The organism is Vitreoscilla stercoraria DSM 513, from assembly GCF_000382305.1.
Taxonomy (GTDB): domain Bacteria; phylum Pseudomonadota; class Gammaproteobacteria; order Burkholderiales; family Neisseriaceae; genus Vitreoscilla; species Vitreoscilla stercoraria.
The window spans coordinates 1-56,797 of sequence record NZ_KB908033.1 but is presented as its reverse complement, the minus strand read 5'-3'; the positions used below and the strand labels follow the sequence as shown (position 1 = coordinate 56,797).

The window sequence follows — 56,797 nt, the reverse complement described above, 5'->3', positions numbered from 1 at the left end:
AAACAAAGCATCGGATTGATGAATCTTGTCAAGAATTTGAATCATGATGATAGTCGGTCGATATGATGCAAATGAATGGAAGACATGCAAAAATCTGATTAATTCCCACGTTGATGTATTAAAAATGTATTTTATGTCGTTCAGACCATAGCCAACACATCAAGCATCCTGTAAGATTTACAGGACGCTTGAGATGATATTGGCAATCTTTATGAGCCAAACTCTTCAGCATGTAAAAATTGGGTATGGTGTGGTGCACGTTTGGTTGCATCCCATTCATCCAACATTTCTTGCTTCATTTGCTCGGTAATTTGGGCAATTTTTGCGGCTGCTTTTTCATCGTCATACGTCAATTCTAAGCGATGACCATTGGGATCAAAGAAATAAATCGAATGAAAAATACCATGATTGGTGATGCCCAACACTTCAATACCATGGCTTTCTAAATGGTCTTTGGCGGCGATTAAAGCATTGCGGTCTGCCACTTTCAAAGCCAAATGTTGTACCCATTTGGGGCTGTTTTCATCTCGTCCCATTTCTGGTTGATGCGGCAATTCAAAAAAAGCCAAAACATTGCCATTGCCTGCATCTAAGAAAATGTGCATATATGGATCAAATGCTTTGGTCGATGGCACGTGGTCTTCGGCAAATGCCAAGATAAAATCCATGCCCAACATTTCTTTATACCAAGCCGCAGTTTGTTTGGCATTTTTACAGCGATATGCGACATGGTGGATTTTTTCAATTTGAAAATTCATGTTGTGACTCCTTTGTAGAGATTGTTTTTTTTCGTTTTTGAGGCTGAATTTAGAGAGTTTTGGCAGGCAAAACACAGCCACGCACGTCGCCAAAACCAACACGGATGCCGTCTTTTTGCGCCACGCCACGCATGATGACCGTGTCGCCATCTTCTAAAAAGCCACGATTTAAGCCATTGTTTAATAAGAATGGTTCAGTATTGTTCCATGTCAATTCCAACATGCTGCCACGCTCGTATTTTTCTGCGCCTGAAATCGTTCCTGAACCCATCAAATCGCCAATTTCAACATTGCAACCACCTGAAGTATGGTGGGTTAATTGTTGCGCCATGCTCCAATACAAATATTTGAAATTGGTATTGGCCAAGATGGTTTCGTCATTGTCTATGCTTAAGGCGACCTGTAAATCAATGTCAAATGTGTATTGTTCGCAAGTGGATAAATAATCCAATGGTTTCGGTTCTTGAATGGGCGTTGCCTGTTTGAATGGTTCTAAAGCTGCCATGGTCACGACCCAAGGGCTGATGGATGTGGCAAATGTTTTGGCATTGAAAGGACCTAATGGCACGTATTCCCATTGTTGGATGTCACGCGCAGACCAATCATTGAGTAAGACCATGCCAAAAATGTGGGATGGTGCGTCCTGTAAAGCGATGGCATCACCCAAAGCGGTGGCTTTGCCAACGATAAAACCTGTTTCCAATTCAAAATCTAATTTGCGACAAGCACTGAAAATCGGGCGTTCTGTATTGGGCAGTTTGATTTGCCCATTAGGACGAACGATGTCGGTGCCGCTGACCACGACTGAACTGGCGCGGCCGTTATAACCGACAGGCAATTCGCTCCAATTGGGCAATAATGCATTGGCAGGATCACGAAACATGCAGCCGACGTTGTAAGCGTGTTCTTTGGATGAATAAAAATCGGTATAGCCACCAATCTTCACAGGCAATAACATGGTGACGTCGCTTTGTAGACGCAAAGCGTGTTTGCGCAAAGTGGCGTTGTCGCGCAAATCAGGGCAATCGTGGGATAAAATTTCTTGTAAGCGGTCCCGTAAATCTTGCCATGCACCTGCGCCCAATTCAATGAAGGCATTCAAACTGTCTTGTTTGAAAACAGGTGGTTGAGTGTGGATAGGTAACAAGCCTGCGGTTTCTAAAACCGACAAATCCAATACATATTCCCCAATGGCGACACCAACACGTGCAGATTGTTGTGGTGGGCAAAAAACACCATAAGGCAAATTGTGCATAGAAAAATCGCTGTCGGGTGCAATGTTTAAAAAAGAACGCAAATTCAAATTCATAATGGCTTTATCCTGTGGCAACAAATGGGTGTGATTGGTTTTATTTCTACGGATTATCATATAGTCACTGGAAAAATTACGCAAATTGTTATTTAATTATGCATAGTGTAATTTTAAAGATGGAAGAGATATGGAAGATAAAAACAAAAACAGCCATGGCGTACAGTCGTTAGAAGTTGGTTTGAGTGTTTTGAATGTTTTGGTAGAGGCTGCCATGCCGTTGATGTTGAAAGAGGTGGCACAACAAGCGCATATGCCGCCTGCAAAAGCACACCGCTACTTGGTCAGTTTGGTGCGTTATGATTATGCCAAGCAAACTGAAAAAGGTTTGTATGTGTTGGGTGATAAGGCTTTGTCTTTGGGTTTGGCAGCCACACGGCGAACGGATGCTTTGCAATTGTTACAACCACAATTACAAAGTTTGAAAAACAGTGTCAGCGGTTATTTGCAAGTGACACGTTGGACGGCTTTAGGACCTTTGGTTGTGCAATTTTGGGACGATGAATTTGGCGTGCCTATTGGTGCGAAAGTAGGGTCTTTGATGCCTTTGTTTCGTTCGGCTACAGGACGCGTGTTTGCCACTTATTTGGACAAATCACATTGGCGGCAACTGGCGGAGCAAGAAGGTTTTTGTTCGCTAGAAGAATTTGAACCGCATAAAAAAGCGATTTTGGCATCTGGTGTCAGTGTGGTGGAAGGGGAAATGATGGCGGGCATCAATGCCATTGCCGCACCTGTTTTTGATGCCAATGGGGATTTATTGTATGTGGTGACTTGTTTGGGTCGTCCGCAACAAATTGCGGTTCAATTAGACAGCGATCCGATGCAGCAATTGAAAAAATCGACTCAAGCAATGAGCCGTTATTTGATTGGTTAGCGGGGCATTCAAAGTCAAATAAGCGTCCTGTAAACTTTACAGGACGCTTATGGATGCTAGCTGTGCTTATTTGTGGATGCGCAAAATAGGCTTGATGACCGAACCATTGGCAGAGGCTTCAAAGGCTTCATTGATTTGGTCAAATTCAAAAAATTGTACCAATTGATCAAATGGGAACAGACCTTTTTTGTAATAATCCACCAAATTGGGAATGAAGGTTTTGGCAATGGCATCGCCTTCAATCACTCCTATCATGGATTTGCCTTCTGCCATAATATCGGTGAACACATCGATTTCCATTTTGGGCGTGATGCCGACAATCGCACAAGTACCCAATGGACGTAACGCTTGCAAAGCTTGAGTTACAACAGGTGGTACGCCTGTGGTTTCAACGGCGTAATGGCTGCCGCCGCCTGTGATTTCTTTGATTTTTGCGACCACATCGGCTTCGGTTTTGCCATTGATTACTGCTGTTGCACCCAATTTTTGCGCCATTTCCAAGCGGTTATCATGGATATCGACAGCAATAATGTGTTTGCAATTCATGATTTTAGCAGCCATCAAAGCACTCAAACCCACCGCACCTGCGCCATAAATCACAATCGAAGAACCAAATTCAGGTTTTAGGCGGTTTAATACGGTGCCTGCGCCTGTTTGGATGCCACAGCCCAAAGGACCTAATAATGCCAAATCCACATCTTTATCTACTTTGACTGCATTGCGTTGGTGGGCAATGGCGTAAGTGCCAAAAGAAGATTGACCAAAGAAGGTGGATAAAGGCTTACCGTGTTGGTGAATGCGGTGAGTGTGGTCGTGGTTGCAACCACCAAAATTTAAAGGATTGAATTCCAAACAAGAAGTCGGGTGACCTGACAAGCACATTTCACATTCACCACAATGGGCAAATGACAATACCACATGATCGCCAACTTCTAGGCCACGAACATTGCTGCCTATGGCTTCAATAACACCTGAACCTTCATGACCTAATACCGCAGGTAACGGTGCAATGGCCAAATCACGAGCAACGGCATCGGTATGACATACACCAGAGGCAACAACACGAATCAAAACTTCATCAGCACTGGGTTCGCCTAATTGTACCGTTTGTAATTCAAATTCTGCGCCTTGGGCGGCAGTGACTGCAGCAGTAATATCCATTGGTAAAATCTCTCTATGAATGTTTTATCGTGATGGCTACGTTGATGAAGTCTCAACATAGCAAGGTGAATCATACGAGAATTGACGTGATAGGTCAGTGCTTTTATGCTGTGAAAATGGTATTGAGCATGCAAAAAAGCCGTCCTGTAAGCAGAACGGCTTTTTTTAATAAGGTGGCGAGCCCGACCCTCGGCACTGGCGACTTCAAAGTGGGCTGCTGGCTTCCGCCCCTGACCCGTTGCTTCAAAAAACCATGCGAGGAGACCCGCCATAGAAGCCGTGACTATACCATTAAATAGAACAAAACCCAAGTATTTATTTGCATGAATGAAGATGGTGGCGTCATTTCTGTTGCATTGCAGCGTGAGTATTGTCTATATCATGCGTAGGCTTAAGGGCAAGGCAGCGGATGGTATTTTTGAGACATTGAGGCAAAGGGCAGCATTATGAAAAAAGTATGGATGGTGACAGGAGCCAGTCGAGGTTTGGGTTTAAGTTTGTGCAAATTTTTATTGAATGCAGGTCGCTCTGTGGTGGCAACGGCCAGAAATACGGATGCGTTGCACAAAAAATTGAGCCAACATGGCGAGAACTTTTTAATTGTGCCTATGGATGTGAGTGATGAACAGCAAGTTCAAGCAGGCATCACCATCGCACAAGCGCATTTTGGGCGCATTGATGTATTGGTGAATAATGCAGGGTATGGGCAAATGGGCTGGTTTGAAAACATCAGCCCGGAACAAATTGAGCAACAATTTGCCACCAATGTTTTTGGCAGTATGCATGCGACTCGTGCGGTGTTGCCGATTATGCGTGCGCAAAAAAGTGGACAAATTTTTACCATATCGGGTTTGGCTGGCGTGAAATCTCAAGCAGGTTATAGTGTGTATAGTGCGTCTAAATTTGCTTTAGAGGGGTGGATGGAAGGCTTGGCCGAGGAGATTGCACCTTTGGGATTGAATGCAACTTTGGTTGAGCCGGGTTCATTTCGAACCGATTTTTTAGATGAAACCTCGTTAACCTATGGTGAATGGCATGTGCCTGATTATATGGAATATGAATTGGATTTTAAGCAAAAACAGCAGGCGTTGAACCATCAGCAAATGGGAGACCCTGTGCGATTGGCAGCAATTTTGATGCAATTGGCAGAAGAAGTTTCGCCGCCTGTGCGTTTTGCAGCAGGCAGTGATGCTGTGGAGGCGGTGTTGCACAAAGCCCATGACATGAATCGTTTGGCGCAAGAATGGTTAAATGTTTCTAAGATGACCGATAGGCAAGAGCAGTAATATGAACTTTTAAGCGTCCTGTAAAGTTTACAGGACGCTTTGAATGTGCGTATTGTGAAGTTTGAAATATTTGCATCCATTCGAGCGCAACATGATTGAAAAACACCCCATATTGATTTTTTTGCGCTAATAAAAATGTTTTTATTATCATAAAAATATCGGAATAATCATACTGATTAACACCAAAAACATACCCAAGATCGTTAAACTGAATGCAATGAGTTGGTTAAAATGGGTTCGATTGGCAGATACATATGACACACTTATTATGCCACCTGTAATACCACCTAACAGTGAAAAAATATAGTGAATCCATAGCATAGATTCGGGATAAGTCAACGAGTAAAGCCACAAACTAAAAATGACTAAAAAGGCGGCATGAGCCAACACAATGCCTTTGATAACTTGCTCATTGACTTTAAACAGCCATAAAAGCATGGGAAAAGCGGTCACTGTTATCATATCAAACAAAATATTTTGGATAATATGAGAATATCCAGAACCCTTTAATGCCATTAAGGAAAATGAAAGAATGGCCGCAATCAGTCCAATCATCAAACAATAGCGCATGATTTGATAATTATATTGAATATGTTTCATAGCCATTGATCCCTGTACTGAATGAGTACTTAAATTTCATTTGTGATTGAATTTAGTCCATATACATGAAATACGTATTATAAAAAAGCGTCCTGTAAGGCTTACAGGACGCTTTTTTAACATCCATGTATCTGAGAGATACGTGGCCAAGCAACTTATTTTTTACTGAATAAAACGTAACGCTCATTATCTTGATTGGTGAATAAATACAATGCTTTGTTAGGCGTTAGTTGGATGAAATATTCACTATAACCTGAACAATATTGAATGTGCATACCTGAATAAGTGTTTTTGGTATCTATATATTGTAATAAGGCTCGCACTTGTCCCGTTTGCGCTGTGTTGTCTTGTAGATTTTTCGACGTGCTTTGGTATTTGAGAATATCAACATATTGAGAGGTCAAATGGAATAAATGACGGCTCAAGGCTTGTTTTAAGGCAGCACCTGTAAAAGTCGTGGTTTGTATGCTGAGTGCGGCGTTTTGATGGCGACAAGTGTCCTCCTCAGTGCTTAAATGTCCGCTGTCAAAACCCATGGCTGAAACATGGATGTTGTTGGGAATGGCGGCATTTTGTTTGCCAAACTGCATCTGCCAATGACCGTAAGTATGATGATTGGGATTGATTTGTGTTGTATTTGCATAAGTGAGCACAGAAATTGCGCCAAATAAGCAAGATAATGCGTATTTTTTCCACATAATATTTTCTTTGGTTATTCTTGAATAATGTGCTTATCGTGAAGCAGAAGTAAGCTTGATGAATGGATACATTGGTTTTTTTGCCTTTATTTTAGTAAGTAAGTCACTGTTTCATTTGAAATTATAATGTTTTTATGGCTAAGCCCATTTGAGATAACGCAGATAGAAGAGGTTATGATGGAATTAGAGGCATTGATTGGAGCTGATGCTAAAAATTCACCATTTGAAATTTTTATAATATTGTTATTGGTTTTTCAATAAATTGTCATAATTTTATAAAAATTAATTTATTAAGTAACAATGAATCATTATATAAATAATGGTTAATACATGGTTATTATTAAAATTCAAAATATATTTTTAATATATAAATATCATATATTTTTTATATTTATATATTAATAATTTTCAAATTAAAATGAAATAAAACGGATTTTTTATTTTTTATTTCTTTCTGAAATTAAATCTTAAATTGAGATTAATTTTTTGGTATTTGTATTTTTAAAATCAGTAATGTATATTCCAATAATATTTATTTTATTAGCATAAAAATAAATGACAAAATCATTTTAAAGTGTAATTTTATATTGATTCTTATCGAAATGGCGACCTGAAATGATTTAAGGTCGCTTTTTAATGTTAATCAAAATAAAATTATTGAATTGACATTAATAAGACGAATGAAGTCATTATGTCCCAGTTCATGAATTGGGTATTTTGTGACTTGGTTTTGAAGTGTCAAAGATTTTTAAAGGTGGGTGTTTTGAAAAGCAGTAAATCAATTGGGGTATGACATGTAGAAAAAGGTCGGATGTGCGAAAGTAAGACCTTGGATTTGGATGCTTGAAGTTCAATATAACAATCGTGTGATACCTGTTTTCGTAAGTTGTTTTATTTTTTATGATACAGAAAGTTTTACAATGAAATTGACGTATTTAGCACTTATTATGGGAACACTCGCTACATTGACCGCGTGTGGTGGCAATGCATCATCTACCGGGGCAGAATCACAAACACCCGCACCGCCTTCTAAAAACATCAGTGGTGAAGCTTATTCTGGTCCTGAAAAATCGGCCAGTGGTGAGCGTTATTTGACAGTGGCCTCTTGGGGCGGAGCTTATCAAGACACGCAGCGTAAAATTTTCTTTACCCCATTTGCAGAGCAATTGGGTGCACCAGTTGTGGATAAATCTTATGATGGTGGTTATGACATTTTGAAAACCAAAGTCGAAACGGGCAATCCTGATTGGGACTTGGTGCAAGTGGAAGCCGAAGAATTGGCTTTGGGTTGTGAAAATGGCTTGTTCGAAAAAATGGACTGGAGCCCATTGGGAGACCCTGCTAAATATATTGATGGGGCAATTCATGAATGTGGCGTCGGTAATATTGTTTGGTCTACCATTTTGACGTATGACGCAGACAAAATGGCGCAAGCACCTAAATCTTGGGCAGATTTTTGGAATGTGAGTCAATTTCCAGGCAAGCGTTCTTTGCGCAAAGGTCCTAAATATACTTTAGAGTTTGCTTTGTTATCAGATGGTGTGCCACCGCATGAGGTTTATAAAACCTTGTCTACGCCTGAAGGCGTGAATCGTGCTTTCAAGCGTTTGGATACATTGAAACCACATATTATTTGGTGGGAAAAAGGTTCTCAGCCTTTGGAATATTTGGCTGAAGGTAAAGTGGTTATGGCATCGGCTTATAGTGGTCGTATTCCTGCTTTGAATCAAGCAGATAAGCGCAATTTCAAAGTAGTATGGCCTGAAAGTATTTATGCCATTGACAGCTGGGTGATTTTGAAAAATGCAGCCAACAAAGAAGCTGCTATGAATTTGATTCAATTCACCAGTGATGCAGAGCGACAATCTCAATTGGCTGCCAATCAAATTGCTTATGGTTTACCCAATAAAGAAGCTGGCGCGAAAGTACCGTTAGAGTTTGCGAAAAACTTGCCAACCACACCAGCAAATATGCCAGGTGCGATTCCATTGGATGTGAATTTCTGGGTACAAAATTCTGAGACTTTGAACAAGCGCTTTAATGCTTGGCTAGGTAGTTAAGATAGCTGTTTTATTGATGAGAAATATCTAAAACGACTTGAATGATTTTCAAGTCGTTTTTTTATGGTCGTTGAAAATGAAATTAGGTTTTAGCTAGGGTGATTTTTACCTTATTGATGTCAGTTTATATGGCGCTTAAACAGTTTTTTGGTGGTATTTTCTGTGTTGTATAAGTGTATTTTTAAAATTTTTATATAGAAGTTAATTTCTTTTTTGCTGAATTGTCTATGATTTTAATGATTATTCTTGAATTATTTATGATAATTAAATAAATTGTAAGTGTGGGTAGAATTAGAATGTTAGTAAAGATTGATTGAGGTGTGATGTTGTATGAAATGTAATCAATCAAGAGGGGTATAACATGTAGAGAAGGTCGGTGTTTTGGGGGAGGAGACCTTGAATTGAGATGGTTTAAATTCAATGAAAAAATCGTGTGATACCTGTTTTTATCAGTAGTTTGTTTAAGATACAGGAAGTCTGATAATGAAATTGACAAATTTGGCACTCGTAATCGGCACGTTGATTGTCACAGCAGCTTGTGGTGGCGAAGCATCGTTAACAGGACTAGACTCTGATGCACCGGTACCCGCTTCTAAAAATATTACAGGTGAGGCTTACTCTGGTTCTGAAAGATCGGCAAGTGGAGAGCGTTACTTGACGGTGGCATCTTGGGGTGGGGCATATCAAGATGTACAACGTAAAATTTTCTTTCAGCCTTTTGCGCAAAAATTGGGCACGCCTGTGGTCGATAAATCGTATGATGGCGGCTATGATATTTTGAAAAATCAAGTGGCTAAAGGCAATCCAGATTGGGATTTGGTGCAAGTTGAGGCTGAAGAATTGGCTTTGGGATGCAATGAAGGTTTGTTTGAAAAACTGGATTGGTCTAAATTGGGCAGCCCTGCTAAGTTTGTCGATGGCGCGAGCAGTGAGTGTGGGGTGGGCAGTATTGTTTGGTCAACGGTTTTGACATATGACGGTGACAAAATGGCGCATGGACCTAAGTCGTGGGCTGATTTTTGGGATGTGAAAAAATTCCCAGGCAAGCGTGCTTTGCGCAAGGGTGCCAAATACAATTTGGAATTTGCGCTGCTCTCAGAAGGCGTACCGCTGAATAAGGTTTATCCAACTTTGTCGACACCAGAAGGGGTGAATCGAGCCTTTAAGCGTTTGGAGGTTTTAAAACCCCATATTATTTGGTGGGAAAAAGGGTCTCAACCTTTGGAATATTTGGCTGAAAGTCGCGTGGTGATGGCATCCGCTTACAGTGGTCGCATTCCTGCTTTGAATGCCGCGGAAAAACGCAATTTTAAAATGGTGTGGCCTGAAAGTATTTATGCGATTGATAGCTGGGTGATTTTGAAAAATGCATCGAATAAAGAAGCTGCAATGGATTTGATTGCCTTTACCAGTGAGGCCGATAATCAATCGAAATTGGCCGCTAATAATATTGCGTATGGTTTGCCAAACAAAGAAGCGGCAGCGAAAGTGCCGTTGGAGTTTGCCAAATTGTTGCCAACCACACACGCCAATATGCGTGGCACCATGCCGTTGGATGTGGATTTTTGGATTAAAAATGCTGAGGTTTTGAACAAGCGTTTTAATGCTTGGGCTGCAAATTAATCATGGATGTTACAGATGGAATAAAAAGCGTCCTGTAACTCTTTACAGGACGCTTGGTGTGGCTAGGAATCAGTGATTGCGTTGAATGACATAGTCTGCCAAACCCAGCAGCGCATCGGCAGCTTCGCCATAAGATGCGACTGCGGCTTTGGCTTCTTGCGCCAAGGCAATCGCTTGCGCACGAGCTGGCTCCAAACCCAACAACTTCACATAAGTGGGTTTGTTGGCTTCTTCGTCTTTGCCTGCGGTTTTGCCTAAAGTGGCGCTGTCTTGTTCACAATCCAATACATCGTCAATCACTTGAAATGCCAAGCCGAGCTTGTCGGCATACACATCCAAAGCGTTTAACAAAGTTTCAGACACATCGGCACAAGACAAACCGCCCAAAGCCACTGCTGCACGAATCAACGCACCTGTTTTCAAACTGTGCATGTGTTGCAATTGTTCAAGCGTCAAATCTTTGCCGACATTGGCCAAATCAATGCCTTGACCACCCGCCATGCCTAAGCTGCCTGAAGCACGCGCCAACACTTGCACACGTTTTAATTGTTGCATTGCAGGCAAGTTTACAGGACGGCTTAAAACATCAAATGCCAAAGTCTGTAACGCATCACCCACGAGCAAAGCCGTAGATTGGTCGTATTGAATATGACAAGTCGGTTTGCCTCGACGCATGCTGTCATTGTCCATTTCTGGCATGTCGTCATGCACCAAAGAATACACATGCACATATTCAATCGCTGCCATCGCTGCACTCAAAGCATCGGCATCTGCCGCACCCAAACGGGCAGCCGCAGCCGCCAGCAAAGGACGAAAACGCTTGCCACCGCCCACGCTCACATAGCTCATGGCTTCATGTAAGGTTTCTTGACCTGTGGATTCGGTGGGCAAATAACGCTCAACAGCAGCTTCAGCTTGCGCTTGAGTAGCTTGTAGCCATGCTGGAAAATCAATCGTCATTGAGATGCAACTCCTTCAATTCGTCGCCATCCAAAACTTGCAATTGCTGCTCCACGTCGGCCAATTTTTGTTGGCAAAACTGCACCAACTCATTGCCTTCTTTGTAAGCAGCCAAAGCATCTTCCAAGCTCAACTCGTTGCCTTGCATCGCTTGGGTAATGGCTTCCAAACGTGCCACAGCTTCTTCAAAGCTTTTGGCAGTTACGGCTTTTTTCATGCAAAATCCTTAGATGCGGTTGGCCAATTCAACGGCTTTACCGATGTAGGTTTCAGGACGCAAAGCCAACAATTTTTCTTTTTCGGCTTGTGGAATATCCAATTTTTCAATGAAAATTTTCAATGTTTCAGGTGTGATACCACCTTTACCACGGGTCAAATCTTTCAATTGCTCGTAAGGATTTGGCACGGCAAAGCGACGCATCACTGTTTGAATCGGCTCAGCCAACAATTCCCAAGTTGCATCCAAATCCGCTAACAAAGCTGCTGGATTGGTTTCCAATTTGTTCAAGCCACGCAAATGAGCAGACCAGCCTAAAATGGTGTAACCCAAGCCTACGCCCATGTTGCGTAGCACCGTTGAGTCGGTTAAGTCACGCTGCCAGCGAGATACAGGCAATTTTTCAGCCATGAAGCTCAACACAGCGTTGGCCATGCCCAAATTGCCTTCTGAGTTTTCAAAGTCAATTGGATTGACTTTGTGCGGCATGGTTGAAGAACCGACTTCGCCAGCTTTGACTTTTTGTTTGAAGTAACCCAAAGAAATATAGCCCCAAACGTCACGGTTAAAGTCCACCAAAATGGTGTTTACGCGCGTCAAGGTTTGGAAGAATTCGGCGATGTAATCGTGTGGTTCAATTTGAATTGTGTAAGGATTGAAAGTGATGCCCAAAGATTTCACAAATGAGCTGCAATGTTTTTCCCAATCCACTTCTGGGTAAGCGACCATGTGAGCATTGTAGTTGCCCACCGCACCATTGATTTTGCCCAAGAATTCTTGCGCTTTTAAGCCTTCAACTTGGCGTTGCAAACGGAATACTACGTTCGCCAACTCTTTGCCCAAAGTGGTTGGGGTTGCAGGTTGACCGTGAGTACGCGCCATCATTGGCATCGCTGAAAATTCGTGTGACATGTCAGTCAATTTGCTGATAATGTCTTGCAATGCAGGCAATACTACTTCATCACGAGCGGTTTTTAACATCAAAGCATGGCTCAAGTTGTTGATGTCTTCACTGGTACAAGCAAAGTGGATGAATTCGCTCACAGCCAATACTTCAGGCACGCCGCTGAAACGTTCTTTTAACCAATATTCAATCGCTTTGACGTCGTGATTGGTGGTCGCTTCAATGCTTTTAACCACTGCAGCGTCTGCCAAAGAGAAGTTTGCCATCACATCGTTGATTTCTTTGATGGTCAAATCTGAAAAAGCAGGCACTTCGGCAATTTTTTCTTCTGCTGCTAAGGCTTTGAGCCAAGACAATTCCACTTGTACACGGAATTTCATCAAACCATATTCAGAGAAAATAGGGCGCAAAGCCTCTACTGATTTCGCGTAACGACCATCAAGTGGGCTAAGAGCGTAAATACTGTCCATTTTTGCGTTTCTTTCGTTGTACTAAAGTAAAGCTTAAAGCTGAAGTATCCTGTCAGCATCAGCAGGAAAATAGTTTGTTTATTGAGGCGCTGTTTCCACTTGTAATGGAATTTTGCCTTTGGGTTGAACGCTCAACCAAGTTTGTAAGTTTTGTAGCCGTGAAACAATATTGTCAGTCACATTTTGAGCTGCATCATGATCGGCTTGCGTAATGTGGTTTTGAGATTGGGCAAATAAAACCGTATCCAAAAGCCGATAAGCATGCATGTTGGGGCGACAATAATGCAACACTGTAATGTCATTCAAACCCACATTGTCAAATGCCACACCCATTTGGGTGACTTGTAATACCGCCAATCCCAGCGCAACATCTTCACCACCTAAGCGGCGAAACAATTGGTCTTGCGGGAAACCACCACAAGCGAGTAAAAATGCACGCCTGAAAATCATATTGCCGCCAACCGTCATTTCTACATGTCGCCAACCATAGGAAAAATTAGGATGTTGGGCATATTTTTCATCCAAATCCACGGGTTTTAAGCCCAAGCGCAACATAGGAATTTCAGGTCGAAACTGCATCACCGCACTCGCAAAACCCAAAACATGGCGCTCGTATGCATCATCGGCATCTAAAAAAGCAACGACGTCGGCTTGACTAACCAACATACCCCAATTGCGTGCCCGAGCCACACCGCTATTTTGAGGCAGTTTTTCAATCACGATGTGTTGTGGAAAACGAGCTTGATAAGATTGTGCGATAGCGACGCTGGCATCGCTAGAAGCATCATCCACAATAATGATGCGCCCCAAATAATCTTGTACCAATACACTTTCTAAAGCACGCGCCAAAGTAGCAGCAGCATTATAACAGGGAATGATGACATCGATTTTGTTGGTTTGGCTCATAATAGATAGGGTCAGAGGATGACAGATGGTAAATTGGAATCAAATAAACCGTTATTTTAACGCATATTTGATTCCAAGATGAGATTGAATTGGTGAGTTTGCTTGGCCGATGGTCAGACTAATCAATTTTTGTTCCAGCTTTAAAAATGGCCATCAAGAGTGTCTGTACAGTTTGAAAACAAAATGAAAGAAACGATGGCAATGGATGTAAATAAGCGTCCTGTAAATTACAGGACGCTTGATGACATTTTATTGATGAATCAATTTAAATCCGACCGAATTTACCGCTGTTAAAATCATGGATAGCAGCGCGAATTTCGTCTTCAGTATTCATCACAAACGGACCATAAGCGGCAATCGGCTCATCAATCGGCACACCAGACAACACCAAAACTTTGGCATCTTCATCGCCTTGCGCTGCCAAATTCACAGCACCAGTACCATCGTGAAAGCCCACCAATTGACCTGCTTTGGCAACGTCTTTGCCGTTAAACAATACTTCGCCACGCAAAACGACCATGCTCAAAGTGTGGTTATCAGGCACGTTGATATCGGTTTGTTTGCCTGCATGCAACACCATGTCCCACACATTCATTTCTGTAAATGTATCGGCAGCACCATCCACGTTTGCATAATCGCCTGCAATCAAACGCACATGACCCGCTTCATCGGCAAATTCCACCACAGGAATGTCTTTTTTAGCCAAATGTTGGTAACGCGCTGGTGTGGCTTTGTCTTTGGCTGGCAAATTTACCCACAATTGCACCATCTCAAACATGCCGCCTGCTTGGGCAAATGTTTCAGAATGAAACTCTTCGTGAATAATGCCGTTGCCTGCAGTCATCCATTGCACATCGCCTTCTTGAATCACGCCACCGCCACCAGTGGAATCACGGTGAGCTACTTCGCCTTGGTAAGCAATGGTCACAGTTTCAAAACCTTTGTGAGGGTGAGCGCCCACACCCCGTTTGGCACCTGCTTTAGGTGGGAAATTGTAAGGTGCGGCATAATCCAACATCAAAAATGGATTGGTATTTTTATCCAAGCTCGTGTGAGAAAACAAAGGTTCTACCCAAAAACCATCACCCACCCAGTGACGCGGATTTTTAGCATAAACTTGACGAACTTCACGCATGATTTTTCTCTTTTCTTCAATGATTGATTCTGTGCGCTTTTGGCAAACGCTTTCAGGACGCTTGTCAAAGCTTGGTTAATTCACTTGCATCGTGCCTGCCCATTGGTGTGCACGCAATTTCAATGGCGTTACATCAGTACCTTCTGGGTCTAATACGGTCACATTGGCTAAAGTATTGGTCATTTGACCACGCACTTGGCGCAAATAAGTTTGGCGCAATGCGTCACGTTCTGCCAATTCTGCTGCGCTCAAACCCTCTGCACGTGCTTTGCGAGCCAAAGTGTTGATGCGATCCAATTCGATAATACGCATGAGAGTTTCCTTTCGAGTGAAGCAGAACCAACATTGGTTCTGTGCGTGGTTAAATTTCATTGGTTTGTTTGTTTCGATGGGTGTATTATAGCCCATACATTTTTTTTAGATAGTACGCACATTTTTTATACTGTTAAATGAATATGAACACAATAAATTTAAACTATGAATTAGAGGCACAGGCGGCAACTTGTCCTGTGCATGTGACATTGGATGTGATAGGTGGCAAATGGAAGGTCTTGATTTTATACCATTTGTGCCAAGGAACGCAGCGTTTCAATGAATTGCGCCGTTTGTTGCCTGACATTACGCAACGCATGTTGACCTTGCAGTTGCGTGAGTTAGAACAAGCGGGTATTGTCCATCGAGAAGTGTATCCGCAAGTGCCGCCAAAAGTAGAATACTCTTTGACTGAGTTTGGCAAAACTTTGATGCCTGTGATTCAAGTCATGCACGATTGGGGTATGCAATACCAATGTGAGTGCCAACATTACAAACAATTGGCGAAAGAACACAGTTAAACCTTTCGTCCAAACACATGGAGCCATGCATGCGTACTTTGGGTTTGATTGGTGGGATGTCGTGGGAATCGACGGCTTTGTATTATCAGCAAATCAATCGAGGCGTACAGGACGCTTTGGGTGGTTTGCATTCGGCACAATTGATTTTAATCAGTGTGGATTTTGCAAAAATTGCCTATTTGCAACAACAAGGACGTTGGGAAGAAGCGGGCGTGATGCTGGCCAATGCCGCTCAGTCTTTGCAAAAAGCAGGCGCAGAAGCGATAGTGTTGTGTACCAATACCATGCACAAAGTCGCTGAGGCGATAGAGCAAGCCATTACCGTACCTTTATTGCACATTGCCGATGCGACTGCTGACCAAATTGTGGCGCAAGACATCCAAAAAGTGGCTTTATTGGGTACGGCATTCACGATGGAACAAGATTTTTACCGTGAGCGTTTGCATGTACAAGGTTTGGAAGTGTTGTTGCCCAATGAAGCAGAACGTGCCGAGATTCATCGCATCATTTATGCGGAGTTGTGTTTGGGTCAAGTCTTGCCCGAAAGTCGCCAAATATATACTGATATCATGCAGCGTTTGGTGGCCGAAGGTGCGCAAGGCATCATTTTGGGCTGTACCGAAATTGTGATGTTGGTCGGTGATGTGGATGTGGGCGTACCGCTTTTTGATACGACTGCGTTGCATGCTCAAAAAGCAGTGGCATTTTCGTTGAATTAAAATCAGCGTCCTGTAAACTTTTTTACAGGACGCTGATGATACAGTTGATTTGTTTTAAAACCACTGACAAAACGCTTGTTGGACAGGCGATACAGGGTTTAAAAAAACATACAATTGGTTTTAATGTTGCGTACCTTTAATCAATTCATCCAACATGAATTCGGTATTGCTCAAGCCCGGACCCACCAAATACCAAGCATTGGCATCTACCAAAATGATTTTGGCTTTTGATTGATTCAAAATCGGATTTTTTTTCCATTCTTCCAAAGCGGTGTATTCATTGGTATTGACCGCACCACGATCCAAAACAATCACATAATCAGGCTGGGCTGCCACAGCGGCCTGTAAACGTGCATCGGCTTTGGCTTTGGCTGCCAAAGCTTCTGGAGAACCTGCTTCAGGACGAGGTGTGGCAGGGGCGTTAGGGTCTTTTGGTGGCACCACAGGCAATACTGATTTCAGGCCGCTAAATTCATACACATAACCAAAACGCTCGCCTTCAGCGTGTGGCATGAAATTGCCTTTATTGGTGAACAACATCAAAGCGGTTTTGCCTTTGGTTTGCGCTTTGAGTTTGGCTTGTTTGGTGTCGATGATTTGCAAACGCTTGGCAGCTTGTGCTTGTTTGCCAAACAAATCGGCAAATAGTTCGGTGCGCGCTTTCAAATCAGGCATCAAATTATCGGTATCTGGGCTTAAATTTAAAACAGGTGCAATGCCTTGAAGTGTATCGGCTTTGGCTTGTGAGCGACCACCCAAAACAATCAAATCAGGTTTTTGTGCATTCAAAACCGCCACATCAGGCTCAAACAAAGTCCCTGCTTTGATGGCAAGATTGCCATTGTAAACATTCAATTGATTGGGGAAACTGGTCTCAGGAACAATTTGCGCTTGGATGCCCAAAGCGTTCAAAGTGTCCAACGCCGACAATTCATACACTGCCAATTTTTGAGGCGTTTGTTGCAATTGAATCGTTTGTGCTTTCCAAACAATGTTTTGAGCTGTTGCTGTTTGAGCGAGCAACAAAGTGGCACTGATTAATGCGCCGGCAATCACAGTTTTTTGTTTCATTTTAGTTTGATGTCATTTTAGAAAAGTGCGCACAGTATATATCTAAATAATAATGATTATCAATTTAATAAGATGAAAAATTTAGAGTACAGACTGTTATTTAAAAACAGCGTCCTGTAAATGTTTACAGGACGCTGTTCGGAGAATTGGGTTCAATGATTGGCTTGTAAATAATCTTCCAAGCTTTGTTGGCGATATTGGTATTCTTCGCTGATGCAAGCCACGCGTGAGCCGCATTGATTGCGATTTCGTAACCATTGCAATTGCTCGCCACGAATATAAGGGCTTTGGTCGCTCAAACGCATTACAATTTCATAGGTATTGGCGAGTTTGACATCGGCTTTGCTCAAACGGGCATTGGCGCAAATGGTTTCTTCGGTGGCGTTACCAGCTTTGTTACAATTGAAACTGGCCGCTTGTGTCGTAGGCAAAAGCATCAAACCGCTGGCTGCAATCAGACTCAATATAATGACTTTATTCATGGTTTTCTCCTTAGTTATCAAACCAATATTGGTATGCTTGATTGATGATAAAACAATTATTTGCCGTTGCAAATGTGGCGATGGTAAAGCTGTTGAAATGCTGCTTGCAGTAGCAAATTGTGGGCAAACAAAAAGCCACCGCAATGGTGGCTTGGCGCATGTGTGAGCGTGATACCAATTGATTATTCAGGTTGGCGCGCATCGCGAAAAGCATCGATAATCGGCTGGATTTCGCCAAACTTCAATTTCAAAGCAGCTTTGTTGACGACCAAGCGGCTAGAAATGTCGCTGATGTGTTCGACGGCTTGCAAATCATTGGCTTTTAACGTGCTGCCTGTAGAAACCAAATCGACGATGGCATCTGATAAACCCACCAACGGACCCAACTCCATAGAACCATACAATTTGATGATGTCTACGTGCATGCCTTTTTTGGCAAAGTGTTCCATCGCAATATTAGGGTATTTGGTGGCGACTTTTAAACGGCTGCCAGCGCGTGAAGCCGTGGCATAATCAAAATCTTTGTGTACCGCGACCATCATGCGGCATTTGGCAATGCGCAAATCCAATGGTTGGTATAAGCCATCGCCACCGTGTTCGGTCAAAACGTCACGACCTGCAATACCCAAATCCGCAGCGCCATATTGCACATAGGTTGGTACGTCTGTGGCACGCACAATCACCAAGCGAATGTTGGGATGGTTGGTATCAATGATCAGTTTGCGAGATTTTTCAGGATCTTCCGCAGGCACGATGCCCGCAGCTGCCAACAAAGGCAAGGTTTCATCAAAAATACGCCCTTTAGACAAGGCGATGGTCAAATTTTGGGATGCAGTCATGTTCTTAATTCAGTCAAAAAAGTGGCGGGTGGGACGTGCCCAAGCGCAAATAATCGTTCTGCCGTAGCAGGAGAAGCTCATGCTTGGTGTGATTAGAACACAAAAAACAGTGTTTTTCCCAAGCCAATGGATAGGCCCATTACACCAAACTGACCAAGCTTTGTCTATGTTACAGGACGCTGGCCGCTTATGAAGCTTGTTGTATCAAGCTTCCCACAAACCGACCCAACACACACATCTTGGTACACCATGCAACATTTTAACAAACTTGCTTTGTTTGATGGTGACTGCTTGATGACTCGATGGTTTTAATGCAAATTTTCACGCATTGCTTGCAGACCGCCTGTATGAATAAATAATATGCGTTGCTGTTGAGACAAGCGTCCTGTAAGCAAATCATCACGCAAACGGTATAAGGCTTTGGCAGTGTAAATCGGCTCTAAAGGCAGATTTTGTTGTTGCATGTCATGAATGAAATCCAATAACACCGCATTGAATTTACCATAACCATCAAACACATTTTCCGATAAAATTTCCCAATTGTTTTGCGTCACCCATGGCGTGATGGTGTGTGACAAATGTTCGCTTTTTAAGGCCGCAAAACCCACAATCCGTTGTGTTGGCTCACTGGCGTTGATGATGCCCGCCACCGTTCCGCCCGTTCCGACTGCACACACAATCACATCAAAATTTTGTCGGTCGTATGCCGATAAAATCGCTTCACAGCCGACCACTGCCGCCAAATTGCTGCCGCCTTCAGGAATGATGTAAGCCTGCGGATAACGCTGTTGCAAGGCGTTTAAAAATTCTGGCGTGTGTTTTTGGCGGTATTGTTCACGGCTGACAAATTGCAATTGCATGCCCAAATTACAAGCGTCCTGTAAGGTGGGATTGAGCGGTTTGTCTGCCAATTCTTGCCCACGAATGATGCCAAGACTGTCTAAGCCGCATTCATGTGCCGCGTGCGCCAAAGCGTGAATGTGGTTGGAATACGCACCACCAAAACTGATGAGCAAGGTTTTGCCTTGCGCTTGAGCGGCCTGTAAATTGTATTGGAGTTTGAAAAATTTGTTGCCTGAAATGTGTGGATGTACCAAATCCAAGCGTTTGACAGTGACACACACATTATCAGTCAAAGCCACATTTTGATAAGGTATTGGACGTGCAACCAACATGGTTTTATCGCAACAAAGCTTGGATGTCTTGGGCAATGGCTTCGGCTTTGCTGCCATAAGGCAAGTATACTGCCGCTTTGCCCTGTGGATTAACCAAATACAAACCTGCGCTGTGGTCTACGGTGTAATGCCCGTCACTGACCGGTACTTTGGTTGCAGCGACTTTCCATGCTTTCAAAACAGGTGCCATCGCGGCGTCGTCTGGTGCCGTTAAGCCAATGAAGCGCTCGTCAAACAATGGCACATATTCTTTCAAAACCGTAGGCGTATCGCGGCTTGGGTCGACTGACACAAACAATACTTGTACTTTTGCCGCATCTTCGCCCAATAATTTCATCGTTTTGGCCAAATCCAATAAATTGGTTGGGCACACATCAGGACAATGGGTATAGCCAAACGAGACTGCCACCACTTTGCCTTGAAAATCTTGTAATGAGGCAGGGTTACCATTGGAATCAATTAAGCGCAAATCGTCGCCCAAAGATTCTTCGATGGCACTGCCATGGAGTTTCACATTGACGGCTGCATTTTGAGTCGCTGGTGTTTTGTTGGAAGTGGATTCAGCACTGCAAGCGATTAAGCCCAGTGCCATGAGTGCGACACAAAGATAAGTTTTCATACACGACTTTCCAAAATCAAGCGTCCTGTAAGTTTACAGGACGCTTACTTAGAAGAGATTATTCGCTAATGCGGGCAATATTGGCACCGACGCCACCGAGTTTGGCTTCGATGTGTTCGTAACCACGGTCTAGATGGTAAATGCGTTCGACTGTGGTTTCGCCTGTGGCCACCAAACCTGCAATGACCAAGCTTGCTGACGCACGCAAATCGGTTGCCATTACGCTTGCGCCTGACAAGGTGTCGACGCCTTGCACCAAAGCGGTATTGCCTTCGGTAGTGATGTTGGCACCCATGCGATTGAGTTCTGGCACGTGCATGAAGCGGTTTTCAAAAATCGTTTCGGTCACTTTTGAAGCACCGCTGGCAATGGCGTTCATGGTCATGAATTGCGCTTGCATGTCGGTTGGGAACGCAGGATGTGGCAAAGTGCGGATGTTGACAGGGCGAGGGCGTTCTTGCATGTCGATCAAAATCCAATCATCGCCCGCTTCAATGTGTGCGCCTGCTTCGACCAATTTGTCTAAAACAGCCGTCATGGTTTTAGGCGCTGCGTTGCGCAAAACCACTTTGCCACCTGTCATCGCCACTGCACACAAGAACGTACCCGCTTCGATGCGGTCAGCCACCACAGCATGTTCTGCACCATGTAAGCTTTCAACGCCTTCGATGGTGATGGTTTGGGTGCCCAAGCCGTAAATTTTGGCGCCCATTTTGATCAAACATTCGCCCAAATCCACCACTTCAGGTTCAACGGCTGAGTTTTCCAAAACCGTGGTGCCTTCAGCCAAACACGCTGCCATCATCAAGTTTTCAGTGCCACCAACGGTTACCATGTCCATGACGATGCGCGTGCCTTGCAAGCGTTTGGCTTTGCATTTGGCTTTGACGTAACCATTTTCAATCACGATGTCCGCGCCCATCGCTTCCAAGCCTTTTAAGTGCTGGTCAACAGGACGTGAGCCGATGGCGCAACCACCAGGCAAACTCACTTCAGCCTCACCAAAATGTGCCAAAGTCGGACCCAAAACCAAAATCGACGCGCGCATGGTGCGTACCAAATCGTATGGTGCGCAAACATTGTTCAAGGTGCCGCAAGTGATGTCAAAAGTATCAACATCATTGGTCGATACGGTCACGCCCATGCCTTCGAGCAATTTGTGCGTGGTTTTCACATCGCGCAACATCGGCACGTTGGTCAAACGCAAAGTGTCTTTGGTTAACAAAGCCGCACACATCAAAGGCAAAGCGGCATTTTTAGCACCTGAAACAGTGATTTCACCGTTCAATGGGCCATTGGCACGGATGACTAATTTATCCATGTGAATCTTTCAAAAATGGGCGTCCTATAACAGTTTACAGGGCGGTTAAGTAATTGTGATTGAATATTAACGGGCTTTGCTTGCCCATTCGGTTGGAGTGGCTGCTGCGGCAATCGACAACGCATGCAACTCATTGCTGGCGATTTTGTCAGCCAAGCCATCTTTAATCAAGCGGTGGCGTGCCAAACGGGCTTTGCCTTCAAACTGGCTAGACACGATGTGAGCATAAAAGTGATGACCATCGCCTTCGACTTCGATGTGTTCGCATGGCAAAACATTGCCTATCATTTGTTTGACTTGTTCAGGAGTTAGCATGGGAGTGTCCTTTTCATATTCTAATGTCTCAATTTATAACCTGATTTTAACAGCATTAAGATGCCGATAGAGGTGGCGAGCCAAGAAATCGTCACCACGCTCAGCGATAGCCAAGGCGACACATCGCTGTGACCGAAAAAGCCGTAGCGAAAGCCATCTATCATGTAAAAAATCGGGTTGAAATGGCTCAATGTGCGCCAAAATTCAGGCAAACTGTTGATGGAGTAAAACACGCCTGACAAAAATGTTAAAGGCATAATAATGAAATTTTGGAACAAGGCCATTTGGTCAAATTTCTCTGCCACAATGCCAGCGAGCAAACCCAAAGAGCCCATAATGGCACAGCCCATCACCGCAAACATCAGCGCCCACAATGGTGATACTGGCATGGTCAAACCGAAGAAAGCGCAGACCGCCAAGACCCCGACCCCGACAAATAAGCCACGGGCAATTGCCGCACAGACATAAGCCAAGTAAAACGAGAAAGTAGAAATCGGCGGCAGCAAAATGAAAATCAAATTGCCGCTTAAGCGCGATTGAATCAACGAGCTGGAGGCATTGGCAAACGCATTTTGCGTCATCGACATGATGGCCAGACCTGGAATCAAGAATGCCGCATAAGACACGCCCGGTAAAATATCAGGTTGACCTTTCATCACATGACTGAAAATCAATTGGTAGAGCAAAGCTGTCATTACAGGCGCAAAAATCGTTTGAAAACCGACTTTCCAAAAACGCAAAATTTCTTTTTTTAAGAGGGTAGGAAAGCCTGTTAACATGTGACAACTCCTTTGGTGTTGTCTTGCATCAATCGTAAAAACACTTGTTCCAAGTCGTTTTCTAAAATGTTCAAAGTTTTCACAGCCACATATTCGTATTGTAAAGTCGATAACACATACGCCAATTGGGCATATTCGCTCAATTGCAAAATGATTTCTGTTCCAGTGCTTGGAATTTGCCATTTGCGCAACGCTTCAGGCAGTGCAGCAGATAAAGTCATGGCAATGCGCACACCATTACTAGAGCGCAATAAATTGGCGGTGCTGTCTAATGCCACCAATTCGCCTTTTTTCATCATGGCAATGCGATTGCACAAACTTTGCGCTTCTTCTAAGTAATGCGTGGTCAAGATAATGGTGTGACCTTGTCCATGCAATTCTTTGATGAAAGCCCACAAACTTTGGCGCAATTCTACGTCTACGCCCGCAGTCGGCTCATCCAATACAATCACAGGCGGACGGTGTACCAAGGCTTGACCGACCATCAAACGGCGTTTCATGCCGCCTGAAAGATTGCGCGTGTTGGTATTGGCTTTGTCGGACAGATGCAATTTGTGCAGCAATTCGTCTATCCAAGCATCGTTTTTGCGTATGCCAAAATAACCTGATTGAAATTGCAAGGTTTCACGCACGGTGAAAAATGGGTCAAATACCAATTCTTGTGGCACCACACCCAAACTCATGCGCGCTTGGTTGGGCTGCTTGCGCGTATCAAAGCCCATGATATTGATATGACCTTGACTTAAATGTGCCAAACCTGCCATGGCGGAAATGAGCGTGGTTTTGCCTGCGCCATTGGGACCGAGCAAACCAAAAAACTCGCCTTGTTTCACGTCAAAGCTCACCCCTTTTAAGGCTGTAAAACCATTGCGATAGGTTTTTTGGGCGTTTGCGATGACCAAAGCACTGTCAGATTGTGTATTCATGTGCTGGTATTCTTTAGAAAAATCAAAAATAGGGCTCAAAAGCAGAGGCGCATCATAACACAATCGGCATTCTTGCTCGCATGCGCTTGAATGTATGCCAATGAAAACAAAATTTTACAGGACGCTGAGTCAGAATAAGGCTGGTTTGCAGTGCAATATGGATTGTAGCGATGAATAAAGCGTTATTTTGAGAATAAATTAATGATGAGATGGGAGTCGAATGAATGCTTAATAAAGCAATGCTTTACAAAAAACTTGTCGCTTGAATGAGACAAATATCATTCATAATCGTTTGATTTTTACAACAAGCCGCGCAAACAATCACTTGATAACAGAGCTAGTAACGCAACAATGGTTAATTTTAGCCATATACGTGGGCAAATATTCGGGCGATTTCGAACAAAGCGCATTATAATTCGTTTTGTTTACACTTTTTAACCGCATTTGCATTGTTGTATTTTAAGGATAATCCATGAGCCAAACGCCCCCTTCAGGCGGCTTTCTTGAGCGCTATTTTAAATTGAGTCAAAACGGCACCACGGTCAAAACCGAAGCCCTTGCCGCACTCACTACTTTTTTAACCATGTGTTACATCGTGATTGTGAACCCGATGATTTTGTCTGAGTCGGGCATGGATCATGGTGCCGTCTTCGTTGCCACATGCGTGACTGCTGCCATCGGTTGTTTTGTGATGGGCGTGGTTGCCAATTATCCGATTGCTTTGGCACCGGGTATGGGTTTGAACGCTTATTTCACTTATGCGGTGTGTTTGGGCATGGGTGTGCCGTGGCAAACAGCTTTGGGCGCGGTCTTTGTATCTGGCTTGTTGTTTTTCGCATTGAGTTTCTCCAACATTCGTGAGGCCTTGATTAATGCGATTCCGATGTCGTTGAAGTTGGCGATTGGTGCAGGCATTGGCTTGTTCTTGGCTTTAATCGGCCTGAAAAATGCGGGCATTGTTGTGGACAGTCCAGCCACTTTGGTGGCGATGGGCAGCTTGAAAGAGCCTGCGGCATTGTTGGCATTTTTAGGTTTGTTGTTGATTGCGGTGATGAGCCATTTCAAAGTTCGTGGTGCTATTATTGCCAGTATTTTGGTAGTGACTGTTATCGCAACGGCGATGGGTATCAATACCATTCATGGCATCGTGGGTCCGATTCCATCTATGGCACCGACTTTCATGCAAATGAATTTCTCTGATTTGTTCACGCCTGCTATGGTTGGTGTGATTTTCGTATTTTTCTTGGTTGATTTGTTTGATTCGACAGGTACGTTGGTTGGTGTATCTAGCCGTGCAGGCTTGTTGAAAGATGGCAAATTGCCACGTTTGAAACGTGCTTTATTGGCAGATTCTACTGCGATTACAGCAGGTGCGGTATTGGGTACGTCTTCAAGTACGCCTTATATTGAATCGGCTTCAGGTGTGGCTGCGGGTGGTCGTACTGGTTTGACCGCGGTGATTGTGGGCTTGTTGTTGTTGGCGTGTTTGTTTTTTGAACCGTTGGCACGCAGCGTCCCTGCATTTGCCACTGCACCTGCATTGATTTATGTGGGCGTCTTGATGATGCACAGCATTAAAAACATTGATTGGGAAGACATTACCGAGGCTTTGCCTGCGTTCTTGACCATTGCTTTCATGCCGTTTACTTATTCAATTGCAGATGGTATTGCAATGGGTTTCATCAGTTATGCTTTGGTAAAATTGTTCACAGGTAAAGCCAAAACCGTACCGTATATGGTGTGGATTGTGGCGGTTTTGTGGGCGTTGAAGTTTACATTCTTTGGCGGTTAGTTCATCCGTTAAATAACAAGCGTCCTGTAAATATTTACAGGACGCTTTTTTAATGGATATCGATTGGGTTAGAAACTGTAACCCGTTTGCAATTCATCGTCGCCCACCAATTCTACAATCAAAGCATACAAAGGTTGTAATTCGGTGTAACGGCGCGTAGTGCGGCGCAAATAGTTCAAGAAGCGTGGGATTTCAGGACGGTATTTGTCTTTGTCATCGCGATGGTATAAGCGGGCAAAAATCCCTGCGACTTTCAAATGGCGTTGCACGCCCATGTATTCAAATTGGCGATAGAAGTCGTCAAACTGCTCGGCAACTGGCAAGCCTGCAGCACGGGCTTTTTCCCAATAACGAATTGCCAAATCCAAGACAAAATCTTCTTCCCACTCAATGAAAGCATCACGCAGCAAAGACACCAAATCATAAGTAATCGGACCATACACAGCGTCCTGAAAATCCAATACGCCAGGACGCTCTCGTGTTAACATCAAGTTGCGTACGATGAAATCGCGATGTACATAGACTTTGGATTGCTCCAAAATCACAGGCATCAACGCTTGCATGCTTTGATCCCACCATTGACGTTGTTTGAAATTCATTTTTTTGTTCAATTCTTTGGCCATAAACCATTCAGGGAACAAATTGACTTCACATGTCAAAGTGGCTTCGTCGTATTCAGGCAATTGGTCTGGCAAGCTGGCTTTTTGCAAGATAATCAATTGATCGATGGCCTCTAGCAACAACAAACGTTGCACTTCAGGACGCTCATCGTGTTGTAAAGCTGCCAAATAAGGGACGTTGCCTAAATCTTCCAATGCCATAAAGCCGTTTTCGATGCTGTAATGCAACACTTGTGGCACTTTGACCATTTGAAACAATTGTTGCACTTTCAAATATGGCTCAATCGACATTTTTTCAGGTGGCGCATCCATGGCAATCATCGTGCTGCCATCGCTGAAAGTGGCGCGAAAATAGCGACGATAGTCCGCATCGGCTGCAGCAAAAGTCAATTCAAATGCTTGTGCTGGATATTGGCTTTCGAGCCAAGTTTGTAAGGCTTGTTGTCGTTGCATGGTGTTTTCACGTTAAAATAAGCACCATTTTATCCTAGTTTGCTGTAATCAGCGTCGTCAATCAGGCGGTGTCGATGGTAAGCTGTTCACAGTTTGACGAAACGGGTCGTTTTTTTAAGGTCATCATGGCTATTTCCAAGTTTACCCATACCTCTTTATATGCCGCTTTGTTAGTCGGTTTGGCATCTTATGCGCAAGCAGAGAGCGCAAAGCCGCCAACGTTATCGTTGGGGGACAAAAATCCTCATTGTGTCGCACCGAATGCCACCATGGTGACACCTGCTAAAACCAGTGGCGAAGCTGCATTGCCTCAGGACTATACCCGTTTGACTGCTGATTTAGCAGCAGGTCAAACCAACAATCGTGCCAAAGCCGAAGGCGATGTGATTTTGGAGCGTAACGGCCAAGTCATTAATGCACAGTGGGTAGATGTGGATTTGGTGAACAATGTGGCTCGTGCTGGTAATGAATTTACCTTGAGCGATGCGGTGAATAACAGTCATATTAGTGGTGAGCAATTGGTATTTAATTTAGATACCAAACAAGGTGAAGCCAGTGGTGCGCGTTTTGAAACGCAACAAGATGGCCGCCGCTTACAAGGTGTGAGTGGCAGCATGCAAATGTTGGGCGACAATCGTTATCGCTTGGAGCAAACCAAAGTCAATACTTGTGACCCTGGTGATGAAAGTTGGTATATCAAAGCCGACTCAGTGACTGTTGACTACAATCAAAATGTGGGTGTGGCGAAAAATGCGGCATTAATTTTTAAAGGTGTGCCATTGCTTTATAGTCCGTGGATGGATTTTCCGTTACATGGTGAGCGTAAGAGTGGTTTGTTATTGCCTATGGTAAAAACCGGCTCTAATGGTTTAGAACTGAGCACACCTTATTATATGAATTTGGGATCGAATTACGATGCTACGGTGACGCCTCATTGGATGAGTGATCGTGGTATGGCCATTGGTGGTGAATTTCGTTATTTGCAGCCTGAATATTATGGGCGTGTTGCGGGAGAGTGGTTACCAGACGACCGTAAAAATGATGAAAAAAATCGCTATGAAATATCTTGGCAACATGAACAACAATTTACGCCCAAGTTAAATGGTGGCGTCAATTTTAACCAAGTTTCAGATGATGATTATCGTGAAGATTTTGGTGGACGCTCTGATGTGATGGATGGTCGCCATTTGCGTCGTGAAGCTTGGTTGGATTTCAACGATCAATGGCTAGGTGGCGATTTTGATTCACGCTTGCAAGTGCAAAAATTCCAGACTTTGCAAAATGATGCTCGAACCATTGATGAGCCATATCAGTTGATGCCACGCCTGAGTGCGACATGGTCGCGTGATTTTGACCAAAACGTGGCTACCAGTGTATTTGGTCAATTTACCAATTTTGAGCACGATAAAAAAGCATCTGGTCAGCGTGCCGTGTTGTATCCGCAAGTGGCTTGGGATGTCACGCGACCTTGGGGTTATTTCCGTCCGAAGTTTGGCATGCACATGACCCAATATGCTTTGGAAAAAGATTCTCAACAAATCGATAGCAGTAAAAGCCGAACATTGCCGATATTGAGTGTGGATACAGGTTTGATATTTGACCGTCCTTATCAATTTCAAAATGTAGATTATGTACAGACCTTAGAGCCACGCTTGTTTTACACTTATATTCCGGGTAAAGATCAAAGCCATTTCCCGAATTTTGATACCAGTGAAGACAGCCAAACGTATGACTCGTTATTTCGTGAAAATCGTTTCTCAGGGCAAGACCGTATCAATGCTGCCAATCAAGTTACAACGGCATTGATGACCAAGTTTTTGGAAATGAATACAGGTAAAGAACGTTTCAAAGCGGCGGTGGGACAACGTATTTATTTTAAAGACGATGATGTGGACTTAAGTGGCAGACAATACCAGCGCGAACAAGGTAAGTCGGATGTGTTTGTGTTTGGTGGTGGTCAAGTGCATGAAAAAATTTATGCAGAGAGTGAATGGCATTACAGTCAAGAAGTGGCAGAAACCGAAAGCTTTAGTGTTGGCGCGCGTTATGAACATGCACCAGGGCGCAATGTGAGTGCGCGTTACCGTTATGAGCGCAATGATGAAATTTATTCCAACCATTATGGTGAAAATAAGCAAATAGACATTGGTGCGCAATGGGCATTGAATAACAATTATTCTGTGGTAGCAAGACAGTATTATTCTTTGTCTGAAAGCAAGCCTTTAGACCAAATTGTTGGGGTGGAATATAAGAGTGATTGTGGTTGTTGGAATGCCAGTATGGTCGCACAGCGCTATGTTAGCGATTTGGATAAAAGCAAAAATGCGATATTTTTCCAATTACAATTGCGTAATTTGAGTAATTTGGGTAACAATCCTACGCAAGTTTTGCACGATAGCATCCCAAGTTATCAACCTTTAACCGATGAAAAGGCAAACAAATGAATGTAAAACCATTGGCAGTGGCCGCATTGTTGGCACTCAGTACCAGTGTGTGGGCAGCACCCATTCAAAGTGTAGATCGAGTGTTGGCCGTAGTGGATCAACAAGTGGTTACCGTGAGTGAATTGGCAGTGCAAAGCAAGAAAATTCGTGCAAGCTTGCCTAAAGGTAGCAATGTCACTGAACAGCAAATTCAAAGCCAAGCTTTGAGCGATTTGGTCGATCAATCTTTAATGGTGCAATTGGCACAGCGTACGGGCATTCAAGTGAGCAATGCAGAGATTCAGCAAAATTTGAATGCTGTGGCTCGCCAAGAAGGTCAAACAGAGGCGCAATGGCATCAAAGCATTCGCAATGCGCTTTTGATTGAGAAAGTGAAGCAGCGTGATTTGCACAGTCGTGTGCGTGTGAGCGATGCTGAAATCATGCAAGCCATTGATCAATTGCCTGCATCGGCTAAAAAAGGTCATTCGAATAATATGATTACGGCTTACATGCCGCAACATATCTTGGTAGCAGTCAATGCGCAAACAACCGATGCACAAGCTTTGGAAAAAGTTCGTCAATTGCGTGCGCAATTGAATCAAGGCGAGTCTTTTGAAGCTTTGGCGCGTGCTCATTCGCAAGATCCAGGCAGTGCTGCCAATGGTGGTGTGTTGGGCTGGGCCATTGATGGTATGTTCATGCCTGAATTTGAAAAAGCCATGAAATCTTTGCCTCAAGGTGCTTTGAGTGAGCCTGTGCGTACGACTTATGGTTACCATTTAATCAAAGTATTACAGACCCGCCAACAAGATGCGGGTGATGCACAATTGCGTGCGCAAGTGCGTCAGAATATCACCGAAGCCAAATCACAAGAATTGTATGGCGATTGGATTAATCAATTGCGCAAACAAGCTTATGTGTCTGTACGCTAAATGATATTTTTCGTGAAATAGAAGCAGCTGCCTGATGGCGGCTGTTATTTTTTAAAGGCAATCAAAATGAAACACCTTGTTTTGGCCATTACCAGTGGAGAACCTGCTGGCATTGGTCCAGATATTTGTTTGGATATTCCAACATTTGATTTGGATGTGCGTTGTGTGGTGTTGGCAGACATCAACATGATGCGTGAGCGTGCGCAAATGTTGGGCAAAGAGGTTGAAGTCATTGAATACGACGCATCCAATCAGCGTCCTGTAAACCATGCAATTGAGGTTTTGCATGTGCCATTGCCTGAGGCTTGTGTGGCAGGCACTTTGAATGTGAACAATGCTGAATATGTGATTGCATTATTAGACCGTGCTTATCAAGGTATTGAAGCGGGTGAATTTGCAGCGATGGTGACCGCACCTTTGCATAAAGGCATGATCAATGATGCAGGCCGCTTTTTCAGTGGCCATACTGAATATTTGGCAGACATTAGTGCTACCGAGCAAGTGGTGATGATGTTGGCAGGAGGCGGCCTGAAAGTGGCATTGGTGACGACACATTTACCCTTAAAAGATGTCGCCGCACAAATTACACCTGAATTATTGAGTTCAGTTGTACGAATTTTGAACCATGATTTACAAACCAAATTCCATTTACCCAAGCCACGTATTTTGGTGACAGGCTTAAACCCTCATGCAGGCGAAGGCGGACATTTGGGTATGGAAGAGTTGGATGTGATTATTCCGACTTTAGAGGCTTTGCGCACAGAAGGTTTGGATGTCAAAGGGCCGTATCCTGCCGACACAGTATTTGAACCTTTTATTTTAAAACATGGTGATGCGGTTTTGGCGATGTACCATGACCAAGGTTTGCCTGTGTTGAAATTTGCCAGTTTTGGTAATGGTGTCAATATCACTTTGGGTCTGCCTTTTGTTCGTACTTCGGTAGACCATGGAACGGCTTTAGATTTGGCTGGTACAGGTCAGGCTTTGTCAGGTAGCCTGAAAGCAGCCATTGAAAGTGCGTTATTAATGAGCAATATAAGCGATTAATTTTCATTTACGGCAATTTACGGCTAAAAGCATTGTTTTATCTGCTTTATTTCATTAACATAATGCACTGATTATTACTGCCTATTATTTTATGACAAAACCATTTGTTGAGTTCGATGCGGTTAGTTTTGCTTATGCAGAACGTCCAATTTTGCATCGAGTGAGTTTTTGTATTGAGCAAGGTCATTTTACGGCCATTATGGGTGGTTCTGGCAGCGGTAAAACCACTTTATTGCGTTTGATGACAGGACAATTGCAACCTGACAGTGGTCGAGTCTTGGTTGGCGGTAAAGATTTGCGTGAATTCAGTCGCCAAGAGCTGCATGAATATCGCCGTCAAATGGGTGTGTTGTTCCAGTTTGGCGCTTTGTTCACCGATTTGTCGGTGTTTGATAATGTGGCTTTTCCACTACGAGAGCATACTCAATTATCAGAAGCCATGATTCAAGATTTGGTAGCTTTGAAATTGAATGCAGTGGGTTTGCGTGGCATTGAGGCTTTGATGCCATCTGAATTGTCAGGCGGCATGGCTAGGCGCGTGGCTTTGGCGCGCACCATTGCGCTAGACCCGCAATTGATGTTGTTTGATGAGCCTTTTACGGGCTTGGATCCGATTTCATTGAGTGTGATTGCGTTACTTGTTTCTCGTATCAACAAAGCTTTACAGGCCACTAGTGTGATGGTGACGCACGATATTCATCAATCATTACAAATTGTGGACCAAGTGATTTTTTTGGCAGGTGGCGAGGTGATTTTTAGTGGTACGCCTGAAGAAATTCGCCAAACCGATTCGCCATGGGTGCATCAGTTTGTGCATGGTGAACCTGACGGACCGGTACAGTTTCGCTATCCAACCACGCAAAGTTTAGAACAACAACTTATGACGGCAAAACCATGAATTTTTTCCAGAACATTGGTCGCCATACCCTGAATTTGATTCAGCAGCTAGGCAGCATCAGTTTGTTTTTTTTCGCAGTATTGAGGGCTTCGGGCTCTAGTTTTACCCGTCCGCGTTTGACGGTGCGTCAAATGTATTTTGCAGGCGTGATGTCGATTTTAATTATTGCGGTTTCAGGTTTGTTTGTGGGCATGGTTTTGGGTTTGCAAGGTTATACGCAATTGAACAAATTTAAGGCCGCAGATGCGTTGGGTTTTGCCGTTGCAGCAGGTTTATTGCGTGAACTAGGACCTGTGTTGGCAGCATTGTTGTTTGCCAGCAGTGCAGGTGGTGCGATGACCAGTGAAATTGGATTGATGAAAACCACAGAGCAACTAGAGGCGATGAGTGTCATGGCGGTTGATCCTGTTTCGAGAGTGGTTGCACCTCGTTTTTGGGCGGGTGTGGTGGCAATGCCTTTGCTGGCTTCGATTTTCAATGTTTGTGGTATTTTGGGTGCTTATTTTATTGGTGTGCATCATTTGGGCTTGGATGGTGGTATTTTTTGGTCGCAAATGCAAAGCAATATTGATTGGTCGTATGACATTCTTAATGGCTTGATTAAATCCATAGTCTTTGGTGTGGCAGTGACTTTGATTGCGGTGTACAACGGCTTTTCTAGCCGTGCGACGCCAGAAGGTATTTTGCGCGCAACCACACAAACAGTTGTGGCCAGTGCTTTGACGATTTTGGCTTTGGATTTTGTTTTAACTGCATTTATGTTTACTGAGTGATGATTATGAAACGCAATGTATTGGAGTTATGGGTAGGTGTGTTTGTGGCTTTGGGCGTTGCCGCATTGTTGTTTTTGTCATTTAAAGTGGCAAGCGGTACGGAACAAACTGGCGGTTCAGCAACATACACCGTCACAGCCTCATTCAATGATATTGGCGGCCTGAAAGTGAAAGCGCCTGTGAAATCTGCAGGTGTGGTGGTGGGGCGTGTGGGCAGTATTGTTCTGAATCCTGAAGATTACCGCGCCAAAGTGACCATGCATTTGCAACAGCCATACCAATTCAGTCGTGATGCTTCGGCACAAATTTTGACTTCGGGTATTTTGGGCGAACAATACATTGGTTTGATGCAAGGTGCGGAAGAGGCCACATTGGCCAATGGTGATAACATTGATTTGACCAGTGATGCATTGGTATTAGAGCAGCTGATTGGCAAGTTTATGACCAGTTTTGCTGAGAAAAATGCAGGCGAATAATAACAAATTATCAGATGTTGGGAAAACATCTCGGTATTGAATTAAAAGAACACAATTGAAGGAAGTATCATGAAAAAAATGGCAATTTTAAATGCCTTGGCGGTAGGTGTATTGAGCATCGGCATGGCAATGGCAACACCACAACAAGCAGTGACGCAATTGCGTGGTAATGCTGATAAAGTTTTGAATATTTTGGACAAAGCCAATGGCAATAACAATGCTCAAGTGCGTCGTGAAGCAGAAAACTATGCCATTCCTTATTTTGACTTTGATCGTATGACCGCCTTGGCGGTAGGCGCGCCTTGGCGTACTGCTTCTGCAGCGCAGAAAAAAGCATTGAGCAATGAGTTCAAAACTTTATTGATTCGTACTTACAGTGGCACGATGTTGAAATTCAAAGGTGCTCAAATTCAAGTCAATGGCAATCCAGTGGTGAACAATGGCGGCAAAGAAGTGGTTGTTAAAACCAGCGTGACAGCCAGTTCTCAAGGCAAACCTGTGAAAATGGACTACACCATGTACCAAAGCGGTAATCAATACCGTGTGTACAATGTGTCTGTGGAAGGCGCGAGTTTGGTAACCGTGTATCGCAATCAATTTAATGAAACCATCCGCAAATCGGGCATAGATGGTTTGATTGCTGAATTGAAAAAGAAAAATGGATAAATCATGCAGCTGATGCAAAAAGATGGCATATTGTTTTTGCAAGGTGTGGTGACTGTTTCTACAGTAACGCAATTGTCTCAAAAATCATTGTTGCAAGCTTGTGCAAAGCCGATTGAAGTCGTGGATTTATCTGAGGTTACGCAAGCTGATTCTGCTTGCGTGGCTGTGTTGTTGTTGATTAAACGACAACTGGAGCAAGGAAGTTGGCAATTGCGTGCCGTACCTGAGGCGGTAACGGCGTTACTAGGATTGTATGAATTAGAATGGTTAGCATGAGTATAAAAACCAAACAAACTGTTGTATTGATGACCATGTTGCTAAGTGTTTCGGTTTCGGCATGGGCCGAAAATCATGATCCTTATGAGCCTTATAACCGCTTTATGTATGGGGTGAATGATGGCATTGATCGCACAGTATTGGTACCTGTAGCACGTGGTTATCAAAAAATCACACCTAAGCCTGTGCAAGCAGGTGTGACAAATGTGTTTGACAATTTGCGTGATGTGGTCAGCTTTGGCAGCAATGTATTGCGTTTAGACGTTGAAAAAGCCAGTACTGATTTGGTACGAGTGGGTATTAATACGACGTTTGGCTTGGGTGGTTTGATTAATATTGCCGATGCCGCACAAATGCCTAATAACAAAAACTCTTTGGGTGATACTTTTGCTTCTTGGGGTTGGAAAAACAGCAATTATTTGGTGTATCCCTTGTTAGGTCCTTCAACTGTGCGTGATGCCGTAGCCGATACGGTTGTGCGGGTTTATTCGGTCGAAGGTGCGCTCATTGATTCCGAAGGTTGGGGTTATGCGGCTACTGCGCTTAAAGGCGTGGATCAGCGCGCTAAAATGTTGGTATACACCGATGGTTTGGATATGGCGGCAGTGGATCGCTATGCTTATATGCGCGATGTGTTTATGAGCGTGCGTGCTAAGCAAGTGAATGGTGTTTACAGTGGTGCGGTTTCTGAAGACATCAATATTGACGATTTGGTCCCTGCTGACAGCCATGAGCAAGACTCATCACACTTACAGCCCGAGGGTATGGAACTAGAAGTGTTTCCAATGGGAATGGAACAAACACAGTTACATGCCGTCCATGATGTGTTTATAGAGCCTATTGATCAGACCGTCTCGCCAAGCTTAGTGGGCGAATTGGAATTGAATGTGGCAGATGTTGCCATTTAAAGCGTCAAGCTTAGATTTATTTAAAGGAGCATCCCATGTACGAAGTCAATCGCAGTTTGGTGGTATTGGTACCACAAGCGCCATTTTGGTATTGGTTGTCTAATTTGCCAGAAATTGAATTAGATGGTTTGGAATTGGAAGATTTACAGGCCGATCCTAATTCTTATTTAATCGATCCTATTGAAGAATTAGACGAAGCTTGGGATTTGGCGGCTGCGCAAGTGCAAACGTTATTCAGCGCTGAATTGGCTGATTGGTGTGAAGACAGCACGGTATGGCCTGATTTGCATGCGGATATTTTCTTTGAATGGTTTGATTTGCGTGTTTCTAGCATTGTGTCCGATTTGAGCGCACAGCCTTTAGAGCGTGAAGCATTTGAAGCGATCGATTGGGAAAATAAGGGCGCATCAGCATGATACACAGCACGACAATCACTGTGCGCGGCTATCATTTGGATTTGTATCGCCACGTGAATAACGCGCGTTATTTGGAGTTTTTAGAAGAAGCGCGCTGGGGTTTTATGGAACAATCGAACATGATGCATGTGTTCGATGGCAGCAAATTGGGTTTGGCGGTGGTGAACATCAACATCAATTACCGCCGCGGTGCTTACAATAATGAAGTGTTGGACATCCGCAGCTGTTTTAAAAAAATTGGTGGCCGCAGTGCGGTAATGGAGCAAGTGATTTATTTAAAAGACACTGATACCGTTGTTGCCGATGCGTTAATCACTTTCGTGGTGATAGACATCAAAACCAGTAAAGCAGTGACGTTGGAAGGCGAAGTATTGGATGTGTTAAACGGCTTACTGGAGCCTATTGCATAATGAAAAGATGGGTTGTACCGATGTTTGTGGTGGCGTTAATGGGCTTGGTGGTTTTTGCCTTGTCGCACAATCAAACTCGGCCAACACCATCTTTTTTATTGACGGACTTAAACGGTCAAACTGTTTCTGAACAAAGCCTACAAGGTAAAGTGACGCTGATTAATTTTTGGTATCCCTCTTGTGTAGGTTGCGTGGTAGAAATGCCCAAGCTCATTGAAACACAAGCCAAATTTGCAGACAGTGCCTATCAAACCCTTGCTATCTCCTTGCCTTACAATACCGAAGCCGAAGTGCGAGCTTATGTGGCGCAATACCGTTTGCCTTTTATCGTTGCGATAGACAAAAGTGGTGAAGTGGGCAAGACATACCAAGTCCAAGTGGCACCCAATTCTTTTTTGGTCAATCAGCAAGGGCAAATCATTCAAACTTATATTGGTGAGCTTGATTGGCAAGCCTTACATGCCTTGATTGAAAAACAATTGCATCCTTAATCATTCATTTTATCCGCGTCTTGTTACATGGTTTACAGGACGCTGCTTGGTCTTTCAGTTTTGAATTTAAATATTGATAGATGAATATTTAAGCGTCCTGTAAGCATTTGGTTTGCCTTGTATAAGACAACTGAGCAAACAATTGATGTCTGTTATAATCCAAGCATCTATTTTTATTCAAAACAATCAATCATGACCACAAAACGCAAAATGCTGGTAACCAGCGCCCTTCCTTATGCCAACGGTAACATTCACTTGGGTCACATGGTGGAACACATCCAAACCGACGTTTGGGTACGTTTCCAAAAAATGCGTGGTCATGAATGTCATTATGTTTGCGCTGACGACACACATGGTACGCCTGTGATGCTGGCAGCTCAGAAAAAAGGCATCAGCCCTGAAGACATGATTGCACAAGTGCGTGAAGAGCATTTGGCGGACTTTTTGGGTTTTGGCATCGGTTACGACAATTATTACACGACCCATTCTGAAGAAAACCGCGAGTTGTCGAGCCAAATTTACTTGGCTTTGAAAGACAATGGCAAAATCGTGTCTCGCACGATTGAACAATTGTTTGACCCTGAAAAAAACATGTTCTTGCCGGACCGTTTTGTCAAAGGCGAATGCCCAAGCTGCCACGCTAAAGACCAATATGGCGACAACTGCGAAGTGTGCGGTGCAACTTACAATCCAACCGAATTGATTAACCCATTTTCAGCGATTTCAGGTGCAACCCCTGTTTTGCGTGAATCGGAACACTTTTTCTTCCGTTTGGGCGAATGTGAAGACTATTTGAAAGAATGGACGCAAGGCTCAACCGAATTGGCAGACGGCCGTGTGCAACCGCATTTGCAAGCGGAAGCTTTGAACAAAATGAACGAATGGATTGAAGGCGGCTTGCAAGATTGGGATATTTCCCGCGATGCGCCTTACTTTGGTTTTGAAATTCCGGGTGTGAAAGACAAGTATTTCTATGTATGGCTCGATGCACCGATTGGCTATTTGGCGGCATTCAAAAACTTGTGTGCGCGCACAGGCGTGGATTTTGACAGCTTCTTAAAACCTGATACCGACACCGAAATGTACCATTTCATTGGTAAAGACATTTTGTATTTCCACGCTTTGTTCTGGCCTGCAACCTTGAAATTCTCAGGTTTGCGCGCACCAACAGGCGTGTTTGCTCACGGTTTCTTAACCGTTGACGGTCAAAAAATGTCTAAATCTCGCGGCACATTCATCACCGCCAAATCGTATTTGGACGAAGGTTTGAATCCTGAGTGGATGCGTTATTACATCGCTGCAAAATTGAATAGCCGCATCGAAGACATCGACTTGAATTTGCAAGACTTCATCGCGCGCGTGAACAGTGATTTGGTTGGCAAATACATCAATATCGCTTCTCGTGCCGCAGGTTTTGTACACAAGCGTTTTGAAGGCAAATTGTCAGACGTATCTTCTAGCGAATTGATTCAAAAGTTACAGGCCACATCAGAAACATTGGCAAACAGCTACGAAGAGCGCGAATACGCCAAGGCCTTGCGTGAAGTGATGGCGTTGACCGATGTGGTGAACGAATATGTGGATGCGAACAAACCTTGGGAATTGGCGAAACAAGAAGGTCAAGAAGCGCGCTTGCAACAAGTGTGTTCTGAATTAATCAATGCCTTCCGCATTTTGACCGTTTATTTGTCGCCTGTGTTGCCAAAATTGGCAGCGAGCGTGGCGGAGTTCTTGAATACCGCAGCATTTACTTGGGCGGATTCGACCAACACCTTGTTAGCCGATCATACGATTAACAAATACAACCATTTGATGCAGCGCATTGAGCCTGAGCAAGTGGACAAATTGATTGAAAACAACAAGCAAGCGTCTGAAGCAGCGGAAGCCAAAGCGGCCAATGCAGCGGATTATGAGCCTGTGGCGGAAAACTGCACGTTTGATGACTTCATGAAAGTCGATTTGCGCGTGGCGAAAGTCTTGAACTGTGAAAAAGTCGAAGGCAGCAGCAAATTGCTCAAATTCCAATTGGATTTGGGCTTTGAAGAGCGCACGATTTTTTCAGGCATCGCGGCAAGCTATCCTGAACCTGAAAAATTGATTGGTCGCATGGTGGTAGTGGTAGCAAACTTTGCCGCACGCAAAATGGCGAAATTTGGTATGTCTGAAGGCATGATTACCTCTGCTGCCAACAAAGACCACAGCCAATTGTTCTTGTTGGATGTGGATTCAGGTGCGCAACCGGGTATGAAAATTGGTTGATTTTAAAGACAGTTAAAATGGCTTAACAAGGCGTCCTGTAAATGTTATAGGACGCCTTGTTTTTATTTAAATTCATTTGCTTACGATTAATTTTTATTATATCGTCATATAATATTCAGTTTGAGGAGTAAGAAATGTCTTTAAAACTTTCAGAAATCATAATTACAAATTTTAAATCTTGCCGTGACATTACTTTATCTCTTTCTAATTTCACGCCTTTGATTGGATATAACAATGCAGGTAAATCCAATTGCTTAACTGCCATTCAATGGTTGTTGCGCAGGTTCGTTTTACAGCATAAAGATTTCAATGATGAAAATCAACCAATTGAAATATTTGGAACAATTGAAGGTATTGAAGAAAAGCATTTATGTGTTTTAGAAGAAAAACACAGAAAATCAATTGAAAAATATTTACAAGGCCACGTCTTAAAAATAAAAAGAGTTCAACAAAAACCAAGTTGTAAACTTGCTGAGATTAAATTTTTTGTTTGGGATTGGGCGAATTCCAAGTGGGTTCCAAATCCAGGAGGCATTGACAACGCGATTGATGATTTGTTTCCTGAGCCAATTCGAGTGGGTGCTATGGAAAACGCTGCCGAAGATGCCAGTAAAGCGAAAACTTCCACAACATTAGGTAAGTTACTAGAATTGTTAACAAAAAATTTTCAGCAGCAACACGCACAACAAATTTCTACTCATTTGGACAGCGTTAATGATTATTTGTCTGCCAATGGTACAAATAGATTGGCAGCTTTAACTCAAATAGATAATGATGTGAATACCAATATTCAAGATTTTTTTCCTGATATTGGAATTAAGCTTCATTTTGAAAGCCCTTCTTTTCAAGAACTGTTCAAATCAGGAACAATTAAAGTGGTAGAAAATGGGTTAAATGAACGGGATGTTACCAGCTATGGTCACGGGGCTCAGCGTTCAATACAGATGGGCTTAATTCGATATTTGGCTGCATCTTCCCAAACTATCGACGAGACTAAAAAAACGCTATTGCTGATTGATGAACCTGAATTGTATTTGCATCCATTTGCGATTGAGCAATTGCGAGAGGCTTTATTGAAACTTTCAAATGGGGCATATCAAGTGATCATTTCCACCCATTCTGCTCAAATGGTTACTGAGAGTTTGGCTCAAGATGCATTACTGATTTATAAAAATCAAACTAAAGGCACTTGCGTTAGAAATCGTCTGAGTGATGCCGTTAAAAAAGTGGTGCAAGACTATAAGTCTCAAGCTGCTTTACTGTTTTCATTAACAAACTCTTCACAAATTCTATTTTCTGAACAGGTTTTATTAACCGAAGGAAAAACGGAAAAGCGTTTACTACCCGAAATCTTTTACCAATATTTTGGGAAAACCTTGGCTCAAAAAAATTACAGTCTTGTAGCCCAAGGTGGTGTTGATAATACGGCAAAAACAATAGCTGTTTTACAGGATATGGGAATTCCTTTTAAAGCCATTTGTGATTTGGATTATGTTTTTAAAGGGGCGATTGAACACAAATTTATTTCCCTTGCTGATGTGGCGCTAAAGGATTGTATTGATGCTATAAAAAGTAAACAAGATACATATAATATTGTAGTTGATAATTCAAAAGGAGCGGTTACTTTCAAAGACATTGGAAGTTCTAAACGAGAACGATACCAAATCATTGAAGAGTTAGCATGCGATGAAGAAATTAAACCGCACATTCAAAACTTACATGAGTATTTTAAACAAAAAAACATTTGGATTTGGACTCAAGGTGCTATTGAAAAGCCTTTGAATCTGATTGGCAAGAAAGAAGAGGTTTGGGCTGAATTTAATCATAAATTGAAAAATGAAGGTTTGGAACAAAGTTGCGCAGATTATCAGGAAATTAAAAAACTGATGGAGTGGATTGTACCTGTAGTGCCATTAAAAAATTTACAAGAAAACAATAATGGTCAAGTTAACAATCAAAATTTAAGTGATGTTTTTGAAAATGAAGTGCTTAGTGAATAGTTATATTTATGTTTAAGTTTAAGCGTCCTGTAAACATTTACAGGACGCTTGTTTGTTGCACATGCTTAAATCAAGCCTTGCTTGCAGGCAATTGAATCACGTGCTTTTTGACATCGGGAACGGCTTTGATGATGCCTTTTTCATGGTACCAATGGGCCAATTTGACAATGTCTTCGACGTCGGCATCGCTCAAGCTGCGAAGTGGCACGGTGTTGACTTTGCCCAAGTTCGAAGCGATGTTGGCGTTGTCTTTGTAACCCAAACGGTTCGCCCAAACTTTGCCGGCTTCTTCTTGGTTGGCTTTGGCCCAATCGTTTTCTTGTTTCAAGCCTTCAAACACCGCCTGAATCACTTCGGGATTTTGTTTGGCGTAATTTGAATCAGCAAAATAACCAACCGCGTTGGACGATTTTAAATCGCCGCCGCCAACCAAAATCTTGGCGTTGTACAAGTCTTGCGCCACCGACAAATAAGGGTCCCAAGTCGCCCACGCATCGACGTGTTTGCCTGAGAATGCGGTGCCTGTGTCAGACGGCAACATGTAGGATTTTTCGACTTTGTCTTCTGGAATATTGTTGTTTTTCAGTGCAATCGATAACAAATACTCGCCCGTGCCGCCTTTGTTGACCGCGACTTTTTTGCCAACCAAGTCGTGCACGCTGTTGATGTTGCTGTCTTTGGCCACGACAATGCCTTCGCCAAATGCTGGCATCGGTTGGTAAGCGAAAATGTCGATTTGCACGCCATTGGCAATCACGTTGGCAAACGCCGAGCTGCTGCCGACGGTAATGTCGATGGCTTTGGCGTTGATGGCTTCGTAAGCTGGCGCTGCCGAATTGAACGGGCCTTCCCATTTGACTTCGATGTTTTTCGAGGCCAAATATTGTTCCAATGTGCCGCGGTCGCGACCCAAAACCACGTCAGATGTGCCGTTCAACGTGGCAATGCGCACGACTTTTTTTGCATTTTGGCTGTCGGTATTTTCAGAAGCGGCTTTGTTGTTGTCGCCAGAACAAGCCACCAAGCCTGCCAACAAAAGTGGCAAGGCGCTCCAAACTAATTTACGCATGATTCTTCATTCTTTTTAATGTGTGTAAGACGTTTAGGCGATGAAGCCTGCTTGTTTCAAATCCAAGCTTTGTTGGTTTTGTTCTGCCAAAACGGTGTCGTTTGCCGCTTCAATGCCCCATTGGCGTTGTGAAATGGTTGTGAGCCAATGTTCGCGTGATAAATTGTTCGGCAAATGTTCTTGCAATAAGGCTGCGGCTTGTTCGGGGTTTTGCGCAATCCACAAATCGTTTTCTGCCAATTGCTGCACGAACCACGCTTCAAATGCGGCATTTTCGTTTGACCAAGCTTGGTGTGACCAAAAAATCGAGCGGTTGGGAATGTGGGTTCCCACTTGTGCCAAAACGTGCACGCTATCCAAAGCCAAGCCCGGTTGCAACCACGGATCGACCGCCAACCACGCGTCAATCGTGCCGTTTTGCAAGGCCAACAACGGCGCTTCGCCGCGCAAATCGACGAGCTTCACATCGGACTTTTTCCAACCGTGCTCATTGAGCAAAGTTGCCAAAAAATGGTCGGTGAACGAGCCGACCATCGCGGCAATGGTTTTGCCGCGCAAATCGGTAAATTGGTTGTGCTGTAAACTTAATAATGCGCTGTTGGCAGGGCGAGGCAAAGAAGCAGCAACGTAATGAATCGCCACGCCTTGTGCCGAAGCGACCACGGGCGGCGTGCAACCTGTGCCAACCACGTCGGCGATGCCGTCTGCCAACAAATCCGCGCTGATGCCGCCATTGGCGTAATCGTACCATTTGATGGTGTAGCCCAAATCGTTTGCCAGCGCTTCAAGTACGCCGCGGTGGCGCAGCACGAACAAGGACAAGTTGTTTGGGTGGCTGCCCAAAGTCACGGTTTTCATGCGTTTTGCTCCAAAGAAGCTTCTTGTGCGCTGTGGTCAATCGGGCGGTCCCAAATATTGCCCCAAGTGTAATTTTGTTTGCTTTCAGGTGCGGCAGCAGGGTTGTCGTGGTCCAGTTGCAAGCGTGGCAACACCAATTCGCTAAAACGGTACGCTTCTTCAAGCAATGGAAAGCCCGACAAAATGAACACGTCCACGCCAATGGCTTGGTATTCTTTCAGGACGCGTTCGACTGTTTCTGGGCTGCCGACAATCGCAGTGCCAGGACCTGGACGCACCAAACCGATGCCTGCCCACAAGCCTGGGTAAATTTCCAAATCGCGTGGGTTTTCAGGTTTGACGTTGTTGTGCAGCTCGCTCATGCGCTTTTGACCAACCGAATCCGAGCCTTTGGCAAAATTTTTGCGCGCGTTGATGGCTTCCTCGTCCATCGATTCGTATAACTCGTCCACTGCTTGCCACGCTTTTTCATCGGTTTCGCGTACAATCACGTACAAGCGAATGCCAAACTTCAATTTTCGACCGTGAGAGGCAGCGAAATCGCGCACTTCGGCTATTTTTTCAGCTGCTTGCGGCGGCGTTTCGCCCCAGCTCAAATACGTATCAACATGTTTGGCAGCGACTTGGTGCGCTGCTGGTGACGAGCCGCCAAACCACAAAGCAGGTGGCGCGTAACCACCGTTGTCGACTGCCAATTTGGCATTTTCAATGTGCACGTGCTTGCCTTTGACCGTCACGCCTTCTTCGTTCAAAAGTGGGCGCAACGCTTGCAAATACTCGTCGCTCAACACATAACGTTCGTCGTGTTCCAAATGGATGCCATACGCGCCCAAGGTGTTTTTGTCGCCGCCAACCACGTTCAACAGCAAGCGGCCTTTGGAAAACTGGTTGAACGTCACCGCCATTTTGGCCAGCAACGTCGGTGAAATCATGCCCGGTTGAATGGCAATCAAAAACTTCATGCGTTCGGTTTCATTGATTAAGGCCGAGCCCAAAGTCCAAGCGTCGTGCGCACCCGTGGCCAGCAATGCACCTGTGAAGCCCAAATGGTCTACCGCTTGGGCGACTTGTTTTAAGTATGGAAAATTCACTGTGCGGTTGCCATCTTTAGACCAAGGGCGGGCGCCATCGGGCGCGGTTAAATACCAATAGATTTGCATTTTTTGATTCCATATACCCAAATAAAATATGCTAAAACTATAATGACACTTCTTTATAATGTGAAATAATATATTTTGATATTTTAATTCTATTTAGGAATATACAAATTTTATCTGAGTCGTGACATGTGAATGAACAAGCGTGCTCAATGTCTTTTTAAATTAAAATTTGCAGATTTGTCAGAGCGATAAAAAGCGTCCTGTAAACTGTTACAGGACGCTGAATTTGGCTTTCAATCACAATATAATAATTACCAAACGCTTGATTGGTCTTCATATTTAGGGAAATTGCCCAAATGATTTCTGCTGCCAATAAAGACCATAGTCAATGATGGTTGTTGGAGGTGGTGTCGGTGTGCAAGCTGATATGAAAATTGGTTGATGTGACGGTATTAAAATGAAACTCTTCAATCATCCTGTAATCATTACAGGACGCTTTTTTGATTGCGATGCAGCAAGTGAGCGTTTCGACTGGAGCAAAGACTGTTTGGAGTATTCAAATGAAAAAATGGCTACAGTTGGCATTGAAATATTTATTTCGCTTGATATTGGTGATTTTTGTCATCATTGGAGTGTCTATGTTGGGTTGCTCATTGCCATCATTACAAGGGCGCAGCGTTTCCAAATCGCTGAGCGTTGAAGAAATCAATCTAACTTACTTGGGTCAATCTGTTGGCTCAGAACAAAAACGCCATCCTGATTTGGCAGGGATTTATCTATTGCCCGACCCCCGTTTGGCATTTGCAGCACGCACGATTTTGGCTCAAGATGCTGAAAAAACTTTGGATATTCAATACTATATTTGGAAAAAAGACACCACAGGCATGTTGCTTTTGCATGCTTTGTATGAGGCTGCCGACCGAGGTGTCAAAGTTCGATTGTTGTTGGATGACAATGGTACCAATGGTTTGGATACAGAATTGATGGCGCTCAATGCACATCCAAATATTGAAGTGCGTTTATTTAACCCATTTTTGTTTCGTCCATTCAAACAGGTGGGTTTTTTGACGGACTTCATGCGCTCTAACCGCCGCATGCACAACAAAAGTTTCATTGCCGACAACAGCATCAGTGTTTTGGGTGGGCGCAATGTGGGCGATGAGTATTTTGGCGCAACAGACGGCGTGTTGTTTGCCGATTTGGACAATTTGGTCAGTGGCGATTTGGTGCAAATGGTTTCCAAATCATTTGATGAGTATTGGGACAGCCAATCTGCTTATCCGATTGATTTGATTGTCGAGCCGATTACGCAAGCGGAACATGATTTGGTCTTAGTCAGTTTGTTACAAGCGCAGGCATCTCCTGAAGCGGTGCGTTACATTCAAGCCAAAGAAGAGCTGGGTGATTTGGATGAAATTTTGAAAAATCAAACTTTGTGGCATTGGGTGCCGACGCAATTTGTGGTTGACCCTGCGAGCAAGGGTTTGGGTATTTATGACAAAGAAGAGCTGATTTTACACAGCATCGCCAAGACTTTAGGTGAGCCTGAACATTCGCTAGACATCGTCTCACCTTATTTTGTACCGACCAATTCGGGTACCGATTATTTTGTCAATTTGGCCAGACAAGGCAAACAAGTGCGCATTTTGACCAATTCGATGGTGGCAACCGATGTGTTGGCGGTGCATTCAGGTTATGCCAAACATCGCAAACGCTTGGTTGAAAATGGTGTGTTGTTGTATGAAATGAAGCCTGAAATTGGCAGTAAAAACATCAACAATGTTGGCTTTTTGGGCAGCTCAGGTTCCAGTTTACACGCCAAAACTTTCAGTGCAGATATGAATCGCGTGTTTATTGGCTCGTTCAATTTTGATCCGCGCTCCGCCAAATTGAATACCGAAATGGGCATTGTTTCAGATGATGCGCAGTTGGCGCGCGATTTGGATGACATTTTTAAAGCCGAGGTGCCCCAAAGTGCTTGGTTAGTGGTCAAAAATCCTGATGCGGACAAATTAGAATGGCACGATGGCAAAACAGGAGAAATACTCCACCAAGAGCCTTTATCCAAATGGTATCAACGCTGGGTGGTGACGGTTTTGGGATGGTTGCCCATTGATTGGTTATTGTAAAGATGATTGAATCAAAACAAGCGGCCTGTAAGGTTTACAGGCCGCTTGTTGGTTATTATGGCTATTGAAATCACAAGTCCAATACCAACAAATCCGATTTGGCGCGTGAGCAACAAGGGGTGAAAATTTTGTTGGAGGCTTTTTCTTCCTCGGTTAAAAATTGGTCACAATGCTCGATTTCGCCTTCAATCACATGGGTGATGCATGTGCCGCAGACGCCTTGCTCGCATGAAACAGGAATAAAGTAGCCGTTTTCTTCCAGTGTTTGGGTGATGCTTTGCGTGGCGGGAATATCAAAAACATCGCCGCTGCTGGCAATTTGGATTTGAAAATGTCGGTGTGTTTGGGTGTTTAAATCGGCTTTGAACGATTCTTGATGCAATTGTGCATCTTGCCAACCGATTGATTTGGCTTGTGCAAAAACAGTTTGCATAAAACCATTGGGGCCACAGGTGTATAAATGATGGTGTTCATGGGCTGATGGTAAAAAGGCTTGTAGCAATTCGGGATGACTTATCAAATCATCATGTACAAACACGACTTTGTCACGCAAATCAGGCTGCGACAAGCGTCCTGTAAACGCAATGTGTTCAGGACTTTTACAGCAATAAACCAATTGAAAATCAACCTGATTCACCAGAAATTGTTCTGCCATTGCCAAAAGTGGCGTGATACCAATACCACCTGCCAACAAAACCGCTTTGCTGTGGGTTTGGGCAAGTGAAAACACATTGCGTGGGGCGCTGATTTGCAGCGTTTGTCCTGCTTGGATGTGTTGGTGCACGTATTGTGAACCACCGCGAGATTGGGCATCTTCCAGCACTGCAATGTGATAACGGTGTTGTTCAGACGGCGAATTGCACAAAGAGTATTGGCGCATCAAACTGTTGCCCAAATGCACATCAATGTGTGCACCTGCTTCAAATGTGGGCAAGTTTTGACCTTCAGGATGAATCAATTGCAACAGTTTGATGCCGTTGCACAAAGTTTCTGTACGTTCTACCAAAACAGTCATCGTCATGCTTTAACCCTCTGCTTGTACGGTTTGCTCGGCTTGGATTTTGCGCTCAATCAGCTTGCGTGCTTGTACGCCACCTGCATCAATATTCAACATCAACAATTTGCGATCAGGGTATTTGAGCAAGTTTTGTTGTTGTTGCTCGAGCATGTCCAAATCTTCACCAAAAATCTTACCTTGTCCTTCGCGAATCACGTCGGTTAAGTTGGCATCGTCCACACCAAAGCGGCGTGCCATACCCCAAAAATACCAATGTGATGTGTCGGTTTCGGGTGTGATGAAATCCACGACAATGCTGGCGGCTTTTTTATCGTCAGGCGCGTGGTAGCCACCATTGCCAGCCAATGCCACGCCCACTTCAATGTGCACATTGCTTGGTAAATGAAAATGGCAGCGTTGCCAACGGTCAACCAATTGTTCGCTGTCTAAATGGTTCAAGTGCATGCATTTTTGCCAAAATGGTGGCGCATAAATGTTTTCCATGTGACGCTCTAAGGTGACCACTTCATTTTTGATGGTGGTTTTGGAAGTGGTTTCGTCGATTTCTTTTTGACCGATGCTTGATGCATGCACATAGGTTTCGTGGGTCAAGTCCATCAAATTGTCAATCATCAAGCGGTAATCGGCATTGATGTGGTAAATGCCGCCACCATAAGCCCATTCGTCACTTTCTGCCCATTCTAAGTGTGGCAACAAACTTTCATCTGCATCGTCTTTGTCACCTGCCCAAAACCATACAAAACCGTATTTTTCGACCACGGCATACGCTTTGATGCATGGAAAGCCTTGCACGCGTTGCAAAGGCATCGCTTGTGGTTTGCCGTTGCAACCCATTTCCAAGCCATGGTAGCCGCATACCAAGCTCCCATCTTGTACAAAGCCTAATGACAGTGGCGCACCGCGATGCGGGCAAAAATCTTCGACGGCGGCAATGCCATCGAGACTTCGAAACAAGACGATTTTTTCATTGCAAATGGTGCGACCCAAAGGTTTGTCTGTGATTTCGCCGCTTTGGGCTGCCACATACCATGCGTTGCGGATGAAAGTAGAGCTGGTCATGAAGGATTCCTTTGTAGCATTAGATTGCTTTATTGGTATGGTTCGGTCGATGCCGATTTATGTGTTTTTAAATGTAAATAAAAATGTTGGTTTGGTCAATAATTGGATTCAATTTTCATCATTTTTGTGACCAGTTAGTTTTATGCAAATAACAAGTATTTGATTTTAAATCATTTAAAAAAATAAAAATAAAAACAATCAAACATTGTTTTTATAATTGAATCCAAAAATGCTATTTTAAGCACATTGCACCTCAGAGTGCAGATGACAAAACACCTAAAAACAAAGGAAAAATCATGGAGATAAAAGCAATTAAGGAACACATCGATCAAAGCCAGATGCGGCGTTATCAATGGATGATTGTCGGAATCTGTATTTGTTTGAACATCATTGACGGTTTTGATGTGTTGGTGATGGCGTTTACCGCCTCTGCGGTGGCGAAAGATTGGGGCTTAACCGGCTCGCAAATTGGCTTGTTATTGAGTTCAGGCTTGTTTGGTATGGGCGCTGGCTCATTGTTGATTGCACCTTGGGCAGACAAAATCGGACGCAAACCGATTATTTTGATGTCTTTGATTGTCACATCCATAGGCATGATTTTGAGTGCGTTTGCACCATCGACTTTGGTGTTGGGCATTTTGCGCTTCATTACGGGTTTGGGCATTGGCGGCATTTTGGCGTGTAGCAATGTGTTGACCAGTGAGTATTCATCGGCAAAATGGCGCAGTTTGGCCATCAGTTTGCAATCGACAGGTTATGCCATAGGTGCTGCAGGCGGCGGTTTGATTGCGATGTATTTGATCAAAGACCATGGCTGGCAATCGGTATTTTTGTTCGGTGGTGTGGTGTCGGCTGTGTTCATTGTGGTGGTGGCTTTATTGTTGCCTGAGTCTTTGGATTATTTGTTGGTCAAACAGCCGCAAAACGCTTTGCCCAAAGTACAAAAATTGGCACAAAAATTGTCTTTGCCACATTTACAATCCTTGCCTGCCAAACCTGCACAACAAGCGGCCAGTAAAAGCAGTTTCAAAAGTTTGTTTGCCGATGGCAAAGCCGAATCAACACTGTGTATTTGGATTGCGTTTTTCTGTGTGATGTTTGGCTTTTATTGCATTTTGTCATGGACGCCAAAATTGCTGACAGGTGCAGGTATGACGCCTGAACAAGGCATCACAACAGGTGTGTGGATGAATTTTGGTTCTATGTTTGGTGCGGCTCTGATTGGTTTTTTAGGCACGAAATTCAACATCAAATCGGTGCATGCAGTGTTCTTGTTTTTAACTGCCATCTTGACCATCACGTTTGCCCAATCCATCACTTATTTATCGTTGGCGATGGTCGTGGCATTTTTCTTAGGCACTTTGGCCAATGGTACGGTTGCAGGTTTGTACGCCATCACGCCCACTTTGTATGACACGAACAACCGTGCCAGTGGTGTGGGCACAGCCATCAGCGTCGGTCGCTTGGGCAGTATTGTGTCGCCATTGATTGCGGGCGTGTTGTTAGATGCCAATTGGGCGCCTGTGAGTTTGTTTTATTTGAATTCGGTGGTGTTCATTGTGGCGATTTTTGCGGTGTTGAAATTGCGCAAATTGCAATTTGCTCGTCAAAGCCAACAATTACAAAAAGTTTGATTCACATTTTTTACAGGACGCTTCCAATGTATTTTAAGCGTCCTGTAACAGGAAAAACCAAATGAAAACCAAATTGTATTTATTGTGTGGATTGTTGTGTGATGCCACGGTTTGGCAGCGTCAAGTGCCTGTGTTGCAAGAGTATTACGATGTGCAGGTGTTTGATTTTTTAGGCTTGGATGATTTGACTGTAATGGCGCAACATGTGTTGGCACAAGACGATGCGCCATTTGTATTGGTGGCGCATTCTATGGGGGCGCGCGTGGCTTTGGAAGTGGTGCGCATGGCGCCTGAACGGGTGTTGAAGTTGGCTTTGCTGGATACGGGTGTGCATGGTGTGAAAGAGGGCGAAGCGCAAAAGCGTTACCATTTGCTTGAGCAGGCGCAAACACATGGCATGGCGTTTTTGGTAGAACATTGGTTGATGCCAATGTTGGCACCGAAAAACCAACAAGACGACAGCATCGTTGAGCCTTTGCGTCAGATGGTTTTAAAATCCACGCCAGAAGATTTTGGCAAACATGTACATGCTTTGCTCAACCGTCCTGATGCTGAGGCAAGTTTGAAGCAAGTATCTTGTCCTGTGCTTTTGGGCGTTGGTGCGCAAGACACTTGGAGTACGGTGGCGCAACACCAAGCGATACAAGCATTGATGCCACAAGCGCCATTGGTGGTGTTTGATGATGGTGGTCATATGGCACCACTGGAAGATGCTGGTCGGGTCAACCAAGCTTTATTACAATGGCTGGCTGTCGATGCGGTTTCTGTACAACAGGAACTTAAAATTCATTAGAAAAAGGATGCTTATGCAACACGGACATCAAGTCTTGGTGCGTTTACGTGAAATGATTGCTTCGGGCCAATTGCAGCCGGGGGAGCGTATCATTGAAATCCCTACTGCGGAGCTTTTGGGTGTGTCACGTTTGCCAGTGCGCTTGGCGTTGCGAATTTTAGAGCAAGAAGGCTTGCTGGAAAAATTGCCACGTCGTGGTTTTGCTGTTCGCAAAATCACCACACAAGACTTTTTGGGTGCATTGGATGTCCGTGGTGTATTGGAAGGCTTGGCGGCACGGCAAGCTGCGGAAAAAGGCTTGAGTGCTGAGAATGTTCAAGCATTAGAGCAGGCTTTGGCGCAGATAGATGCGATGTTTGAAGACGATGCGTTTGAAGTGACGCACATTGAGCATTATCACCGCGTCAACATGTTGTTTCATGAAACCATTTTAGAAGCCTCTGGCAATGCCGCTATCAAACTGGCATTGACGAAAGTAGAGAGTTTGCCTTTTGCATCGGTGCAATCGTTGGTGGTCGACACGCGCAATATGGTCGCAGAGCGCAAACGTTTGCTCTACGCACATTTGCAACACCATGCCATTTTGGGTGCCATCAAAGCAGGGCAAGGCGCGCGCGCAGAAGCATTGATGAAAGAGCATGCCAATTCACCGATTTTGTTCAATGATTTGCTCAAAGGTTTTAGTGAAAATGCCGAAGGCGTGCAGGTGATACAAACGCCATCCTTACCCCATGAAGACACACAATCATCATAAAAATAAGCGTCCTGTAAACTTTACAGGACGCTTATTCATCACCTCATGATACTAACAATACCTTACCAAATGTCAGATTTGATTTTGTTTTTGTATTTAGGGTGGTTTTTCAATTTGAACTCAGGCTCTTCCACACCGCGTTTCAATTGCGATGTATAGTCTTTGAGCAACATCATCAAGTATGGCGTCAACAACAAAATAGCGAACAAGTTGATGGTTGCCATCACGCCCATGAATAAATCGGCCGCGTTCCAAACCAAAGGAATGCTGGTCACAGCGCCCATATACACCATCACACACACCAACACACGGAACACATTCATCACCGTTGGGTTGTTGTTGATAAATTGCATGTTGCCTTCGGCGTAAGCGTAATTGCCGATTACAGACGAATAACAGAACATGAACAAAATGATGGCCAAGAAGTCATCGCCCCAGCTGCCAATTTGTGCTTCTAACGCCACTTGCGTCAATTGCACGCCGCTGTAGCTGGCGTCGGTGTAAAAATTCGATGACAAAATAATCACTGCTGTACAGGTACACACAATGAAAGTGTCTACAAACACGCCCAACATTTGTACCAAACCTTGGTTCACTGGGTGTTTCACATCAGAAGCGGCCGCAGCGTTCGGTGCCGAACCCATACCTGCTTCGTTTGAGAACAAACCGCGTTTGATGCCTGCCATCATGGCAGCAGAAACCATAGAACCAAAGAAACCACCTGCGGCAGCTTCAAACTGGAATGCTTCACGGAAAATCATGGCAAACATGTCTGGCAAAATTGGCAAATTGATTGCAGCGATGTACATCGCAACAGCCAAATACAACAGCGCCATCACAGGCACAAAGCTTTCAGCAACCGTTGCGATGCGTTTGATACCGCCAAAAATGATGGCAGCAGTCAAAATCACCAAAGCGATGCCGACCAATGAAATTTCAGTGCCAAACAACATAGGATTGGCTTGGTTCCAACCCCAAGCATGGTCGGTTGCGCTGACAATGGAATTGGATTGAACGGCATTGAAGACAAAGCCATAAGTCAAAATCAAGGCAATGGCAAACACCACGCCCAACCATTTTTGTTTCAAGCCTTGGGTGATGTAATACGCAGGGCCACCACGAAATTGCTTGCTGCGTGGGTCACGGATTTTGAACAACTGGGCCAAAGAAGATTCTACGAATGCCGAGCTCATGCCCAAAAATGCCGTTGCCCACATCCAAAATACAGCACCTGGACCGCCTAAAGCGATGGCAATCGCCACACCTGCGACGTTACCCACGCCGACGCGGCTGGCCAAACCTGTCACAAAAGCTTGAAATGGGGTAATGCCGTGGTCGTCATTGCCAATTTTACGGCTGTTTTTCATGATTTTGATGCTGTGCAAAAATAAACGCAATTGCACTGCACCCGTAATGATGGTGTAAAACAAGCCAATGGCAACTAAAAATATGACTAAGAAATCCCATAAGGGACCGTTGAGCTTATCGACTATCGCCATCAGCGTGTCGTTCAGTTGTTCATTCATATCGTTATCTTCTTTGTAAAAATAATCAAAAGAGTTGGTTTTCTGCGCAAACCTAAATGGCTGATGAATCAGACTCGGAATAGGTGGGAATTGCTCAGTGACGGTGTCTTTTATCTTAAAAAAGATGACATTATGTAGTAATTTTTAGTTAATTTTTAGTTAATTTTTCTTATAAGAGTGTGTATATATTTTATTTATTGAAATAACTATCTAATTTTTATATAAGTATGAAATTTAAATACTAATCAATGTTTCGAAACAAGTGGCTGATTTTGTGGGTTTTTTGAAGATGTTTGATTTAAATTTTGGGATTGAACAGGGGTTGATTTAAAAAATATGCCAAAATCAATCCAAATTGATGATGTTTAAGAAAGTTTTGGATTCTGAGGCTAATGAGCCAAGCATGCTGGTCATGAAAGTAGCTATGATGATGGGTTTTATTTTGATGTGTATGAATTTTGAGCTGAGGAAAAAATAGTGATGAATAAATGGGCAGCGGTACTGGCAATATGTTGTGTGAGTTCAGCTTGGGCAGATGGTTTGTATATTCATCAACAGGCGAGTGATGCTGAGCAATGTTATTTAACCAATCAGCAAGGTCAACGTTTGTTTGAAGGGCATTATCAAACAGATTGTTATGCCATTCGTCCACATTTGGATATGAATGAGGCTCAAAAATACAGTCAAAACCATGCAGTATTGAATATGTTTGAATTTCGGGGGCAACAAAAAGTAGCCATCAATGCGCAAGGGCGAGTGGTTTATCATCTTTATTGGTATGACAACGGTCCTGATTATGTGGAAGATGGTTTGGTGCGTATTCGCAATGCACAAGGTTTGATTGGGTATGCTGATGCTCAAACAGGTCAAATAGTGATTGCGCCGCAATATTTTTGTGCGCAGCCATTTGAAAATGGCAAGGCGTTGGTAGGCGTTACAGGACGCTTGGAACAAGAAGATGGTTGGGATGGTGAAATCTGTGTGCCTGAACCTGCTTTGATTATTGATAAAACAGGTCGCTTGGTGCGTTGAATACTGCTAATGGGATATTTTGGCAATTTAAAGTACAATATCTGCCTTTATATTGAAACCGTTACGCGAAAGAACCGAACATGGAAGCGGAAATTATCAATCAATTGAACAACACTCTCGATGACTTGGCCAAACGCAACCAAGACATCAGGGGGTATCTTTGACTACGACGGCAAAAAAGACCGTTTAGAAGAAGTGGTTGGTTTGTCTGAAGATCCTGAGCTTTGGAACGACCCAAAAAAAGCCCAAGAAATTGGCAAAGAACGCAAATTGCTCGAAGGTATTGTGGTCAATTTGGATGAAATCAGTACAGGTATTGAAGACAGCCGTATGTTGTTGGAAATGGCTGTGGAAGAAGAAGACGCGGATGGATTTGCTGGCGTACAGGACGATATCGCTACGTTAGAACAGCGTATGGCAGATTTGGAATTCAAACGCATGTTCAACCAAGAAGCCGATGCCAATAACTGCTTTATTGATATTGTGGCAGGCGCAGGCGGTACGGAAGCAGAAGATTGGGCGGGCATGTTGTATCGCATGTATGTGCGCTATGCTGAACGCAAAGGCTTTAAAGTCGAAGTATTGGAAGAAGATTCAGGTGAAATTGCAGGCGTTAATCGTGCCACTATCAAATTAGAGGGTGAATACGCTTATGGCTTGTTGCGCACCGAAACAGGCATTCACCGCTTGGTACGTTACTCGCCATTTGACTCGAACAACAAACGCCATACTTCTTTTGCTTCTGTGTTCGTGTATCCAGAAGTGGACGATTCGTTTGAAATTGAAATCAATCCTTCTGACTTGCGTGTCGATACTTACCGTGCTTCGGGTGCAGGTGGTCAGCACATTAACAAAACCGATTCGGCAGTGCGTTTGACGCATGAACCGACAGGTATTGTGGTGCAATGTCAAAACGACCGTTCACAACACCGTAACAAAGACGAAGCCATGAACATGTTGCGTGCCAAATTGTTTGAATTGGAAATGCGCAAACGCAACGAAGCCAAGCAAGATTTGGAAAACAGCAAATCCGATGTGGGTTGGGGTCATCAAATCCGTTCATACGTGTTCGACCAATCACGCATCAAAGATTTGCGCACAGGTTATGAAGTCGGCAACATCAAAGCAGTAATGGATGGTGATTTGGATGATTTCATTCAAGCGAGTTTGAAAAAAGGCGTGTAACAGCGTTTTGTCACACATCATTTGAATTGAGAAGCGGCTTGTAAACTTTACAGGCCGCTTTTGTTTCATGAGTGGCATGTGTTGCTATTTAAGGTATCACTCATAAAGAATGGTGGATTCTAATTGGTAAAAACCGCTATATACATAAGCAAGAGGCGTTTCTCTTGAGCTGATGTTCAAATGCTGCCCTTTTTTAACACGAGCGTAAAACGAGGGTGTGACTTGTAAGGGCATAGAGGTTTCACCAGGTACAGAAACCACGATGTAATGTATGAGATAGTCAGGGCTGCCGCGAAAACCGTTCTTTTTGTCTATGTGTTTGGAGAATATTGGCGCGGTAACGACGGTGCTGGGCCACCAATAAGAAGAGGCAATGATGATGACTTTGCTGCCTTGGTGAGCAAATAAATTCACAAAAATAAAGAACAGCAGGTGGACGAGATAATACGCATCCACTTCGCGCTTTGTCATTGAGGGTTCAATTTTGTACAAATACCAAAATAGCGCCCACGCAACGCCTGCCAATACATACAGTACCAATATCAATATGAAACCTTTTTCTTTCAATGCATATGCAGGAGAAGAAAGCAGTCCAACGATGATGACCCGCTCGGAATGGCGATGACAATGACAGTGACAGAACGTAAGAATTTCTGCATCGTTGACATGGGTATCCTGTTCGGGATGGGTGATAGCTGCCAATGGAAACGTTTTGATATTTGTGATGTTCATCATCACATACTCAATATGATTGTATTATGGATGTATATAGAGTAAATGTGATCAATAAGTGTCCTGTAAAGTTTTACAGGACGCTTGCTTCAGTCTTTAAAGTGATTTTTCAGTGAAGGGTGTTTGTACACCGTTTTCCCACATTGCCACGACGATATCTTGTTTTGCACCTAAAGGGCGGCTGAACACGCGACCTGTATAAGCAAAGCCTTCACCCAAATAGCGGTATTGTCCATTTCCCAACCATTCAAACAGTGGCTTGTCGGCAGCACCTTTATTGGTGCGGTTGTAGCAATAGTCTGATGGAATCACGCTGCTTGGATTGGTGCCGTATTTGTTATGGACGGCATGGATGATGTCTTGGCGCGACAATAATTCGTTTTGTGAGTCATGGCAACAATTGACAATTTGAGCGTAAATAGACAATTCCATATATCTTCCTTTGTATTGATATAGTGATTTTGATAAACCAGCATCATATAAGAATCAAAAACAAAATTGGTATTGTTATATGGCTTGTGTAAGCGTCCTGTAACCGTTTACAGGACGCTTTTATCATTGAATTTGACCTATTTTGTTTGTTTTGGAGGTGTTTGGAAATAAGTTTGTTATGGTATTCATGGTTTTTTTGAAGGTTGTTAAAATAATTTGCAATAAGATTTCCTTTAAATTCAGCGTGCTTGTGTTTTTATAGCCATATTTTTACAATTAGGTATTGACGGGTTTTCGGTGTTTCTGTAATATTTGGTTTCTTCGCTGCTGAGACAGAAACGAAACAGACCAAACGGTCAGCTTCACAAGTTTCACAGCACAGCTCTTTAAAAAACAGATTACCGATAAGTGTGAGTGCGAAGAGCCTCACACTGCTAAAGAAGTAAAGACAAGATATGATTTTTAATCATTTCTCGCTCTTTTTCTTTGAGAAGCAGACCAGAAATTAAATAGTAAGCTTAGAGATTAAACATAAGAGTTTGATCCTGGCTCAGATTGAACGCTGGCGGCATGCTTTACACATGCAAGTC

At 43.7% G+C, this 56,797-nt stretch carries 57 protein-coding genes, 1 rRNA gene and 1 other RNA gene (1 of these 59 cut by a window edge); 28 read left to right on the top strand and 31 right to left on the bottom strand.

What is annotated here, in order from left to right; translation table 11 throughout:
- The 3 genes from H150_RS0111500 to fahA all read right to left on the bottom strand — a co-directional run.
- Positions 1-45, bottom strand: partial view of a DUF6036 family nucleotidyltransferase gene (locus H150_RS0111500; protein WP_019959213.1) — the 5' portion only. 528 nt of this gene lie to the left of the window's left edge; 45 of the gene's 573 nt are visible here — the first part of the coding sequence; its start codon is at positions 43-45; the stop codon falls past the left edge of the window.
- 164 nt (positions 46-209) lie between these two features.
- Positions 210-758, bottom strand: coding sequence for a VOC family protein (locus H150_RS0111495; protein WP_019959212.1), 549 nt, complete (start codon positions 756-758; stop codon positions 210-212).
- Positions 759-807: 49 nt separating this feature from the next.
- On the bottom strand, positions 808-2,067 hold the full coding sequence (gene fahA / locus H150_RS0111490) for a fumarylacetoacetase (RefSeq protein ID WP_019959211.1): 1,260 nt from the start codon (positions 2,065-2,067) through the stop codon (positions 808-810).
- Between the two features lie 130 nt (positions 2,068-2,197).
- Between fahA and H150_RS0111485 the strand changes: the two genes are divergently transcribed.
- Positions 2,198-2,944, top strand: coding sequence for an IclR family transcriptional regulator (locus H150_RS0111485; protein ID WP_019959210.1), 747 nt, complete (start codon positions 2,198-2,200; stop codon positions 2,942-2,944).
- Positions 2,945-3,010: 66 nt separating this feature from the next.
- Here the strand turns inward: H150_RS0111485 and H150_RS0111480 are convergent, their stop codons facing one another.
- On the bottom strand, positions 3,011-4,105 hold the full coding sequence (locus H150_RS0111480; RefSeq protein ID WP_019959209.1) for an NAD(P)-dependent alcohol dehydrogenase: 1,095 nt from the start codon (positions 4,103-4,105) through the stop codon (positions 3,011-3,013).
- A gap of 172 nt (positions 4,106-4,277) precedes the next feature.
- Positions 4,278-4,375, bottom strand: an RNA gene (gene ffs, locus H150_RS15020) — signal recognition particle sRNA small type.
- 176 nt (positions 4,376-4,551) lie between these two features.
- Here ffs and H150_RS0111470 point away from each other — a divergent pair.
- Positions 4,552-5,391: an SDR family oxidoreductase gene (locus H150_RS0111470; protein WP_019959206.1), complete on the top strand. Its 840-nt coding sequence runs from the start codon at positions 4,552-4,554 to the stop codon at positions 5,389-5,391.
- A 147-nt stretch (positions 5,392-5,538) separates the two neighbouring features.
- Here H150_RS0111470 and H150_RS0111465 read toward each other — a convergent pair whose 3' ends face one another.
- Positions 5,539-5,991 (bottom strand): hypothetical protein, encoded by a 453-nt coding sequence (locus tag H150_RS0111465; protein WP_155970598.1) that lies wholly within the window; start codon positions 5,989-5,991, stop codon positions 5,539-5,541.
- Positions 5,992-6,146: 155 nt separating this feature from the next.
- The gene (locus H150_RS0111460; protein WP_019959204.1) at positions 6,147-6,689 is read right to left on the bottom strand and encodes a hypothetical protein; all 543 of its coding nucleotides are present in this window, start codon (positions 6,687-6,689) and stop codon (positions 6,147-6,149) included.
- A 947-nt stretch (positions 6,690-7,636) separates the two neighbouring features.
- On the opposite strand from H150_RS0111460, the gene H150_RS0111450 reads away from it, so the two are divergent.
- Together H150_RS0111450 and H150_RS0111445 are read left to right on the top strand one after the other, a co-directional pair.
- Positions 7,637-8,749: an ABC transporter substrate-binding protein gene (locus tag H150_RS0111450; protein ID WP_019959202.1), complete on the top strand. Its 1,113-nt coding sequence runs from the start codon at positions 7,637-7,639 to the stop codon at positions 8,747-8,749.
- A 483-nt stretch (positions 8,750-9,232) separates the two neighbouring features.
- Entirely contained in the window at positions 9,233-10,372 is a 1,140-nt protein-coding gene (locus H150_RS0111445; protein WP_019959201.1) for an ABC transporter substrate-binding protein, read from the top strand.
- A gap of 69 nt (positions 10,373-10,441) precedes the next feature.
- Here H150_RS0111445 and H150_RS0111440 read toward each other — a convergent pair whose 3' ends face one another.
- The 6 genes from H150_RS0111440 to H150_RS0111415 all read right to left on the bottom strand — a co-directional run bounded on the left by H150_RS0111440 (position 10,442) and on the right by H150_RS0111415 (position 15,276).
- On the bottom strand, positions 10,442-11,338 hold the full coding sequence (locus H150_RS0111440) for a polyprenyl synthetase family protein (protein WP_425316057.1): 897 nt from the start codon (positions 11,336-11,338) through the stop codon (positions 10,442-10,444).
- Positions 11,322-11,549 (bottom strand): exodeoxyribonuclease VII small subunit, encoded by a 228-nt coding sequence (locus H150_RS0111435; RefSeq protein ID WP_019959199.1) that lies wholly within the window; start codon positions 11,547-11,549, stop codon positions 11,322-11,324. The genes H150_RS0111440 and H150_RS0111435 overlap by 17 nt, the downstream gene beginning before the upstream one ends.
- A 9-nt stretch (positions 11,550-11,558) precedes the next feature.
- Positions 11,559-12,923: an adenylosuccinate lyase gene (purB, locus tag H150_RS0111430; RefSeq protein ID WP_019959198.1), complete on the bottom strand. Its 1,365-nt coding sequence runs from the start codon at positions 12,921-12,923 to the stop codon at positions 11,559-11,561.
- Positions 12,924-13,001: 78 nt separating this feature from the next.
- Complete coding sequence (locus H150_RS0111425) at positions 13,002-13,829, bottom strand: glycosyltransferase family 2 protein (RefSeq protein ID WP_019959197.1); 828 nt, start codon at positions 13,827-13,829, stop codon at positions 13,002-13,004.
- 265 nt (positions 13,830-14,094) lie between these two features.
- Positions 14,095-14,964 (bottom strand): pirin family protein, encoded by an 870-nt coding sequence (locus H150_RS0111420; protein WP_019959196.1) that lies wholly within the window; start codon positions 14,962-14,964, stop codon positions 14,095-14,097.
- Positions 14,965-15,039: 75 nt separating this feature from the next.
- Entirely contained in the window at positions 15,040-15,276 is a 237-nt protein-coding gene (locus H150_RS0111415) for a DUF896 domain-containing protein (RefSeq protein WP_019959195.1), read from the bottom strand.
- A 143-nt stretch (positions 15,277-15,419) separates the two neighbouring features.
- Between H150_RS0111415 and H150_RS0111410 the strand changes: the two genes are divergently transcribed.
- Both H150_RS0111410 and H150_RS0111405 read left to right on the top strand, forming a co-directional pair.
- Positions 15,420-15,797, top strand: a complete 378-nt coding sequence (locus H150_RS0111410) for a winged helix-turn-helix transcriptional regulator (protein ID WP_019959194.1) — start codon at positions 15,420-15,422, stop codon at positions 15,795-15,797.
- Between the two features lie 29 nt (positions 15,798-15,826).
- Positions 15,827-16,516: an aspartate/glutamate racemase family protein gene (locus H150_RS0111405; protein ID WP_019959193.1), complete on the top strand. Its 690-nt coding sequence runs from the start codon at positions 15,827-15,829 to the stop codon at positions 16,514-16,516.
- Positions 16,517-16,636: 120 nt separating this feature from the next.
- Here the strand turns inward: H150_RS0111405 and H150_RS0111400 are convergent, their stop codons facing one another.
- From H150_RS0111400 to H150_RS0111350, 9 genes are all read right to left on the bottom strand, one after another.
- Positions 16,637-17,587 carry an ABC transporter substrate-binding protein gene (locus tag H150_RS0111400; protein WP_019959192.1) on the bottom strand — a complete coding sequence of 317 codons (951 nt, stop codon included), beginning with the start codon at positions 17,585-17,587 and terminating at the stop codon, positions 16,637-16,639.
- 152 nt (positions 17,588-17,739) lie between these two features.
- Complete coding sequence (locus H150_RS0111395) at positions 17,740-18,069, bottom strand: lysozyme inhibitor LprI family protein (RefSeq protein ID WP_019959191.1); 330 nt, start codon at positions 18,067-18,069, stop codon at positions 17,740-17,742.
- A 182-nt stretch (positions 18,070-18,251) separates the two neighbouring features.
- Positions 18,252-18,908, bottom strand: coding sequence for an ATP phosphoribosyltransferase (gene hisG / locus H150_RS0111385; protein WP_019959189.1), 657 nt, complete (start codon positions 18,906-18,908; stop codon positions 18,252-18,254).
- Positions 18,909-19,216: 308 nt separating this feature from the next.
- Positions 19,217-20,083, bottom strand: a complete 867-nt coding sequence (locus H150_RS0111375) for a 1-aminocyclopropane-1-carboxylate deaminase/D-cysteine desulfhydrase (RefSeq protein ID WP_019959187.1) — start codon at positions 20,081-20,083, stop codon at positions 19,217-19,219.
- Between the two features lie 4 nt (positions 20,084-20,087).
- Entirely contained in the window at positions 20,088-20,702 is a 615-nt protein-coding gene (locus tag H150_RS0111370) for an SCO family protein (protein WP_026353670.1), read from the bottom strand.
- A gap of 58 nt (positions 20,703-20,760) precedes the next feature.
- Positions 20,761-22,023: a UDP-N-acetylglucosamine 1-carboxyvinyltransferase gene (murA, locus tag H150_RS0111365; RefSeq protein WP_019959185.1), complete on the bottom strand. Its 1,263-nt coding sequence runs from the start codon at positions 22,021-22,023 to the stop codon at positions 20,761-20,763.
- A gap of 66 nt (positions 22,024-22,089) precedes the next feature.
- Positions 22,090-22,338, bottom strand: a complete 249-nt coding sequence (locus tag H150_RS0111360) for a BolA family protein (RefSeq protein ID WP_019959184.1) — start codon at positions 22,336-22,338, stop codon at positions 22,090-22,092.
- A 20-nt stretch (positions 22,339-22,358) separates the two neighbouring features.
- Positions 22,359-23,117, bottom strand: a complete 759-nt coding sequence (locus H150_RS0111355) for an ABC transporter permease (RefSeq protein ID WP_019959183.1) — start codon at positions 23,115-23,117, stop codon at positions 22,359-22,361.
- On the bottom strand, positions 23,111-24,043 hold the full coding sequence (locus H150_RS0111350) for an ABC transporter ATP-binding protein (protein WP_019959182.1): 933 nt from the start codon (positions 24,041-24,043) through the stop codon (positions 23,111-23,113). Before H150_RS0111350 ends, H150_RS0111355 begins: the two co-directional genes overlap by 7 nt.
- A gap of 472 nt (positions 24,044-24,515) precedes the next feature.
- Here H150_RS0111350 and H150_RS0111345 point away from each other — a divergent pair, with 472 nt between their 5' ends.
- The gene (locus tag H150_RS0111345; protein ID WP_019959181.1) at positions 24,516-25,835 is read left to right on the top strand and encodes an NCS2 family permease; all 1,320 of its coding nucleotides are present in this window, start codon (positions 24,516-24,518) and stop codon (positions 25,833-25,835) included.
- 68 nt (positions 25,836-25,903) lie between these two features.
- Here the strand turns inward: H150_RS0111345 and amgK are convergent, their stop codons facing one another.
- A complete protein-coding gene (gene amgK, locus H150_RS0111340) occupies positions 25,904-26,908 on the bottom strand; it encodes an N-acetylmuramate/N-acetylglucosamine kinase AmgK (protein ID WP_019959180.1) in 1,005 nt (334 codons plus the stop codon).
- A 125-nt stretch (positions 26,909-27,033) separates the two neighbouring features.
- On the opposite strand from amgK, the gene H150_RS14385 reads away from it, so the two are divergent.
- The 14 genes from H150_RS14385 (at position 27,034) to H150_RS14375 (ending at position 40,886) form a co-directional block, all read left to right on the top strand.
- Positions 27,034-29,352, top strand: coding sequence for an LPS-assembly protein LptD (locus H150_RS14385; protein WP_169708878.1), 2,319 nt, complete (start codon positions 27,034-27,036; stop codon positions 29,350-29,352).
- The gene (locus H150_RS0111330) at positions 29,349-30,266 is read left to right on the top strand and encodes a peptidylprolyl isomerase (protein WP_019959178.1); all 918 of its coding nucleotides are present in this window, start codon (positions 29,349-29,351) and stop codon (positions 30,264-30,266) included. The genes H150_RS14385 and H150_RS0111330 overlap by 4 nt, the downstream gene beginning before the upstream one ends.
- A 66-nt stretch (positions 30,267-30,332) precedes the next feature.
- On the top strand, positions 30,333-31,313 hold the full coding sequence (gene pdxA / locus H150_RS0111325) for a 4-hydroxythreonine-4-phosphate dehydrogenase PdxA (RefSeq protein ID WP_019959177.1): 981 nt from the start codon (positions 30,333-30,335) through the stop codon (positions 31,311-31,313).
- A 91-nt stretch (positions 31,314-31,404) separates the two neighbouring features.
- Entirely contained in the window at positions 31,405-32,211 is an 807-nt protein-coding gene (locus tag H150_RS0111320; RefSeq protein ID WP_019959176.1) for an ABC transporter ATP-binding protein, read from the top strand.
- A complete protein-coding gene (gene mlaE, locus H150_RS0111315) occupies positions 32,208-32,984 on the top strand; it encodes a lipid asymmetry maintenance ABC transporter permease subunit MlaE (RefSeq protein WP_019959175.1) in 777 nt (258 codons plus the stop codon). Before H150_RS0111320 ends, mlaE begins: the two co-directional genes overlap by 4 nt.
- A 5-nt stretch (positions 32,985-32,989) precedes the next feature.
- Entirely contained in the window at positions 32,990-33,460 is a 471-nt protein-coding gene (gene mlaD / locus H150_RS0111310) for an outer membrane lipid asymmetry maintenance protein MlaD (protein WP_026353669.1), read from the top strand.
- Between the two features lie 69 nt (positions 33,461-33,529).
- A complete protein-coding gene (locus tag H150_RS0111305; RefSeq protein WP_019959173.1) occupies positions 33,530-34,126 on the top strand; it encodes an MlaC/ttg2D family ABC transporter substrate-binding protein in 597 nt (198 codons plus the stop codon).
- A gap of 3 nt (positions 34,127-34,129) precedes the next feature.
- On the top strand, positions 34,130-34,402 hold the full coding sequence (locus H150_RS0111300; RefSeq protein WP_019959172.1) for an STAS domain-containing protein: 273 nt from the start codon (positions 34,130-34,132) through the stop codon (positions 34,400-34,402).
- Complete coding sequence (locus H150_RS14380; protein WP_237343013.1) at positions 34,399-35,310, top strand: MlaA family lipoprotein; 912 nt, start codon at positions 34,399-34,401, stop codon at positions 35,308-35,310. Before H150_RS0111300 ends, H150_RS14380 begins: the two co-directional genes overlap by 4 nt.
- Before the next feature lie 35 nt (positions 35,311-35,345).
- Positions 35,346-35,726, top strand: coding sequence for a hypothetical protein (locus H150_RS0111290; RefSeq protein ID WP_019959170.1), 381 nt, complete (start codon positions 35,346-35,348; stop codon positions 35,724-35,726).
- Complete coding sequence (locus H150_RS0111285; protein WP_019959169.1) at positions 35,723-36,136, top strand: acyl-CoA thioesterase; 414 nt, start codon at positions 35,723-35,725, stop codon at positions 36,134-36,136. Before H150_RS0111290 ends, H150_RS0111285 begins: the two co-directional genes overlap by 4 nt.
- Positions 36,136-36,627: a TlpA disulfide reductase family protein gene (locus H150_RS0111280; RefSeq protein ID WP_026353668.1), complete on the top strand. Its 492-nt coding sequence runs from the start codon at positions 36,136-36,138 to the stop codon at positions 36,625-36,627. The genes H150_RS0111285 and H150_RS0111280 overlap by 1 nt, the downstream gene beginning before the upstream one ends.
- Before the next feature lie 192 nt (positions 36,628-36,819).
- The gene (gene metG / locus H150_RS0111275) at positions 36,820-38,886 is read left to right on the top strand and encodes a methionine--tRNA ligase (protein WP_019959167.1); all 2,067 of its coding nucleotides are present in this window, start codon (positions 36,820-36,822) and stop codon (positions 38,884-38,886) included.
- 134 nt (positions 38,887-39,020) lie between these two features.
- Positions 39,021-40,886 carry an ATP-dependent nuclease gene (locus H150_RS14375; RefSeq protein ID WP_019959166.1) on the top strand — a complete coding sequence of 622 codons (1,866 nt, stop codon included), beginning with the start codon at positions 39,021-39,023 and terminating at the stop codon, positions 40,884-40,886.
- A gap of 70 nt (positions 40,887-40,956) precedes the next feature.
- Here the strand turns inward: H150_RS14375 and H150_RS0111265 are convergent, their stop codons facing one another.
- From H150_RS0111265 to H150_RS0111255, 3 genes are read right to left on the bottom strand one after another with little or no spacing between them, the layout of a single operon-like run.
- On the bottom strand, positions 40,957-41,955 hold the full coding sequence (locus tag H150_RS0111265; RefSeq protein WP_019959165.1) for an aliphatic sulfonate ABC transporter substrate-binding protein: 999 nt from the start codon (positions 41,953-41,955) through the stop codon (positions 40,957-40,959).
- 33 nt (positions 41,956-41,988) lie between these two features.
- Positions 41,989-42,813, bottom strand: coding sequence for an ABC transporter substrate-binding protein (locus H150_RS0111260; protein ID WP_019959164.1), 825 nt, complete (start codon positions 42,811-42,813; stop codon positions 41,989-41,991).
- Positions 42,810-43,973, bottom strand: a complete 1,164-nt coding sequence (locus H150_RS0111255) for an LLM class flavin-dependent oxidoreductase (RefSeq protein ID WP_019959163.1) — start codon at positions 43,971-43,973, stop codon at positions 42,810-42,812. Before H150_RS0111255 ends, H150_RS0111260 begins: the two co-directional genes overlap by 4 nt.
- A 500-nt stretch (positions 43,974-44,473) precedes the next feature.
- Here H150_RS0111255 and H150_RS0111245 point away from each other — a divergent pair, with 500 nt between their 5' ends.
- The gene (locus H150_RS0111245; RefSeq protein ID WP_019959162.1) at positions 44,474-46,042 is read left to right on the top strand and encodes a phospholipase D family protein; all 1,569 of its coding nucleotides are present in this window, start codon (positions 44,474-44,476) and stop codon (positions 46,040-46,042) included.
- A gap of 70 nt (positions 46,043-46,112) precedes the next feature.
- On the opposite strand, the gene H150_RS0111240 is transcribed toward H150_RS0111245, so the two are convergent.
- Positions 46,113-47,063, bottom strand: coding sequence for a PDR/VanB family oxidoreductase (locus H150_RS0111240; RefSeq protein ID WP_019959161.1), 951 nt, complete (start codon positions 47,061-47,063; stop codon positions 46,113-46,115).
- A gap of 3 nt (positions 47,064-47,066) precedes the next feature.
- Complete coding sequence (locus tag H150_RS0111235; protein WP_019959160.1) at positions 47,067-48,119, bottom strand: aromatic ring-hydroxylating oxygenase subunit alpha; 1,053 nt, start codon at positions 48,117-48,119, stop codon at positions 47,067-47,069.
- 296 nt (positions 48,120-48,415) lie between these two features.
- Between H150_RS0111235 and H150_RS0111225 the strand changes: the two genes are divergently transcribed.
- The 3 genes from H150_RS0111225 (at position 48,416) to H150_RS0111215 (ending at position 51,300) form a co-directional block, all read left to right on the top strand.
- The gene (locus tag H150_RS0111225; protein ID WP_019959159.1) at positions 48,416-49,753 is read left to right on the top strand and encodes an MFS transporter; all 1,338 of its coding nucleotides are present in this window, start codon (positions 48,416-48,418) and stop codon (positions 49,751-49,753) included.
- 61 nt (positions 49,754-49,814) lie between these two features.
- A complete protein-coding gene (locus H150_RS0111220) occupies positions 49,815-50,546 on the top strand; it encodes an alpha/beta fold hydrolase (RefSeq protein ID WP_019959158.1) in 732 nt (243 codons plus the stop codon).
- Between the two features lie 13 nt (positions 50,547-50,559).
- Positions 50,560-51,300: a GntR family transcriptional regulator gene (locus tag H150_RS0111215; RefSeq protein ID WP_019959157.1), complete on the top strand. Its 741-nt coding sequence runs from the start codon at positions 50,560-50,562 to the stop codon at positions 51,298-51,300.
- Between the two features lie 62 nt (positions 51,301-51,362).
- Here the strand turns inward: H150_RS0111215 and H150_RS0111210 are convergent, their stop codons facing one another.
- Positions 51,363-52,826, bottom strand: coding sequence for an alanine/glycine:cation symporter family protein (locus H150_RS0111210; RefSeq protein ID WP_019959156.1), 1,464 nt, complete (start codon positions 52,824-52,826; stop codon positions 51,363-51,365).
- 480 nt (positions 52,827-53,306) lie between these two features.
- On the opposite strand from H150_RS0111210, the gene H150_RS14880 reads away from it, so the two are divergent.
- Positions 53,307-53,858: a hypothetical protein gene (locus tag H150_RS14880; protein WP_019959154.1), complete on the top strand. Its 552-nt coding sequence runs from the start codon at positions 53,307-53,309 to the stop codon at positions 53,856-53,858.
- Between the two features lie 80 nt (positions 53,859-53,938).
- Positions 53,939-55,043, top strand: a protein-coding gene (gene prfB, locus H150_RS0111195) for a peptide chain release factor 2 (protein WP_155970591.1) whose coding sequence is annotated in 2 segments (ribosomal slippage) — positions 53,939-54,019 and positions 54,021-55,043 — 1,104 coding nt in all. Because the reading frame shifts where the segments join, the coding sequence is not laid out codon by codon here.
- Positions 55,044-55,139: 96 nt separating this feature from the next.
- Here prfB and H150_RS0111190 read toward each other — a convergent pair.
- Positions 55,140-55,778 carry a hypothetical protein gene (locus tag H150_RS0111190; RefSeq protein ID WP_019959153.1) on the bottom strand — a complete coding sequence of 213 codons (639 nt, stop codon included), beginning with the start codon at positions 55,776-55,778 and terminating at the stop codon, positions 55,140-55,142.
- A 93-nt stretch (positions 55,779-55,871) separates the two neighbouring features.
- On the bottom strand, positions 55,872-56,207 hold the full coding sequence (locus H150_RS0111185; protein WP_019959152.1) for a DUF7225 domain-containing protein: 336 nt from the start codon (positions 56,205-56,207) through the stop codon (positions 55,872-55,874).
- 527 nt (positions 56,208-56,734) lie between these two features.
- Here H150_RS0111185 and H150_RS0111180 point away from each other — a divergent pair.
- Positions 56,735-56,797, top strand: a 16S ribosomal RNA gene (locus tag H150_RS0111180); the annotation flags it as partial.

Excerpts from the sequence above, each read along its gene's own strand:
- H150_RS0111225 (WP_019959159.1), top strand. The coding sequence starts at position 48,416 with ATGGAGATAAAAGCAATTAAGGAACACATCGATCAAAGCCAGATGCGG.
- H150_RS0111395 (WP_019959191.1), bottom strand. The coding sequence starts at position 18,069 with ATGAATAAAGTCATTATATTGAGTCTGATTGCAGCCAGCGGTTTGATG.
- H150_RS0111345 (WP_019959181.1), top strand. The coding sequence starts at position 24,516 with ATGAGCCAAACGCCCCCTTCAGGCGGCTTTCTTGAGCGCTATTTTAAA.
- H150_RS0111215 (WP_019959157.1), top strand. The coding sequence starts at position 50,560 with ATGCAACACGGACATCAAGTCTTGGTGCGTTTACGTGAAATGATTGCT.
- purB (WP_019959198.1), bottom strand. The coding sequence starts at position 12,923 with ATGGACAGTATTTACGCTCTTAGCCCACTTGATGGTCGTTACGCGAAA.
- H150_RS0111435 (WP_019959199.1), bottom strand. The coding sequence starts at position 11,549 with ATGAAAAAAGCCGTAACTGCCAAAAGCTTTGAAGAAGCTGTGGCACGT.
- H150_RS0111375 (WP_019959187.1), bottom strand. The coding sequence starts at position 20,083 with ATGTTGGTTGCACGTCCAATACCTTATCAAAATGTGGCTTTGACTGAT.
- H150_RS0111355 (WP_019959183.1), bottom strand. The coding sequence starts at position 23,117 with ATGTTAACAGGCTTTCCTACCCTCTTAAAAAAAGAAATTTTGCGTTTT.
- H150_RS0111285 (WP_019959169.1), top strand. The coding sequence starts at position 35,723 with ATGATACACAGCACGACAATCACTGTGCGCGGCTATCATTTGGATTTG.
- H150_RS0111235 (WP_019959160.1), bottom strand. The coding sequence starts at position 48,119 with ATGACCAGCTCTACTTTCATCCGCAACGCATGGTATGTGGCAGCCCAA.
- fahA (WP_019959211.1), bottom strand. The coding sequence starts at position 2,067 with ATGAATTTGAATTTGCGTTCTTTTTTAAACATTGCACCCGACAGCGAT.
- H150_RS0111415 (WP_019959195.1), bottom strand. The coding sequence starts at position 15,276 with ATGCGTATTATCGAATTGGATCGCATCAACACTTTGGCTCGCAAAGCA.
- H150_RS0111300 (WP_019959172.1), top strand. The coding sequence starts at position 34,130 with ATGCAGCTGATGCAAAAAGATGGCATATTGTTTTTGCAAGGTGTGGTG.
- H150_RS0111245 (WP_019959162.1), top strand. The coding sequence starts at position 44,474 with ATGAAAAAATGGCTACAGTTGGCATTGAAATATTTATTTCGCTTGATA.
- H150_RS0111480 (WP_019959209.1), bottom strand. The coding sequence starts at position 4,105 with ATGGATATTACTGCTGCAGTCACTGCCGCCCAAGGCGCAGAATTTGAA.
- H150_RS0111255 (WP_019959163.1), bottom strand. The coding sequence starts at position 43,973 with ATGCAAATCTATTGGTATTTAACCGCGCCCGATGGCGCCCGCCCTTGG.
- H150_RS0111265 (WP_019959165.1), bottom strand. The coding sequence starts at position 41,955 with ATGCGTAAATTAGTTTGGAGCGCCTTGCCACTTTTGTTGGCAGGCTTG.
- H150_RS0111495 (WP_019959212.1), bottom strand. The coding sequence starts at position 758 with ATGAATTTTCAAATTGAAAAAATCCACCATGTCGCATATCGCTGTAAA.
- mlaD (WP_026353669.1), top strand. The coding sequence starts at position 32,990 with ATGAAACGCAATGTATTGGAGTTATGGGTAGGTGTGTTTGTGGCTTTG.
- H150_RS0111370 (WP_026353670.1), bottom strand. The coding sequence starts at position 20,702 with ATGAAAACTTATCTTTGTGTCGCACTCATGGCACTGGGCTTAATCGCT.
- H150_RS0111240 (WP_019959161.1), bottom strand. The coding sequence starts at position 47,063 with ATGACGATGACTGTTTTGGTAGAACGTACAGAAACTTTGTGCAACGGC.
- H150_RS0111485 (WP_019959210.1), top strand. The coding sequence starts at position 2,198 with ATGGAAGATAAAAACAAAAACAGCCATGGCGTACAGTCGTTAGAAGTT.
- H150_RS0111460 (WP_019959204.1), bottom strand. The coding sequence starts at position 6,689 with ATGTGGAAAAAATACGCATTATCTTGCTTATTTGGCGCAATTTCTGTG.
- hisG (WP_019959189.1), bottom strand. The coding sequence starts at position 18,908 with ATGACTGCATCCCAAAATTTGACCATCGCCTTGTCTAAAGGGCGTATT.
- H150_RS0111420 (WP_019959196.1), bottom strand. The coding sequence starts at position 14,964 with ATGCGTGAAGTTCGTCAAGTTTATGCTAAAAATCCGCGTCACTGGGTG.
- H150_RS0111220 (WP_019959158.1), top strand. The coding sequence starts at position 49,815 with ATGAAAACCAAATTGTATTTATTGTGTGGATTGTTGTGTGATGCCACG.
- H150_RS0111405 (WP_019959193.1), top strand. The coding sequence starts at position 15,827 with ATGCGTACTTTGGGTTTGATTGGTGGGATGTCGTGGGAATCGACGGCT.
- amgK (WP_019959180.1), bottom strand. The coding sequence starts at position 26,908 with ATGCAACGACAACAAGCCTTACAAACTTGGCTCGAAAGCCAATATCCA.
- metG (WP_019959167.1), top strand. The coding sequence starts at position 36,820 with ATGACCACAAAACGCAAAATGCTGGTAACCAGCGCCCTTCCTTATGCC.
- H150_RS14880 (WP_019959154.1), top strand. The coding sequence starts at position 53,307 with ATGAATAAATGGGCAGCGGTACTGGCAATATGTTGTGTGAGTTCAGCT.
- H150_RS0111465 (WP_155970598.1), bottom strand. The coding sequence starts at position 5,991 with ATGAAACATATTCAATATAATTATCAAATCATGCGCTATTGTTTGATG.
- H150_RS0111360 (WP_019959184.1), bottom strand. The coding sequence starts at position 22,338 with ATGCTAACTCCTGAACAAGTCAAACAAATGATAGGCAATGTTTTGCCA.
- H150_RS0111190 (WP_019959153.1), bottom strand. The coding sequence starts at position 55,778 with ATGATGAACATCACAAATATCAAAACGTTTCCATTGGCAGCTATCACC.
- H150_RS0111450 (WP_019959202.1), top strand. The coding sequence starts at position 7,637 with ATGGGAACACTCGCTACATTGACCGCGTGTGGTGGCAATGCATCATCT.
- H150_RS0111410 (WP_019959194.1), top strand. The coding sequence starts at position 15,420 with ATGAACACAATAAATTTAAACTATGAATTAGAGGCACAGGCGGCAACT.
- murA (WP_019959185.1), bottom strand. The coding sequence starts at position 22,023 with ATGGATAAATTAGTCATCCGTGCCAATGGCCCATTGAACGGTGAAATC.
- H150_RS0111210 (WP_019959156.1), bottom strand. The coding sequence starts at position 52,826 with ATGAATGAACAACTGAACGACACGCTGATGGCGATAGTCGATAAGCTC.
- H150_RS0111305 (WP_019959173.1), top strand. The coding sequence starts at position 33,530 with ATGAAAAAAATGGCAATTTTAAATGCCTTGGCGGTAGGTGTATTGAGC.
- H150_RS0111320 (WP_019959176.1), top strand. The coding sequence starts at position 31,405 with ATGACAAAACCATTTGTTGAGTTCGATGCGGTTAGTTTTGCTTATGCA.
- H150_RS0111185 (WP_019959152.1), bottom strand. The coding sequence starts at position 56,207 with ATGGAATTGTCTATTTACGCTCAAATTGTCAATTGTTGCCATGACTCA.
- H150_RS0111290 (WP_019959170.1), top strand. The coding sequence starts at position 35,346 with ATGTACGAAGTCAATCGCAGTTTGGTGGTATTGGTACCACAAGCGCCA.
- mlaE (WP_019959175.1), top strand. The coding sequence starts at position 32,208 with ATGAATTTTTTCCAGAACATTGGTCGCCATACCCTGAATTTGATTCAG.
- H150_RS14375 (WP_019959166.1), top strand. The coding sequence starts at position 39,021 with ATGTCTTTAAAACTTTCAGAAATCATAATTACAAATTTTAAATCTTGC.
- H150_RS0111470 (WP_019959206.1), top strand. The coding sequence starts at position 4,552 with ATGAAAAAAGTATGGATGGTGACAGGAGCCAGTCGAGGTTTGGGTTTA.
- H150_RS0111445 (WP_019959201.1), top strand. The coding sequence starts at position 9,233 with ATGAAATTGACAAATTTGGCACTCGTAATCGGCACGTTGATTGTCACA.
- H150_RS0111400 (WP_019959192.1), bottom strand. The coding sequence starts at position 17,587 with ATGAAACAAAAAACTGTGATTGCCGGCGCATTAATCAGTGCCACTTTG.
- H150_RS0111330 (WP_019959178.1), top strand. The coding sequence starts at position 29,349 with ATGAATGTAAAACCATTGGCAGTGGCCGCATTGTTGGCACTCAGTACC.
- H150_RS0111425 (WP_019959197.1), bottom strand. The coding sequence starts at position 13,829 with ATGAGCCAAACCAACAAAATCGATGTCATCATTCCCTGTTATAATGCT.
- H150_RS14385 (WP_169708878.1), top strand. The coding sequence starts at position 27,034 with ATGGCTATTTCCAAGTTTACCCATACCTCTTTATATGCCGCTTTGTTA.
- H150_RS14380 (WP_237343013.1), top strand. The coding sequence starts at position 34,399 with ATGAGTATAAAAACCAAACAAACTGTTGTATTGATGACCATGTTGCTA.
- H150_RS0111280 (WP_026353668.1), top strand. The coding sequence starts at position 36,136 with ATGAAAAGATGGGTTGTACCGATGTTTGTGGTGGCGTTAATGGGCTTG.
- pdxA (WP_019959177.1), top strand. The coding sequence starts at position 30,333 with ATGAAACACCTTGTTTTGGCCATTACCAGTGGAGAACCTGCTGGCATT.
- H150_RS0111350 (WP_019959182.1), bottom strand. The coding sequence starts at position 24,043 with ATGAATACACAATCTGACAGTGCTTTGGTCATCGCAAACGCCCAAAAA.
- H150_RS0111260 (WP_019959164.1), bottom strand. The coding sequence starts at position 42,813 with ATGAAAACCGTGACTTTGGGCAGCCACCCAAACAACTTGTCCTTGTTC.